This is a genomic window from Rhizobium sp. P2_G9, assembly GCF_056403475.1.
Genome location: NZ_JBFUFK010000002.1, coordinates 223699 through 277892 on the forward strand (window position 1 = coordinate 223699; position 54194 = coordinate 277892).

The 54194-nt window shown below is 60.7% G+C and carries 62 protein-coding genes (2 of these 62 only partly in view); 31 read left to right on the forward strand and 31 right to left on the reverse strand.

What is annotated here, in order from left to right:
- The 6 genes from atpD to AC1DYF_RS02805 all read right to left on the reverse strand — a co-directional run.
- Positions 1-1020: the 5' portion of a F0F1 ATP synthase subunit beta gene (gene atpD, locus AC1DYF_RS02780; RefSeq protein ID WP_477874993.1), read on the reverse strand. It extends 411 nt beyond the left edge of the window; 1020 of the gene's 1431 nt are visible here — the first part of the coding sequence; the start codon lies at positions 1018-1020; its stop codon lies off the left edge, out of view.
- 21 nt (positions 1021-1041) lie between these two features.
- A complete protein-coding gene (locus AC1DYF_RS02785) occupies positions 1042-1929 on the reverse strand; it encodes a F0F1 ATP synthase subunit gamma (RefSeq protein ID WP_477874995.1) in 888 nt (295 codons plus the stop codon).
- A gap of 24 nt (positions 1930-1953) precedes the next feature.
- On the reverse strand, positions 1954-3483 hold the full coding sequence (gene atpA, locus AC1DYF_RS02790; protein ID WP_477874997.1) for a F0F1 ATP synthase subunit alpha: 1530 nt from the start codon (positions 3481-3483) through the stop codon (positions 1954-1956).
- Positions 3483-4043: a F0F1 ATP synthase subunit delta gene (locus AC1DYF_RS02795; protein WP_477874999.1), complete on the reverse strand. Its 561-nt coding sequence runs from the start codon at positions 4041-4043 to the stop codon at positions 3483-3485. Before AC1DYF_RS02795 ends, atpA begins: the two co-directional genes overlap by 1 nt.
- A gap of 267 nt (positions 4044-4310) precedes the next feature.
- A complete protein-coding gene (locus AC1DYF_RS02800; RefSeq protein WP_477875001.1) occupies positions 4311-5147 on the reverse strand; it encodes a hypothetical protein in 837 nt (278 codons plus the stop codon).
- Between the two features lie 146 nt (positions 5148-5293).
- On the reverse strand, positions 5294-7501 hold the full coding sequence (locus tag AC1DYF_RS02805) for a primosomal protein N' (RefSeq protein WP_477875003.1): 2208 nt from the start codon (positions 7499-7501) through the stop codon (positions 5294-5296).
- A 79-nt stretch (positions 7502-7580) separates the two neighbouring features.
- On the opposite strand from AC1DYF_RS02805, the gene fsa reads away from it, so the two are divergent.
- Both fsa and AC1DYF_RS02815 read left to right on the forward strand, forming a co-directional pair.
- Entirely contained in the window at positions 7581-8234 is a 654-nt protein-coding gene (fsa, locus tag AC1DYF_RS02810) for a fructose-6-phosphate aldolase (RefSeq protein WP_477875005.1), read from the forward strand.
- 185 nt (positions 8235-8419) lie between these two features.
- Positions 8420-8662: a hypothetical protein gene (locus AC1DYF_RS02815; protein ID WP_477875007.1), complete on the forward strand. Its 243-nt coding sequence runs from the start codon at positions 8420-8422 to the stop codon at positions 8660-8662.
- 78 nt (positions 8663-8740) lie between these two features.
- Here AC1DYF_RS02815 and AC1DYF_RS02820 read toward each other — a convergent pair whose 3' ends face one another.
- From AC1DYF_RS02820 to AC1DYF_RS02835, 4 genes are all read right to left on the reverse strand, one after another.
- Complete coding sequence (locus tag AC1DYF_RS02820; RefSeq protein WP_477875009.1) at positions 8741-9565, reverse strand: amino acid ABC transporter permease; 825 nt, start codon at positions 9563-9565, stop codon at positions 8741-8743.
- 18 nt (positions 9566-9583) lie between these two features.
- Complete coding sequence (locus AC1DYF_RS02825; protein WP_477875011.1) at positions 9584-10381, reverse strand: transporter substrate-binding domain-containing protein; 798 nt, start codon at positions 10379-10381, stop codon at positions 9584-9586.
- Positions 10382-10501: 120 nt separating this feature from the next.
- Positions 10502-10882, reverse strand: a complete 381-nt coding sequence (locus tag AC1DYF_RS02830; protein WP_477875013.1) for a DUF2794 domain-containing protein — start codon at positions 10880-10882, stop codon at positions 10502-10504.
- 204 nt (positions 10883-11086) lie between these two features.
- Positions 11087-11854 carry a DUF1223 domain-containing protein gene (locus tag AC1DYF_RS02835; protein ID WP_477875015.1) on the reverse strand — a complete coding sequence of 256 codons (768 nt, stop codon included), beginning with the start codon at positions 11852-11854 and terminating at the stop codon, positions 11087-11089.
- A gap of 290 nt (positions 11855-12144) precedes the next feature.
- On the opposite strand from AC1DYF_RS02835, the gene AC1DYF_RS02840 reads away from it, so the two are divergent.
- Entirely contained in the window at positions 12145-12600 is a 456-nt protein-coding gene (locus tag AC1DYF_RS02840) for an Lrp/AsnC family transcriptional regulator (RefSeq protein WP_477875017.1), read from the forward strand.
- A gap of 190 nt (positions 12601-12790) precedes the next feature.
- Here the strand turns inward: AC1DYF_RS02840 and AC1DYF_RS02845 are convergent, their stop codons facing one another.
- On the reverse strand, positions 12791-13480 hold the full coding sequence (locus tag AC1DYF_RS02845) for a hypothetical protein (protein ID WP_477875019.1): 690 nt from the start codon (positions 13478-13480) through the stop codon (positions 12791-12793).
- A gap of 60 nt (positions 13481-13540) precedes the next feature.
- Between AC1DYF_RS02845 and AC1DYF_RS02850 the strand changes: the two genes are divergently transcribed.
- The 4 genes from AC1DYF_RS02850 (at position 13541) to AC1DYF_RS02865 (ending at position 16651) form a co-directional block, all read left to right on the forward strand.
- Complete coding sequence (locus tag AC1DYF_RS02850; protein WP_477875021.1) at positions 13541-14149, forward strand: TetR/AcrR family transcriptional regulator; 609 nt, start codon at positions 13541-13543, stop codon at positions 14147-14149.
- Positions 14150-14223: 74 nt separating this feature from the next.
- The gene (gene ispG / locus AC1DYF_RS02855; protein WP_477875023.1) at positions 14224-15477 is read left to right on the forward strand and encodes a flavodoxin-dependent (E)-4-hydroxy-3-methylbut-2-enyl-diphosphate synthase; all 1254 of its coding nucleotides are present in this window, start codon (positions 14224-14226) and stop codon (positions 15475-15477) included.
- A 56-nt stretch (positions 15478-15533) separates the two neighbouring features.
- Entirely contained in the window at positions 15534-16235 is a 702-nt protein-coding gene (locus AC1DYF_RS02860; RefSeq protein ID WP_477875025.1) for a hypothetical protein, read from the forward strand.
- A complete protein-coding gene (locus AC1DYF_RS02865; protein WP_477875027.1) occupies positions 16232-16651 on the forward strand; it encodes a PIN-like domain-containing protein in 420 nt (139 codons plus the stop codon). The genes AC1DYF_RS02860 and AC1DYF_RS02865 overlap by 4 nt, the downstream gene beginning before the upstream one ends.
- Positions 16652-16660: 9 nt before the next feature.
- Here AC1DYF_RS02865 and AC1DYF_RS02870 read toward each other — a convergent pair whose 3' ends face one another.
- The 3 genes from AC1DYF_RS02870 to acnA all read right to left on the reverse strand — a co-directional run bounded on the left by AC1DYF_RS02870 (position 16661) and on the right by acnA (position 20681).
- Positions 16661-17299, reverse strand: a complete 639-nt coding sequence (locus AC1DYF_RS02870) for a LysE family translocator (RefSeq protein WP_477875029.1) — start codon at positions 17297-17299, stop codon at positions 16661-16663.
- A gap of 156 nt (positions 17300-17455) precedes the next feature.
- A complete protein-coding gene (locus AC1DYF_RS02875; RefSeq protein WP_477875031.1) occupies positions 17456-17911 on the reverse strand; it encodes a macro domain-containing protein in 456 nt (151 codons plus the stop codon).
- Between the two features lie 79 nt (positions 17912-17990).
- On the reverse strand, positions 17991-20681 hold the full coding sequence (gene acnA, locus AC1DYF_RS02880; protein ID WP_477875033.1) for an aconitate hydratase AcnA: 2691 nt from the start codon (positions 20679-20681) through the stop codon (positions 17991-17993).
- A 266-nt stretch (positions 20682-20947) separates the two neighbouring features.
- On the opposite strand from acnA, the gene ccmA reads away from it, so the two are divergent.
- The 7 genes from ccmA (at position 20948) to AC1DYF_RS02915 (ending at position 24909) form a co-directional block, all read left to right on the forward strand.
- Complete coding sequence (ccmA, locus tag AC1DYF_RS02885) at positions 20948-21586, forward strand: heme ABC exporter ATP-binding protein CcmA (RefSeq protein ID WP_477875137.1); 639 nt, start codon at positions 20948-20950, stop codon at positions 21584-21586.
- A 352-nt stretch (positions 21587-21938) separates the two neighbouring features.
- Positions 21939-22598, forward strand: coding sequence for a heme exporter protein CcmB (gene ccmB, locus AC1DYF_RS02890; RefSeq protein ID WP_477875035.1), 660 nt, complete (start codon positions 21939-21941; stop codon positions 22596-22598).
- Between the two features lie 68 nt (positions 22599-22666).
- The gene (locus AC1DYF_RS02895; RefSeq protein WP_477875037.1) at positions 22667-23437 is read left to right on the forward strand and encodes a heme ABC transporter permease; all 771 of its coding nucleotides are present in this window, start codon (positions 22667-22669) and stop codon (positions 23435-23437) included.
- Positions 23434-23607 carry a heme exporter protein CcmD gene (gene ccmD / locus AC1DYF_RS02900; protein ID WP_477875039.1) on the forward strand — a complete coding sequence of 58 codons (174 nt, stop codon included), beginning with the start codon at positions 23434-23436 and terminating at the stop codon, positions 23605-23607. The genes AC1DYF_RS02895 and ccmD overlap by 4 nt, the downstream gene beginning before the upstream one ends.
- The gene (locus AC1DYF_RS02905) at positions 23604-24227 is read left to right on the forward strand and encodes a DsbE family thiol:disulfide interchange protein (RefSeq protein WP_477875041.1); all 624 of its coding nucleotides are present in this window, start codon (positions 23604-23606) and stop codon (positions 24225-24227) included. The genes ccmD and AC1DYF_RS02905 overlap by 4 nt, the downstream gene beginning before the upstream one ends.
- Before the next feature lie 61 nt (positions 24228-24288).
- Positions 24289-24570: a type II toxin-antitoxin system RelE/ParE family toxin gene (locus AC1DYF_RS02910; RefSeq protein ID WP_477875043.1), complete on the forward strand. Its 282-nt coding sequence runs from the start codon at positions 24289-24291 to the stop codon at positions 24568-24570.
- A gap of 12 nt (positions 24571-24582) precedes the next feature.
- Entirely contained in the window at positions 24583-24909 is a 327-nt protein-coding gene (locus AC1DYF_RS02915; protein ID WP_477875045.1) for a HigA family addiction module antitoxin, read from the forward strand.
- A gap of 3 nt (positions 24910-24912) precedes the next feature.
- Here AC1DYF_RS02915 and AC1DYF_RS02920 read toward each other — a convergent pair whose 3' ends face one another.
- The 6 genes from AC1DYF_RS02920 to AC1DYF_RS02945 form a co-directional block, all read right to left on the reverse strand.
- The gene (locus AC1DYF_RS02920; RefSeq protein WP_477875047.1) at positions 24913-25497 is read right to left on the reverse strand and encodes a DUF2585 domain-containing protein; all 585 of its coding nucleotides are present in this window, start codon (positions 25495-25497) and stop codon (positions 24913-24915) included.
- Positions 25490-26164, reverse strand: a complete 675-nt coding sequence (locus tag AC1DYF_RS02925; protein ID WP_477875139.1) for a septation protein A — start codon at positions 26162-26164, stop codon at positions 25490-25492. Before AC1DYF_RS02925 ends, AC1DYF_RS02920 begins: the two co-directional genes overlap by 8 nt.
- A gap of 63 nt (positions 26165-26227) precedes the next feature.
- A complete protein-coding gene (gene ftsY, locus AC1DYF_RS02930; protein ID WP_477875049.1) occupies positions 26228-27739 on the reverse strand; it encodes a signal recognition particle-docking protein FtsY in 1512 nt (503 codons plus the stop codon).
- Between the two features lie 12 nt (positions 27740-27751).
- Positions 27752-29023: a tRNA (N(6)-L-threonylcarbamoyladenosine(37)-C(2))-methylthiotransferase MtaB gene (gene mtaB / locus AC1DYF_RS02935; protein ID WP_477875051.1), complete on the reverse strand. Its 1272-nt coding sequence runs from the start codon at positions 29021-29023 to the stop codon at positions 27752-27754.
- Positions 29020-29925 carry a diaminopimelate epimerase gene (gene dapF / locus AC1DYF_RS02940; protein ID WP_477875053.1) on the reverse strand — a complete coding sequence of 302 codons (906 nt, stop codon included), beginning with the start codon at positions 29923-29925 and terminating at the stop codon, positions 29020-29022. The genes mtaB and dapF overlap by 4 nt, the downstream gene beginning before the upstream one ends.
- A gap of 102 nt (positions 29926-30027) precedes the next feature.
- Positions 30028-31026 (reverse strand): MBL fold metallo-hydrolase, encoded by a 999-nt coding sequence (locus AC1DYF_RS02945; protein WP_477875055.1) that lies wholly within the window; start codon positions 31024-31026, stop codon positions 30028-30030.
- An 87-nt stretch (positions 31027-31113) separates the two neighbouring features.
- Between AC1DYF_RS02945 and AC1DYF_RS02950 the strand changes: the two genes are divergently transcribed.
- From AC1DYF_RS02950 to trmD, 6 genes are all read left to right on the forward strand, one after another.
- Complete coding sequence (locus tag AC1DYF_RS02950; protein WP_477875057.1) at positions 31114-31881, forward strand: hypothetical protein; 768 nt, start codon at positions 31114-31116, stop codon at positions 31879-31881.
- A gap of 234 nt (positions 31882-32115) precedes the next feature.
- On the forward strand, positions 32116-33681 hold the full coding sequence (gene ffh, locus AC1DYF_RS02955) for a signal recognition particle protein (protein ID WP_477875059.1): 1566 nt from the start codon (positions 32116-32118) through the stop codon (positions 33679-33681).
- 11 nt (positions 33682-33692) lie between these two features.
- Positions 33693-34016, forward strand: coding sequence for a chorismate mutase (locus AC1DYF_RS02960; RefSeq protein WP_477875061.1), 324 nt, complete (start codon positions 33693-33695; stop codon positions 34014-34016).
- A 36-nt stretch (positions 34017-34052) separates the two neighbouring features.
- A complete protein-coding gene (rpsP, locus tag AC1DYF_RS02965) occupies positions 34053-34406 on the forward strand; it encodes a 30S ribosomal protein S16 (protein ID WP_477875062.1) in 354 nt (117 codons plus the stop codon).
- A 100-nt stretch (positions 34407-34506) separates the two neighbouring features.
- Entirely contained in the window at positions 34507-35070 is a 564-nt protein-coding gene (gene rimM, locus AC1DYF_RS02970; RefSeq protein ID WP_477875064.1) for a ribosome maturation factor RimM, read from the forward strand.
- Entirely contained in the window at positions 35071-35748 is a 678-nt protein-coding gene (gene trmD / locus AC1DYF_RS02975; RefSeq protein WP_477875066.1) for a tRNA (guanosine(37)-N1)-methyltransferase TrmD, read from the forward strand. It abuts the gene before it with no gap.
- An 80-nt stretch (positions 35749-35828) separates the two neighbouring features.
- On the opposite strand, the gene AC1DYF_RS02980 is transcribed toward trmD, so the two are convergent.
- Entirely contained in the window at positions 35829-37283 is a 1455-nt protein-coding gene (locus tag AC1DYF_RS02980) for an NCS1 family nucleobase:cation symporter-1 (RefSeq protein WP_477875068.1), read from the reverse strand.
- 323 nt (positions 37284-37606) lie between these two features.
- On the opposite strand from AC1DYF_RS02980, the gene rplS reads away from it, so the two are divergent.
- Both rplS and AC1DYF_RS02990 read left to right on the forward strand, forming a co-directional pair.
- Positions 37607-38170 (forward strand): 50S ribosomal protein L19, encoded by a 564-nt coding sequence (gene rplS / locus AC1DYF_RS02985; RefSeq protein ID WP_477875070.1) that lies wholly within the window; start codon positions 37607-37609, stop codon positions 38168-38170.
- 291 nt (positions 38171-38461) lie between these two features.
- Positions 38462-38941, forward strand: coding sequence for an SRPBCC family protein (locus tag AC1DYF_RS02990; protein ID WP_477875072.1), 480 nt, complete (start codon positions 38462-38464; stop codon positions 38939-38941).
- An 82-nt stretch (positions 38942-39023) separates the two neighbouring features.
- Here AC1DYF_RS02990 and AC1DYF_RS02995 read toward each other — a convergent pair whose 3' ends face one another.
- A complete protein-coding gene (locus tag AC1DYF_RS02995) occupies positions 39024-39875 on the reverse strand; it encodes a hypothetical protein (protein ID WP_477875074.1) in 852 nt (283 codons plus the stop codon).
- A 142-nt stretch (positions 39876-40017) separates the two neighbouring features.
- On the reverse strand, positions 40018-40239 hold the full coding sequence (gene rpmE, locus AC1DYF_RS03000; RefSeq protein ID WP_477875076.1) for a 50S ribosomal protein L31: 222 nt from the start codon (positions 40237-40239) through the stop codon (positions 40018-40020).
- Between the two features lie 200 nt (positions 40240-40439).
- On the opposite strand from rpmE, the gene AC1DYF_RS03005 reads away from it, so the two are divergent.
- Positions 40440-42236, forward strand: a complete 1797-nt coding sequence (locus AC1DYF_RS03005) for an ABC transporter transmembrane domain-containing protein (protein ID WP_477875078.1) — start codon at positions 40440-40442, stop codon at positions 42234-42236.
- Between the two features lie 19 nt (positions 42237-42255).
- Here AC1DYF_RS03005 and copD read toward each other — a convergent pair whose 3' ends face one another.
- From copD to AC1DYF_RS03020, 3 genes are all read right to left on the reverse strand, one after another.
- On the reverse strand, positions 42256-43104 hold the full coding sequence (gene copD / locus AC1DYF_RS03010; RefSeq protein ID WP_477875141.1) for a copper homeostasis membrane protein CopD: 849 nt from the start codon (positions 43102-43104) through the stop codon (positions 42256-42258).
- A 20-nt stretch (positions 43105-43124) separates the two neighbouring features.
- Entirely contained in the window at positions 43125-43493 is a 369-nt protein-coding gene (gene copC / locus AC1DYF_RS03015; RefSeq protein WP_477875080.1) for a copper homeostasis periplasmic binding protein CopC, read from the reverse strand.
- Positions 43494-43687: 194 nt separating this feature from the next.
- Positions 43688-44086 (reverse strand): hypothetical protein, encoded by a 399-nt coding sequence (locus AC1DYF_RS03020; RefSeq protein ID WP_477875082.1) that lies wholly within the window; start codon positions 44084-44086, stop codon positions 43688-43690.
- 191 nt (positions 44087-44277) lie between these two features.
- Here AC1DYF_RS03020 and AC1DYF_RS03025 point away from each other — a divergent pair, with 191 nt between their 5' ends.
- On the forward strand, positions 44278-44508 hold the full coding sequence (locus tag AC1DYF_RS03025) for a hypothetical protein (protein ID WP_477875084.1): 231 nt from the start codon (positions 44278-44280) through the stop codon (positions 44506-44508).
- A 23-nt stretch (positions 44509-44531) separates the two neighbouring features.
- On the opposite strand, the gene AC1DYF_RS03030 is transcribed toward AC1DYF_RS03025, so the two are convergent.
- From AC1DYF_RS03030 to AC1DYF_RS03040, 3 genes are all read right to left on the reverse strand, one after another.
- Positions 44532-45332, reverse strand: coding sequence for an inositol monophosphatase family protein (locus AC1DYF_RS03030; protein WP_477875086.1), 801 nt, complete (start codon positions 45330-45332; stop codon positions 44532-44534).
- A 283-nt stretch (positions 45333-45615) separates the two neighbouring features.
- A complete protein-coding gene (locus tag AC1DYF_RS03035) occupies positions 45616-46743 on the reverse strand; it encodes a tetratricopeptide repeat protein (protein ID WP_477875088.1) in 1128 nt (375 codons plus the stop codon).
- Between the two features lie 27 nt (positions 46744-46770).
- Entirely contained in the window at positions 46771-47424 is a 654-nt protein-coding gene (locus AC1DYF_RS03040; protein WP_477875090.1) for a thiamine phosphate synthase, read from the reverse strand.
- A gap of 376 nt (positions 47425-47800) precedes the next feature.
- On the opposite strand from AC1DYF_RS03040, the gene AC1DYF_RS03045 reads away from it, so the two are divergent.
- Positions 47801-48580: a sulfite exporter TauE/SafE family protein gene (locus AC1DYF_RS03045; protein WP_477875092.1), complete on the forward strand. Its 780-nt coding sequence runs from the start codon at positions 47801-47803 to the stop codon at positions 48578-48580.
- Between the two features lie 188 nt (positions 48581-48768).
- Positions 48769-49023 (forward strand): ArsR/SmtB family transcription factor, encoded by a 255-nt coding sequence (locus tag AC1DYF_RS03050; RefSeq protein WP_477875094.1) that lies wholly within the window; start codon positions 48769-48771, stop codon positions 49021-49023.
- A 130-nt stretch (positions 49024-49153) separates the two neighbouring features.
- Here AC1DYF_RS03050 and AC1DYF_RS03055 read toward each other — a convergent pair whose 3' ends face one another.
- Positions 49154-49330 (reverse strand): YdcH family protein, encoded by a 177-nt coding sequence (locus tag AC1DYF_RS03055; protein WP_477875096.1) that lies wholly within the window; start codon positions 49328-49330, stop codon positions 49154-49156.
- 223 nt (positions 49331-49553) lie between these two features.
- On the opposite strand from AC1DYF_RS03055, the gene AC1DYF_RS03060 reads away from it, so the two are divergent.
- The 5 genes from AC1DYF_RS03060 (at position 49554) to AC1DYF_RS03080 (ending at position 53884) form a co-directional block, all read left to right on the forward strand.
- The gene (locus AC1DYF_RS03060) at positions 49554-49757 is read left to right on the forward strand and encodes a YdcH family protein (protein WP_477875098.1); all 204 of its coding nucleotides are present in this window, start codon (positions 49554-49556) and stop codon (positions 49755-49757) included.
- Between the two features lie 13 nt (positions 49758-49770).
- Positions 49771-50265, forward strand: a complete 495-nt coding sequence (purE, locus tag AC1DYF_RS03065; RefSeq protein ID WP_477875100.1) for a 5-(carboxyamino)imidazole ribonucleotide mutase — start codon at positions 49771-49773, stop codon at positions 50263-50265.
- A complete protein-coding gene (locus AC1DYF_RS03070; RefSeq protein ID WP_477875102.1) occupies positions 50266-51330 on the forward strand; it encodes a 5-(carboxyamino)imidazole ribonucleotide synthase in 1065 nt (354 codons plus the stop codon).
- An 83-nt stretch (positions 51331-51413) separates the two neighbouring features.
- On the forward strand, positions 51414-52058 hold the full coding sequence (locus AC1DYF_RS03075; RefSeq protein WP_477875104.1) for a thiamine diphosphokinase: 645 nt from the start codon (positions 51414-51416) through the stop codon (positions 52056-52058).
- A gap of 2 nt (positions 52059-52060) precedes the next feature.
- The gene (locus AC1DYF_RS03080) at positions 52061-53884 is read left to right on the forward strand and encodes an ABC-F family ATP-binding cassette domain-containing protein (protein ID WP_477875106.1); all 1824 of its coding nucleotides are present in this window, start codon (positions 52061-52063) and stop codon (positions 53882-53884) included.
- 163 nt (positions 53885-54047) lie between these two features.
- Here AC1DYF_RS03080 and AC1DYF_RS03085 read toward each other — a convergent pair whose 3' ends face one another.
- Positions 54048-54194, reverse strand: the 3' portion of a protein-coding gene (locus AC1DYF_RS03085; protein ID WP_477875108.1) for a sulfur globule protein precursor. 108 nt of this gene lie beyond the right edge of the window; 147 of the gene's 255 nt are visible here — the last part of the coding sequence; the start codon falls outside the window, past its right edge; it ends in the stop codon at positions 54048-54050.

Here is a 54194-nt window from a genome sequence, read left to right on the forward strand (position 1 = left end):
TTCAGCGATCGAGCGCGACAGAACGGTCGTCGCGTCCAAGTGGGCGAACGACGTAGCCGGGGCCGGGTCGGTCAAGTCGTCAGCGGGCACGTAGATGGCCTGCACCGAGGTGATCGAGCCCTTGGTCGTGGTGGTGATGCGTTCCTGCATCTGGCCCATGTCGGTGGCGAGCGTCGGCTGATAACCGACGGCCGAAGGAATACGGCCGAGCAGAGCCGACACTTCCGAGCCAGCCTGGGTGAAGCGGAAGATGTTGTCGACGAAGAACAGCACGTCCTGGCCCTTGTCGCGGAAATCCTCGGCGACGGTCAGGCCGGTCAGCGCGACGCGGGCGCGGGCGCCCGGCGGCTCGTTCATCTGGCCGTAAACCAGCGCAGCCTTGGAGCCTTCGCCGCCGCCATGTTTGTTGACGCCCGATTCGATCATTTCGTGATAGAGGTCGTTGCCTTCGCGGGTGCGCTCGCCGACACCGGCGAACACCGAGTAACCGCCATGCGCCTTGGCGACGTTGTTGATCAGTTCCATGATCAGAACGGTCTTGCCAACGCCGGCGCCGCCGAACAGGCCGATCTTACCGCCGCGGGCGTAAGGGGCCAGCAGGTCGACGACCTTGATGCCGGTGACGAGAATCTGGGCTTCCGTGGACTGCTCGACATAGGCCGGAGCGTCCTGGTGGATGCCGCGCTTGTAGGGCGTGTTGAGCGGACCGGCTTCATCGACTGGTTCGCCGATGACGTTCATGATGCGGCCGAGCGTTTCGGCACCGACTGGCACCATGATCGGAGCGCCGGTGTCGGTGACGGACTGGCCGCGCACCAGACCTTCGGTCGAGTCCATGGCGATGGTGCGAACGGTGTTCTCGCCCAGGTGCTGGGCGACTTCGAGAACCAGGCGGTTGCCGAGATTGCTGGTTTCGAGCGCGTTCAGGATCGCCGGCAGATTGCCGCCTTCGAACGACACGTCGACAACGGCGCCGATGACCTGGGTCACCTTGCCAACGGATCCTGCTGCATCAGCCATGATAATTCCTCTTTCTTACCGTCAGAGCGCCTCAGCGCCCGAAATGATTTCAATCAGTTCCTTGGTGATCTGAGCCTGACGCTGGCGGTTGTAATTGAGCGTCAGCTTGTTGATCATGTCACCGGCATTGCGCGTAGCATTGTCCATGGCGCTCATCTTGGCGCCCATTTCACCGGCAACGTTTTCAAGGAGTGCGCGGAAGACCTGCACCGAGATATTGCGCGGGATGAGATCGCCAAGGATCGCGCCCGCGTCGGGCTCGTATTCGTAGACTGAGGTTGCGCCATTCTGCTGCGACACACCCTCTTCCACTGGAGCGGCAGCAGGGATCAGTTGCAGCGCGGTCGGCACCTGCGAGATCACCGACTTGAACTCGGAATAGAACAGCGTGCAGACGTCGAATTCGCCCTTTTCGAACAGGGCAATCACCTTGCGGCCGATCGCTTCCGCATTGTCGTAGCCGATCTTCTTGACCTCGCGCAGATCGACGCGATCGATGATCAGGCTGGCGAATTCGCGGCGCAGGATATCGAAACCCTTTTTGCCGACGCAGATGATCTTGACCGTCTTGCCGGCTGCGAGCAGGCGGCGGGCATGATCGCGCGCGAAACGCGCGATCTGCGAGTTGAAACCGCCGCACAGACCGCGTTCGGCCGTGCAGACGATGAGAAGATGAACTTGGTCGCGGCCTGTGCCCGTCATCAGTGCAGGCGCATCGCTCTGGCCGCCAGTCGCTTGCGCGATATTGGCGAGAACGGCGCTCATGCGCTGCGAGTAGGGCCGCGCGGCTTCCGCGGCTTCCTGGGCACGCCGAAGCTTCGCCGCGGCGACCATCTTCATCGCCTTGGTGATCTTCTGCGTCGCCTTGACGGAGGCGATCCGGTTCTTCAGATCCTTAAGCGAAGGCATCCGTTTTCGTCCTCAATCTGCCGATCAGGCGAAGGTCTTGGAGAAGCTGTCGAGAGCGGCCTTCAGCTTGCTGCGGGTGTCGTCGGTGATCTGCTTGTCGGTGCGGATCGCATCGAGAACGGCCTTACCTTCGGAACGCATGTAAGCGAGGAAGGCGTGTTCGAACTTGCCGACCTGGGCGACAGCGATCTTGTCGAGATAGCCGTTGACGCCGGCGAAGATCACCACAACCTGCTCTTCCGTCTTGAGCGGCGAGAACTGCGGCTGCTTGAGCAGTTCCGTCAGGCGGGCGCCGCGGTTCAGCAGGCGCTGGGTGGCGGCGTCGAGGTCCGAACCGAACTGGGCGAAGGCGGCCATTTCGCGATACTGGGCGAGTTCGCCCTTGATCGAGCCGGCAACCTGCTTCATCGCCTTGACCTGGGCCGACGAGCCGACGCGCGACACCGAAAGGCCGACGTTCACGGCCGGGCGGATGCCCTGATAGAACAGGTCGGTTTCGAGGAAGATCTGGCCATCGGTGATCGAGATGACGTTGGTCGGAATGAAGGCCGACACGTCGTTGCCCTGAGTTTCGATGACGGGAAGAGCGGTCAGCGAGCCGGCACCCTTGTCGTCATTGAGCTTGGCAGCACGCTCGAGCAGGCGCGAATGCAGGTAGAAGACGTCGCCCGGATAGGCTTCGCGGCCCGGCGGGCGGCGCAGCAGTAGCGACATCTGGCGATAGGAGACGGCCTGCTTGGAAAGATCGTCATAGCCGATCAGGGCATGCTTGCCGTTGTCGCGGAAATATTCGCCCATGGTGCAGCCGGCGAAAGGCGCCAGATACTGCATCGGGGCCGGGTCGGACGCCGTGGCGGCAACGATGATCGAGTACTGCAGCGCACCGCGCTCTTCGAGCACCTTGACGAACTGAGCGACAGTCGAACGCTTCTGGCCGATAGCGACATAGACGCAGTAGAGCTTGTCGTTCTCCGGGCCGTTGTCGTGGATCGCCTTCTGGTTCAGGATCGTGTCGAGAATAATCGCGGTCTTGCCGGTCTGGCGGTCGCCGATGACGAGCTCGCGCTGGCCGCGGCCAACCGGGATAAGAGCGTCGATGGCCTTGAGGCCGGTCGACATCGGCTCATGCACCGACTTGCGCGGAATGATGCCGGGGGCCTTGACGTCGACGCGGCGACGTTCGGTAGAATTGATCGGGCCTTTGCCGTCGATCGGGTTGCCGAGCGCGTCGACGACGCGGCCGAGCAGTTCCGGACCGACCGGAACGTCAACGATTGCGCCGGTGCGCTTGACGGTGTCGCCTTCCTTGATGTCGCGGTCGCTACCGAAGATAACCACGCCGACATTGTCGGATTCGAGGTTCAGCGCCATGCCGCGAATGCCGCCGGGGAATTCGACCATCTCACCGGCCTGGACATTGTCGAGGCCGTAGACACGAGCAATACCGTCGCCAACCGACAGAACCTGACCGACTTCGGAAACCTCGGCTTCCTTGCCGAAATTCTTGATCTGGTCTTTGAGAATTGCGGAAATTTCCGCGGCGCGGATATCCATCAGCCGACCTCTTTCAATGAAAGCTTAAGTGTAGAGAGTTTGGTGCGCAGGGAGGTGTCGATCTGGCGCGAACCCAGCCGGACGATCAAGCCGCCCAGGATCGAGGGGTCCACGGCGACATTGATCGCCACATCCTTGCCGGTGACGCCCTTGAGCGCCGCCTTCAATTCGGTTTCCTGCGCTGCTGTCAGCGCATGCGCCGAGGTGACCTCGGCCGAGACTTCGCCGCGATGGCGGGCATAGATTTCGCGGAATGAACGGATCATGCCGGGAATGGCAAACAGGCGGCGGTTACTGGCGGCCACCTTGATGAAATTGCCGGCGAGGCCGGAAATGCCTGCCCTGTCGAGGATCGCCGTGATCGCCTTGAGCTGTTCGTTCGAGCCGAAGACCGGACTCAGGACCAGTCGCTTCAGATCGTCGGATTCGTCGATCAGCGACTGGAAATTGTCGAGAGCAGTGGCGACTTCGGCGAGCGAATTGCTTTCGAGCGCCAATTCAAAAAGAGACGATGCATAACGCTCGGCCACGCCGGACACGGTTTGCGATGAGTCTGCCACGCGCTGGTTTTCCTCATTCCCTAATCAAGCTCGCCGCTGCGGTGCGGTGCAGCAGTAAGAGCCTGAACTTGTTGCATTATTTGCAGAATTCAATGGGCGCAAGGCCCATATCCCCCGATAGCTCGCTTGCCATCTAGCATAGCTCTCCCGGACTCGCAACACAGGATGTTACTGAATGTTACGGCGTTTTCGCGATTCTTAACAAAACCGCTCCGGCAAAGAATCCGTCGGCGAAATAATTTTCTATGCCCGCTTCAAAAAGCCCGATCACATCAGTGACGCGACATAGGTGAACATGATCCCGGCCGCAGCCGCTTCGACAAAGAGGGCGAGAATCGCGTAAATATAGTTACCGCGGTTGAAAGCGAGCGCGATCAGCCGGCCGATCGCGGCAAAGGCGAGTGCTGTGGCAAAAGCCAGGTTTATATAGAGCATCTTTTCGAACGGGGCGTCGCGGGCATGCGGGCTGCCGACCAGCAATATGCCGAGCACGCTGGCGCCCAGCGCGAAACCGCCGGCCGAACGGATGCTGGTGAAGCCGGCCACCGTGATGCCGTCGACGCCAATCACATAGCTCGAAATCCGCGGCGCGAACATCAGCACGATGCCGATCACGGCAATGGCGACATAGGTATAGAAGGCGAGTTGTGATTTCAGTTCTGTCGGTAGGCCAAAATCCATTTCCGGTGTGAACACTTCAAAGAAGTAATAAAAGAGTGCGCCGGCGAGGAAGACCTGCACCAGGAACAGCAGGATGTTGACCATGGTGGCGGAGCGGTCGGACATCAGCGAAATGATGCGGCCGAAGGCGGCAACGGCGAAGGCAAGGCCGAGCGCAGTATAAAAGGGTGGTTGATCGAACATCAGCGCGGTGACTGCGAGGCCGAGCAGAAAGCCGCCGGATGCTCGAAGTTCGCCGATGGCGCCGGGGCGGGTTTCACGGCTTGCAAGGCAGAGGACCTTGCCGGCGGTGGTTGGGAAAAGCAGCATGAAGAGGCCGATGAGGATCGCGACCGCGGCGGCAATAAAAGCTGCCTGAGCGCCGGGCGCCGTCGGATATTGCGGCCAGTCGAGCGAATCGAGCAGCGATTTCAGTGCGTCCATGGTTCCCCTCATGCCCCATCAACGCAATGATCTATGGCATATCCGCAGAAGCGTGGGAATCAGGGGGAGGGCGTCCGCGCGCAATAATTCTCGTATCAAGGTGCGGATATAACAAGGATTCTTGTGGTTGCGGGCAACGCCCGCGCTCATAGGAAGCTTTGTGGGTCGATGTCGATCTGCACCTGGATCGAGGCGCGTTCCTTCGGCCCCTTCTCGACCATGGTCCGGACAAAGCCCTGCATGTCGACGCCGCGCTTGCCATGCACGAGCAGCCTAAAACGATGGCGGCCGCGAACCAGCGCCAGCGGTGCCTCGGCCGGGCCAAGGACAGAGATGCCGGAAACATTCGGAGCTGCCTGCCTCAGGCCGCGGGCGTGGCCTTCCGACTCGTGGCGGGTGTCGGCTGAGACGATGATCGAGGCGAGGCGGCCGAAGGGGGGCATCAGCGCCCGTTCGCGTTCGGCGATCTCGCGTTCGTAGAAAGCTTCGGGGTCGCCGGAGACGATGGCCTGCATGACAGGATGCAGCGGCTGATAGGTCTGGATCAGGCCGTGGCTTTTCAGGCCCGAGCGACCGGCGCGGCCGGTGACCTGAGACAGAAGCTGGAAGGTTCGTTCAGCGGCGCGCGGGTCGCCGTTGGCGAGACCGAGATCGGCGTCGACAATGCCGACCAGTGTCATATTGGGGAAATTGTGACCCTTGGCGACAAGCTGGGTGCCGATGACGATGTCAGCCTCGCCCTTGGCGATGGCTTCGAGTTCGAGCCTCAGCCGCTTGACGCCGCCGACGAGGTCGGAGGAGAGAACGATGATGCGGCGATCGGGAAAAGTCTTTTCGACCTCTTCGGCGATCCGCTCGACGCCGGGGCCGCAGGAGGCGAGGTGGTCGAGCGTGCCGCATTCCGGGCAGGCCTCGGGCGATTTCTCTGCATGGCCGCAATGGTGGCATTGCAGCATGCCGCGAAAACGATGCTCGACCAGCCAGGCGGAGCAATTCGGACATTGGAAGCGGTGGCCGCAGACGCGGCAGAGCGTCAGCGGCGCATAGCCGCGACGATTGAGGAAAAGCAAAGCCTGTTCGCCGCGCTCGACGGTCTTCTCTATGCCTTTTATCATAACCGGCGAGAGGAAACCGCCGCGGGCCGGCGGATGTTTGCGCATATCGACGAGATGCAGGTCCGGCAAGGCCGCGCCGCCGAAGCGGCTGGCGAGATGGACCTTCTGATACCGGCCCTGGTCGGCGTTGACACGGCTTTCGATCGAGGGTGTCGCCGACACCAGCACGACCGGAAAATCGCCGATGCGGCCGCGCACCACTGCCATGTCGCGGGCATTGTAGAACACCCGGTCCTCCTGCTTGTAGGCCGGGTCGTGCTCCTCGTCGACGATGATCAGGCCGAGATTTTCGAAGGGTAGGAAGAGGGCGGAGCGGGCGCCAGCGACGACATGCACCTGGCCTTCGGTCGCCTGGCGCCAGACTTTTTCGCGCATGCGCGGCGACAGGTCGGAATGCCATTCAGCCGGCTTGGCGCCGAAGCGGTCCTGAAAGCGTTCGAGGAAGGCCGGGGTCAAAGCGATTTCCGGCAGCAGGATCAACACCTGCTTGCCTTGGCGCACGGTCTCGGCAATCGCCTCGAAATAGACCTCTGTCTTGCCAGAACCGGTGACGCCGTCGATCAGAGTGACATCGAATTTTTGCGCACGCACGGCGGCGATCAGGCAATCGGCCGCCTCGCGCTGGGTTTCCTCCAGTTTCGGCTCGGCATGGTCCGGGTCTGGCTCTGCGGTTACCGGCGGGGGTGGCAGGAAGATCTGTTCGAATACGCCATGCGCGGCCAAACCATCGACGACAGAGGCGGAGACGCCGGCGGCATGCGCGAGCCCCAGCCGCGTCCATGCCGGCGCTTCCTCGGCAAGCGCAATCACGCGCATCCGGGCAGGTGTCAGACGTTCCGGACGCATGTCGGTGAGGCGCAGGCCCTCGACCATCGGCTCGGGGTCGAAGGCAGTCGGCGCGCGCAGCGCCATACGTGCCACAAGGCCRGGCGGCGACAATGTATAGCTGGCTATCCAGTCCAGGAAGGTCTGCATATCGCCTGACAGCGGTGGGCAGTCGAAAACCACGGTGATCGGCTTCAGCTTCTTCGGGTCGACATTGTCGTTGCCTTCATTTTTCCAGACGACGCCGAACACCTGGCGGGGTCCGAGCGGCACCTGCACGATCGAGCCTTCCTCGACATGCACGCCGTCCGGCACGAGGTAGGAATAAGGTTTTGGAACGGGTAGCGGGACCATCACCGGCACGGCTTTTGCCGGTTTCGGCGGGTCGAACAAATCCAGCGAATCTTTTGCCATCGCCGGACCATGCACTTGCTTTTGGGCAAAGAAAACATCAAATACGGGGGAAAGCGCGAGACCCAGGGAGCGAACGACCATGAAATTTTTCGTCGACACCGCAGACATCAAGGAAATCAAGGAACTGAACGATCTGGGTATGCTGGATGGTGTGACCACCAACCCGTCGCTGATCCTCAAGTCGGGCCGCAAGATCCTCGAAGTCACCAAGGAAATCTGCGACATCGTCGAAGGCCCGGTCTCTTCCGAGGTCACCGCGATGGACTATGAGGGGATGATGAAGGAAGCGGCTGTCATCTCCAAGATCGCACCGAACATCTGCATCAAGCTGCCGCTGACCTTCGACGGCCTCAGGGCGTGCAAGGCGCTGACCTCCGAAGGCCACAAGACCAATGTCACGCTCTGCTTCTCGGCCAACCAGGCGCTGCTCGCCGCCAAGGCCGGCGCGACCTTCATCTCGCCTTTCGTCGGCCGTCTCGACGACACCGCCATCGACGGCATGGAGCTGATCCGCGAAATCCGCCAGATCTACGACAATTATGGCTATGAGACCGAAATCCTTGCCGCCTCCATCCGCACGGTCAATCACGTCAAGGAAGCCGCGCTGATCGGCGCTGACGTCTGCACCGTGCCGCCGGCAACGCTCAAGGCGCTGATCAAGCATCCGCTGACCGATAAGGGCCTCGAACAGTTCATCGCCGACTGGGCCAAGACCGGTCAGTCGATCGCCTGATTTTTCAAGGCAACGCATCCACTGAACCCGGGCGGCTCATTCCTGCCCGGGTTTTTGTTTGTCGTTTAGCCTGTTCCACCGGGAACAGCGGCGCTGCGTATTTGCTGCGACAAGAGCGTCAACGGGCCGTAACAAACGGTTCGAAAACGAAACCTAAAGACAACAAAATGTTTGGAGTGTTCCCTATGAAAAAGTTCGCTATCGCCGCCCTGGCCGCCGTCATCGCCACTGTTTCGCTGTCCGCCACTGCCGAAGCCGGCTGGCGCTACCGCCATCACGGCTGGCATGGCCGCGTGTTCTTCGCGCCGCGCATCGTCGTGCGCCCGGCCCGTTTCGTCGTCGTCCACGACTACTGCTTCACCAAGAAGGTGTGGGCTTATGACAATTGGGGCAATGCCCATCTGCGCCGCGTCCGGGTTTGCCGTTGATCGCTTGCCGATGGAGTGAGGCTCGCCGCTTCACATGCCCGAAAGCCCGGTTCCTTCAAGGACCGGGCTTTTCCGTCGTCAGCGCTTGACCTGGGCCTGGCGCATCCGCTTCTCGATATGCCTGAGAACCAGCGACAGGCCGATAGTCAGCACCAGGTAGACATAAGCGACCATGGAATAGGTCTCGAAATAGCGGAAAGAGGTGGCGACGGAAATCTTCGCCGCCTGGGTGATGTCGGCGACACCGAGCACGGAGACCAGCGAGGAATCCTTGACCATGGCGACGAAGTCATTCGACAGCGGCGGGAAGATCACCCGCAGTGCCTGCGGAAAAATGATCAGGCGGAAGCGCTGGAAGCGGGAGAGCCCGAGCGCCTTGGCCGCCTCGACCTGGCCCTTGTCGACAGACTGGATGCCGGCACGAAAAATTTCGGCGATGAAGGCGGAATAGGCAACCGTCAACGCGATGATGGCCCGCCACATCAGCGACACCTCACGCACGAGCAGCGTATCGAGCATTCCCGCCCGGATCAGCGGTGCCGCCAGACAATTATAGGCGGCTACCACGGCCGGCGCGCCGACAAAGGCGACGTAGAAGAGCAGGACCAGAACCGGGATGCCGCGGATCAACTCGATATAGAAGCGGGAGAATTGCCTGAGCGACTTGAGATCGGAAAGGCCGCAGAGCGCGACCGCCAGGCCAAGCGCCACGGCAAGGGTAAAGGCGATCAGCGTCACAAGGACGGTGACTTCCAACCCGGTGGAGACGGCTGCGAAAATCTCGCGATAGAGATCGCTGCCGGCGATCAGGACGGCGGTGCCGACCCCGATCACGACGAGGGCGACCAGCCAATATGGAAAGTCGCCCGCGTCGGCAGATTGTGATGATTGGGGCGCCGACATCGAGACGGCGTTGTCGGTCTATTGGCCCATCTTGTAATCGAGGAACCACTTCTTGTTCAGCTTGTCGAAGGTGCCGTCGGCCTTCAGCGAGGCGATCGCCGCATTGACAGGCTTCTCTAGATCGGAGCCCTTGGGGAAAATGAAGCCGAAATCCTCGCTGCCGAGCGGCCCGCCGATCAGCTTGAGGCTGCCACTGGAGGCATCGACATAGCCCTTGCCGGCCGTACCGTCCGTCAGCACGACATCAACGTCGCCGGATTTCAATGCCTGGACCGTGGCGCCGAAGGTTTCGAACAGCTTTATCCGCGGATTATGCTCATTGCCGTCGAGCACGCTATAGACGGCGGTGTAGAATGGCGTCGTGCCAGGTTGGGCGCCGACCAGGCCATCCTTGAAGGCGGCGAAGCTCTTGGCTTCGGTGAATCGCTTCTCATCGCCGCGCACCAGCATGAACTGTTCGGAGCGCATATAGGGATCGGAGAAATCGACCTTCTGCTTGCGCTCGTCCTTGATGGTGATGCCGTCCATGCCGATATTGTACTGGTTGTCGGAGACGGCCTGGATCATCGCATCCCACGACGTGTTCTGGTATTCCACCTTGAAATTCAACCGCTTGGCGATCTCGTCCATCGCGTCATATTCCCAGCCGACCTGCTTGTTGGTCTTGGGGTCGACGAATTGCAGCGGCGGATAGGCGTTCTCAGAGACCACGACCACCTTGCGGCCCTTGAGGTCCGGCAGATCGGCGGCATGCGCGGCAAAAGGCGCTGCGATAACGGCGGCGAGGCCGAGAAGGAACGAGCGACGGAACGTCATGACGAAGGGCTCCCGAGATTGTGGCGGTTCCATGTCATAAAGATGAAGGGGTCGGCTTGGCAAGCGGCAAAGCGGAGCCGTGAGGAGCAACAGTCGCCGGACTGGGAGGGAGAATTTGTCTCAATCGCGGAGGCGCTGCACCTTGTCGAAGAATTTCAGCAGCTGGGCGAGCTCGTGGCCGCGCTTGAGGATGCGGCCCTGGGTGTTGACGATCGAAAAAGCACCCTGCTTGGCGGCGAATTTGGGGTTCTTCTCGATCTGGTAGAGCGGCAGGTCGCCGGAGCGCTTGAAGACCGAGAACACAGCCTTCTCCTTGAAGAAATCGATGGCGTAGTCACGCCATTCGCCTTCGCCGACCATTCGGCCATAAATCCTCAGGATCTGGTTGAGTTCGAGGCGGTGGAAGGTGATCGGCGCCGGATCGCGGGCATCGCGATAGTCCTTGAGATCGACCACCTGGCCTGCGGTGGTCGCTCCACTGTGCTCGGTCTGATCCGTCATGTCGTCCCTTACACGATGTTTCGCTGCCATTGCCGCTGCGATTCACCGGCGCGCCAATGACGAATTGATGACAGTTTGCCTGAAGAGGTCCGAATTGCAAGACCGATTTGATCGGTAATGTTCGGACTTCTGCGTCACATTGTCATGTGGGCACGGTCATTGCGGATGTCGAGGGGCCGAGGCGGGATGAGCCGTGACACGGCGTCACTGCGCGCCGAGCGCCGCATAGTTTTCCAGTATGGCGGCGCCGTAGATGCGGCCGGGATTGCCGTCCTTGTCATGCGCCTGCAACAGGATGGCGCAGCCGTCCTGGCCCTTTTTGGAAATCAACGCCGACGGCAGCTTGATGGTCATCGCCTTGCCATCCCACATGCCGACTGTTTCGAGCTTGGTTACGGCATTTCGGTAGGTTATCTGCTTGCCGGTATTCTCGCCCTTGGAGATCTCCACCGTGGTTTGCTTCTTGAAATAGGCCATCACGACATCGGCCTTGCCGACGCCGGAGCCGACCGTAATCGTCATCTCATCCTTCGTCAGGTCGGCATCAACGTCGACGGGCATGCCGTCGCCGTTCTTGCCCATGCGTTTGAGGTCGGCGAGGATCACGTTGGGATTGGTGGACTTGGCATCGGTCACACCGTTGAGCACGATCTGCGGCGTGAAGACGTTGTTGTTGCCAAGCATCTTCGCATAGCCATATTGGCGGTCGGTGTTTTCCTTCTGGCCGAGTGTGTCCTCCCAGCCGAGATAGTTCCAGTAGTCGATGTGGTAGGAGATCGCCACGACATTGCCGTCGCCGGCGATCTTGAAGAAAGCGGCGTCAGCCTTGGGGCAGGAAGAGCAGCCCTGTGAGGTGAACAATTCGACGACGCCGACAGGATGCGACTCCTTGACCTCCTCGGCCATGCAAAGCCAAGCCGGCGCTACCGCGAACAGGCAGAGCACAAGAGTTGAATAGAGTGGAAGCCGCATGGAAGTCCCTAGGTCCCGGATAACGGCCGACAGATGCACGCAAGATTGCGCGAGCCATGGCCTGCAATGCTCCAGCTATAGCCCAAGACGGCTTCACACCTAAATCAAAATCCCTTGATGGAAACCGGCTCAAAATTTTTGAATTGCATCGGAACCATTTTTCTTGACATACGTTAATTGCATCGGGGTTTCTACAACTTTGACGCTTGGGCGAAAAATCGCACTTTCCGCGTCAAAATTTTCCCTTTAGACATTTTTCGACATGATTTGCACGGATGCGGAGGTTGCATATGAGTATTTTGGACGAAACGGACCGCAGCCTCCTTGCCCTTCTGCAGAAAAATGACAGGTTGTCGCTCGCAGAGATTGGGCAAGAGCTGAAATTGGCTCCGTCCACCGTCAATGACCGCATCAAGCGCCTCATCCGCAATGAGATCATTTCGGGTTTCCACGCAGCCGTGAATCCGGAAAAAGTCGGGCTCGATCTGCTCGCCTTCGTCTTTGTCGGTTGGAATGAGCCCGAGGTGGAAGAGGCTTTCCTGCAAAAGGTCGCCAGCAGCGGGGCCGTGCTCGAATGCCATCATGTCACCGGCGCATGGAACTACCTGCTCAAGGTGCGGCTGCGCAACACGCGCGAGCTCGAACGCTTCCTGGCGCAGGAATTGAAGGGCATCGAGGGGCTGATGCGCACCGAGACCCTGATCGTGCTGTCGTCAGCCAAGGAAGTTTCGACGCTGGACGTCTGACAATCGCGTCTACTGAGGGTTTAGCGCATGTCGCCTGAAAGCGGAAACCGGTTTCAGAATAACGACATGCGCAAAACAAAAGTTTGGAGCGCGGTTCTGATTCCATCAGAACGCAAAGCGCTCTAAAGACCAAGAGGGCCGGCGCTTTCGCATCCGGCCCTCTTATCTGTGTCTCGCGAAGTCTATCAATTCAAAGAAAAGTGATCTCGTCACCCAGCGGCGTGCGCCTGATTCGCTTGCCGKTCAGCGCGAAGACGGCGTTGGCGAGCGCCGGCATGACCGGTTGCGCCGCCGGCGTGCCACCGAGACCGGGCCGGACAGCGTTTTTCAGCAGTTTCACGTGGATCGCCGGGATTTCCATTCGCTGGCGAATTTCGCGGCCGGTGGCTTCCCTGAGCGCGCGGCGGATATCGGCTTCGATCACCGCGCGGCGGATGTTGTCATCGGCAAGCGGGCCGGCATCGACGGCGCAATGGACCGCATCGACACGGATGCCCGCATCCTCTTCGGAAACCTCGATCACTTGTGCAACCCAACTGCCGTTTGAGAAGGCGAAGGCAAAGCCGCGCGCCTTGCCGTCGGCCACGGGTTCCTGCCAGTTCGACATGCGCGCCACGGCGTCGATCAGCCGGGTCGCCACCGGGTAGGGCGACATCAGGCGGCGGCGCAGTTCGAGTGGATCGGTGCCACCGGCATAGGCGATTTCGTCGAGCGTGCTTTCCTGGATAAAGGCATTGTAGGAAAGATCCTGCATGTCATCACGCAGTCTCGATCCAACGATATCGCTCGCCTGATCTTCAGCCCAGGCGCTCGGAGTTTCAGTGCTTTGAACGGATGCGCCATAGTCCGTCTTGGCCAATGTCCAGAACACGCTATGCATGAAAAATACCTCGTCATCTCTTGTGTTGACAAAATATCGAAAAATGTCAGAATGTCAAACATGGAAGCAACCGAAACACTCGACAAGCGAAAAATAATTCTGGAAGCGGCCTTCAAGGTGTTCCTTGCCTATGGCTTCCGGCGCACCACCATGGCCGACATCGCCGATGCGGCCGGGATATCGCGGCCGGCGCTTTATCTCGAATTCAAGAACAAGGCCGATATCTATCGTGCCGGCTTCATGTCGATGCTGGAGCGTACCTTCCGCAATGTCGACCTGGCGCTTTCGGGTCCGGGAAGCCTCTGTCCGCGGCTGGTGGCGGCACTGACCGTCGGCGTCATCGATCCGATGCGCCGAGTGCAGCAATCGCCTCATGGGGCTGAACTGTTCGAGGTCAAGCAGGAACTCGCCGGCGATCTCGGCCAGGACTGGAATGACGTGCTCGAGCAGAATCTCGACCGGGCACTGGCAGCCGCGCAGGCGAACAGCGAAATCTTCCTCGAAGACCATCACGATCTCAAGCCTTGCGACCTCGCCCGGCTGATCGTCTCGGCCGTTGAAGGCATCAAGCGCCGCAAGAGCGACTGGCACGAAGCCGAGGCCGATATCGGCTGGCTGGTCGAACTTCTTATCCAGCCGCTGACCAAGCCGAACAAATCCGCGTCATGAATTCGCCGCAGCATTGACATTGAAGTGGTGCTGCGCCACCTCAATGCCAATCCCGTTGCTCGCGAGTTCTCCTGATGTCCGCACCCGAAGATTTCGACCCCAAGCCGCGCCGTGCAACCGTTGCCGTCGATGTCGGCGGCGTGATCGTCGGCGGTGGCGCGCCAGTCGTCGTACAGTCGATGACCAATACCGACACGGCCGATATCGATGCCACGGTGGCGCAGGTCGCAGCCCTCTCCCGCGCCGGTTCCGAGATCGTCCGCATCACCGTCGATCGCGACGAGAGCGCGGCCGCGGTGCCGAAAATCCGCGAGCGGCTGCTCCGACTCGGCATGGACGTGCCACTGATCGGCGACTTCCACTATATCGGCCACAAACTGCTCGCCGACCATCCGGCCTGCGCCGAGGCGCTGGCGAAATACCGTATCAATCCCGGCAATGTCGGCTTCAAGGACAAGAAGGACAAGCAGTTCGCCGACATCATCGAGATGGCGATCAGATACAACAAGCCGGTGCGGATCGGTGTCAACTGGGGCTCGCTCGACCAGGAACTGTTGACCGCACTGATGGACAAGAATGCGGCTGAAGGCTCGCCCTTGACGGCGCGGCAGGTGACGCGCGAAGCGATTGTGCAGTCGGCGCTTTTGTCGGCTGAACTCGCCGAAGAGATCGGCCTGCCACGCAACCGCATCATTCTGTCGGCCAAGGTGTCCCAGGTCCAGGACCTGATCGCCTGCTATTCCATGCTCGCCGAGCGCTCCAACCACGCGCTGCATCTCGGCCTCACCGAGGCCGGCATGGGCTCGAAGGGCATCGTCGCCTCCTCCGCGGCCATGGGCTATGTGCTGCAGCAGGGGATCGGCGACACGATCCGCGTATCGCTGACCCCGGAGCCGAATGGTGACCGGACGCGCGAAGTCGTGGTGGCCCAGGAACTGTTGCAGGTCATGGGCTTCCGCCAATTTCTGCCCGTCGTCGCCGCTTGTCCCGGCTGCGGCCGCACGACATCCACCGTGTTCCAGGAACTGGCGCAGAATATCGAGCGCGATCTCCGTAAGAACATGCCGGTCTGGCGTGAGAAATATCCGGGTGTCGAAGCGCTCAACGTCGCCGTCATGGGCTGCATCGTTAACGGCCCGGGCGAAAGCAAGCATGCCGATATCGGCATCTCGCTGCCCGGCACCGGCGAAATGCCGGCCGCCCCGGTGTTTATCGATGGCAAGAAGGCGCTGACGTTGCGCGGGCCGAAGATCGCTGAGGAATTCGAGGCGCTGGTGGTCGATTATATCGACAAGAGGTTCGGGCGCGGAGCGCAGGCGGCTGAGTAGCCGAGGCTCTGCAAAGGACGATTGACACACGCTTTTCGTAATGAGTTACTGCGTGCATGGTCTTGGATGATTTGATCGGTATAGGTCTCTATACGCCTGCGGAAGCGGGAAGGCTTGTTCATGTCACATCCGCGAAGATTTCCAGATGGCTTAAAGGGCACCGTGTGGATGGCCAGTTCTACCCGGCTCTCTGGAAATCAGAAGTGTCTCTCGGCGATAATAAACTTTATCTCGGTTTCCGGGACCTGATGGAGGTTCGCGTTGCAGCTGCTTTCATTCAAGCTGGGGTCTCTGCCATCAAGGTCCGCGCTGCCATCGGTTTAGCTCGAGATGTCATCGGCCGCGATCACCCCCTGTCCACACATCAATTTCGAACAGATGGACGCGAGATTTTTCTTCAGCTCGCACAAGAGGATGCTGACGGCCAAGAACAGCAGCGGTTGCTGAATCTGTTTCGCCGGCAATACGAGTTTAAAGGATTTCTCGATCCACTACTGAAGACCGTCGATTTTGGGCATGACGGCAGCCCTTTGGTCTGGTGGCCCGCGGGCCGCAGGCTCAATGTCGTCATCGATCCGGCCCGTTCATTTGGCCAACCAATCGATTCCATTTCCAGCGTTCCAACTTCTGTTCTCGCTGCGGCGGCGAAAATGCATGGCAATGTTCGCAAAGCTGCCCGGGACTATGACGTCAGCGAAACGTCTGTACGTCATGCGTTGGAGTTTGAAACATCGATGGAGCAGCGGTTGGCAGCGTGAAAGTGCTTTTCGATAATTGCACGTCTCCGATTCTTGCCGCCACTCTCCACGGATTCATACAGCATGAAGGACACTCGGCCACCCATATCAGGGATGTAACCGGCCTTCCAAGCGGTCGCCATTCCAGCGATATTGAATGGATTGATTTCCTCAGGCGATCGAACGACGTGTGGATATTTGTTTCCGGCGATGTTCGAATTTTGAGGAATCCCGCGGAACGGGCCGCTTTGCGGTCAGCCGGGCTTCACGGATCCATACTGGCGGCCGCCTACCAGAACACCCCGATGCATCAGGTCGCTTCTATCTTGATCTGGCGGTGGCCGGAAGTCGTCAAGATAATCGAGCTCATCGAGCCGCCTTCGATGCATGAAATTCCGATCAATAAAAACTCGAAACTCCGGCCTCTTCCTTTATAGGCGCTAAACCTATACTCCTGCCGTCAGCATCTTGACGCCGGCGAAGGCGAAGAAGGCGCCCATGCAGGCCTCGATATAGCGGCGCGCCTTGCGATAGCCTCTGACCACGGGCGAGGCGGAGAACATCAGCGCCATGGCATTGAGTGAAACGAGGCCGATCGTCAGGCAGCCGGCGACATAGACCGCCATGATGCTCGACGGCGCACCGGCCGGCAGGCCGAGCGATACCAGCGAAATCCAGATGAACACGGCCTTGGGATTGGTGAGATGCAAGGCGAGGCCCTTGAGGTAAAGCCGCCTCAGGCTCTCCGCATGCAGATCGGCGGCATTGCGCAGGGTGTCGTCGCGGGAAGCGGCGCGCTTGAAGGCCTTCCAGGCGAGATAGAGCAGGTAAAGCCCACCGGCTATCTTGATGACCACCAGCAGTTCCGCATAGGCCGACAACACCGCCGCCAATCCAATGGTGGAGAGCGTTGCCCAGCAGAGAGAACCCGTCATCACGCCGGTGGCAAAGGCCATGCCGGCATTGCGGCCCTTGTTCATCGACGTGTTGATCAGCGCCAGAACGGCCGGGCCAGGGCTGACGACGGCGATGAAATAGGCCGACCAGGCGACGGCGAGGTATGGCAGGTAGTGATGGAGGTTCATAATCTAGGTCCGGATTGGCAATTCCGAATATACGCCTGCCGGGATTCGTTGAAAAACGATTAGAATTGGCGCGTCCATAAGCGAAGTTGATGCGAGGCCCGTTCATAGCGCACCGATAGGTCTCGGCATCCGTGGAAAATCACGCTCGATCTGCCGTCACGGCACGAATTCGACCAATGTGTGGTCCTCGCCCTCGAGCTCCTTATCCATGATCACGGCAATCCTCGTCCAGTCGCCGCCGGCAAGGCCGGCTCCAATCTTGGGATAGCCGATGCGCAAGCCGGAAAACCTGCTTCGTACTGTCTGCATCACCCCTCGGATGGCGTCGTAATCAGCTCTGACGCCTTTGCCTTTGTAATCGAACTGTGTGTAGCCATTGACGACGACGAGACGGCGGCCATCGATATCGACCTCTGCGGTAGAAACCGTACCCAGCTTGTCGCGGGCGCCGGGCTCAGTGGTGCGATCTGCTGCGTAGGCCTGGGGGAATTGTTGCTTGATGGCCAAGGCAATGCCTTTGCCCATGACGCATTGGCAATTGCAGCCATGGATGATGACATCGAATTCACCATCCCGCGCAAGCCGGATCAAATCGCCGCGGATGGATTTCATCGTTTGCCCCTCCAGGAAGCCGAAATGAAAAACGCCGGGCATCTCATACCCGGCGTTTTATCTCAGGATTTACGTCCGCTTAGGCGGCCAGATCGCGCAGCACCGTCTGCAGGATGCCGCCATTATGGAAGTAGTCGATCTCGTCCAGCGTATCGATGCGGCAGATGATCGGGATGTCCTTCACGGAACCATCGCCATAGGTCACCTTGGCGACCGTCTTCTGGCGCGGCTTGATTTCAGCGAGGCCTTCGATCGTCACCAGTTCGTCGCCCTTGAGGCCGAGCGAGGCCCATGTCGTGCCTTCCTCAAAGACGAAGGGGACGATGCCCATGCCGACCAGGTTGGAGCGATGGATGCGCTCGAAGGACTGGGCGACGACGGCGCGGACGCCGAGCAGGTTGGTGCCCTTGGCCGCCCAGTCGCGCGACGAGCCGTTGCCATATTCGACGCCGGCAAAGATCACCAGCGGCACGCCCTCGGCCTTGTACTTCATCGCGGCGTCGTAGATCGACATCTCTTCCTTGGTCGGATAGTGGATCGTGTAGCCACCTTCCTTGCCGTTCGGGCCGAGCATGTGATTGCGGATGCGGATATTGGCGAAGGTGCCGCGCATCATCACTTCATGATTGCCGCGACGCGTGCCGTACTGGTTGAAGTCAGCCACCGGGACGCCGTGGTCGATGAGGTAGGTGCCAGCCGGAGAGGCGGCCTTAATCGAACCGGCCGGAGAGATGTGGTCGGTGGTGATCTTGTCGCCGAACAGGCCGAGCACGCGCGCGCCCTTGATGTCGGTGACGCCGCTGGCCGTCTTGGTCATGCCGACGAAATAGGGCGGGTTCTGCACATAGGTCGACTGGTCGTCCCAGGCATAGGTGTCGCCGGCCGGAATCTGCACGGATTGCCAGTTAGCATCACCCTTGAACACGTCTGCATATTTCGCCGCGTAGAGTTCGCGGGTGACGTATTTCATGATGAATTCCTGGATCTCCTTCGTGGAGGGCCAGATATCCTTCAGGTAGACCGGCTGGCCGGACTGGTCCTCGCCGATCGGCTCCTGGGTCAGGTCCTTCTGCACTGAGCCGGCGAGCGCGTAAGCGACGACGAGTGGCGGGGAAGCCAGGTAGTTGGCCTGCACATCGGGCGACACGCGGCCTTCGAAGTTGCGGTTGCCGGAGAGGACGCCCGCGGCGATCAGGCCCTTGTCGTTGATCGTCTTGGAAATCGGCGCCGGCAGCGGACCGGAATTGCCGATACAGGTGGTGCAGCCGAAGCCAACGAGGTTGAAGCCGAGCGCATCAAGGTCCTTCTGCAGGCCGGACTTGTCGAGATATTCGGCGACCACCTGCGATCCCGGCGCCAGCGAGGTCTTGACCCAAGGCTTGGATTTCAGGCCCTTGGCGACAGCGTTGCGGGCGAGCAGGCCGGCGGCGATCAACACGGACGGGTTGGAGGTGTTGGTGCAGGAGGTGATGGCAGCGATCGCGACATCACCATGGCCGAGGTCGAAATCCGTGCCCTCAACCGGATAGCGCATGGCGATCTGGCCGGGCTTCTTGTAATCGCCTTCGAGCGCGGTCGCGAAGTTCGGCGCAATGGTTTCGAGCGACAGGCGACCTTCCGGACGCTTCGGGCCGGCCATAGACGGCACGACTTCGCCGAGATCGAGTTCCAGCGTGTCGGTGAAGACAAGGTCGGAGCCATCGCCGGTACGCCACATGTCCTGCGCCTTGGAATAGGCCTCGACCAGCGCGATGCGGTCGGTTTCGCGGCCGGACATGGTCAGGTAGTTGATGGTCTCGGCATCGACAGGGAAGAAGCCGCAGGTGGCGCCGTATTCCGGACCCATATTGCCGATCGTGGCGCGGTCGGCCAGCGACATGTTGTCGAGACCGGGGCCGAAAAATTCGACGAACTTGGAGACGACGCCCTTCTTGCGCAGCATCTGCACAACGGTGAGCACGAGATCGGTAGCGGTGCAGCCTTCCTTGAGCTTGCCGGTCAGCTTGAAGCCGATCACTTCCGGCAGCAGCATGGAGACGGGCTGGCCGAGCATGGCGGCCTCGGCCTCGATGCCGCCGACGCCCCAGCCGAGCACACCGAGGCCGTTGATCATCGTGGTGTGCGAATCGGTGCCAACGCAGGTGTCAGGATAAGCAACCGTCTCGCCGTCCTCGTCCTTGGTCCAGACGGTCTGGCCGAGATATTCGAGATTGACCTGATGACAGATGCCGGTGCCGGGCGGCACGACACGGAAATTCTTGAACGCCTGCTGGCCCCATTTGAGGAAGCGGTAACGCTCGCCGTTGCGCTGGTATTCGAGCTCGACATTCCTGGCAAAGGCCTGCGGCGTGCCGAATTCGTCGACGATGACGGAATGGTCGATGACGAGGTCGACCGGAACGAGCGGGTTGATCTTTTCAGCATCGCCGCCGAGCGCCTTGATGCCATCACGCATGGCGGCGAGATCGACGACGGCGGGAACGCCGGTGAAGTCCTGCATCAGTACGCGGGCAGGGCGATAGGCGATTTCGTATTCGGTCAGGCCTTTGTTAACCAGCCATTCGGCCACGGCCTTGATGTCGTCCTTGGTGACGGAACGGTCATCCTCGTTGCGGAGCAGATTCTCCAGCAACACCTTCATGGAATAGGGAAGCTTGGAAATACCGGTCAGTCCGTTGGCTTCCGCCTTTGGCAGGCTGTAATAGACATAGTTCTTGCCGTTCACGGTGAGGGTGGAACGGCAATTGAAACTATCAAGAGATTGAGACATAGGTGGACCCGTTTCGTCTGATCGTCTGAACTGACGTGCGAACGCCCGGCGCGAATACGCCTATGGGATGCGGGTGCAACCATTTCCGCTGTCCGCACGTAGAATTGCCTGCGGCAATTCCAAGTTCGGCGCTTGGATGATATTCACGCCGGCTGCTGGCGCGATTGCAGAACCTATAGATAATTTCTAAACAAGGTTCCATACGTACAAAGGCCTAGGAAGACATTTTTTTGCACTGCGGCGAGGGCCGCGCGGAGGTCCGGTTGCTGCGTTTGGAAATCCGCGATCTCGCGGCGTTGCGGGGCGAGGAGCGGATATTTTCCGCTGTCACGTTTTCGCTTTCGGCCGGCGACGCGCTGGTCGTCACCGGGCGCAACGGCTCGGGAAAATCGACGCTGATCCGGACGATTGCCGGCCTGCTGCCGAAGGATTCGGGGGCGGTCGAGGTCAGCTTGAACGGTGAAAAAATCCCGCGGGCGGCGGAAACATGCCATTATCTCGGCCATCGCAATGCCATGAAGCGGGAATTGTCGGTCGAGGAGAACCTGGTTTTCTGGAAGCGATTCCTCGGTGACTTCGAGGGTGGTGTCGGCATGGAGCCGGAGGCGGCGGCCGAGGCGCTGGGGCTGGCCACGATCCTGCATCTGCCCTTCGGTTATCTCTCCGCCGGCCAGCAGCGACGCATGGCGATGGCAAAATTGCTGACCGCCTGGCGGCCGATTTGGCTATTGGACGAGCCGACGGCTGCACTGGATGTGCAGTCGGAGGAGATTTTTGCGGGGCTGATGCGGGCGCATCGGGAAAAGGGTGGAATTGTGATTGCGGCGACGCATCAGGAATTGGGGCTGGAGGGGGCCAAGGGGCTGGTGATGAAGGGGTTCGAGTATGGGGAGAGTGTGTATTGATTTCCTCCGCTTCGGCCTGGGTCTACCCCCCTCTGTCCTGCCGGACATCTCCCCCACAAATGATGGGGCTATCGCATATGGCGAAAGACCCTCTCTGTCCTGCCGGCCATCTCCCCCACAAGGGGGGAGAGGACTCGCGGCACTCGCCCTGCCTCAATTGGGGCACAGCGGAGCCGCGGGTTAAGCCCCTCCCCCTTGTGGGGAGGGGTTGGGGAGGGGTTTTCACATCATCTGCGACTGCTCTGCTACAAGAAGGGAGGGCGACACGCGTCGCCTCAACCACTCTCCCCCCTTGTGGGGGAGATRCCCGGCAGGGCAGAGGGGGGTGCCGCCAAGCACTCCGCGGTCTCGCATGATCTCCCTCTTCATCCGCGACCTCAAACTCGGTTTTCGCGCCGGCGGCGGTGTTCTGACCGGCGTGCTGTTCTTCATGACCATCGTCGCCGTCATCCCCTTCGGGGTCGGACCCGATCTCAATCTTCTCTCCCGCATCGGCCCGGCCATCCTCTGGGTCGGCGCTCTGCTTGCTTCACTGCTCGGTCTCGACCGTCTGTTCCAGGCCGAGCGCGAGGACGGGTCGCTCGACCTCTTGATGATGCAGGAAACACCGCTACCCTTCATCGTCTTCATCAAATGCCTGGCGCACTGGGTCTCCGCAGTGCTGCCGCTGGTGATCGCCTCGCCGTTGCTCAGCCTGTTCATGAACCTGAATGAGATGGCGATCGGCGCTTTGGCGCTGACACTGTTCGCCGGCTCGCCGGCGATAACCTTCATTGGTGCGGCGGGCGCTGCGGTGGCCGTGGCGTTACCGCGTGGCGGGCTGATCGTTTCAATCCTCATCCTGCCGCTGACCGTTCCGGTCCTGATTTTCGGTGTCTCAGCCACTTATGCGGCGGTCGAGGAGCCGGCGCCGTTTCTGCCACCCTTCCTGGCCTTGGTGGCGCTCAGCCTGTTCTTTGCGGTGATTGGCCCGATCGCCGCGGCCTTCGCGCTGCGCGCCTCATCCGAATGACGCCAATGTGAGGCCCCATTGACCCGGATCAATTGCAGCCTTCGGCCAAACAAGATAAGAGAGCGGGCATGACCGAAACCACCGTCGCGCCTTCGAAACTGACCTCGCTTGCCAATCCGACGCGGTTCATCGCGGTGGCCGGAAAAGCCCTGCCCTGGCTCGCAGGATTGACGGTTCTTTGTTTCATCGTTGGCGTCTATTTGAGCTTCTCGACCGAGGGTGACTATCAGCAGGGTGAGACGGTTCGGATCATGTATATCCACGTGCCGTCGGCCTGGCTGTCGATGATGTGCTACACGATCATGGCGGTCGCGGCGCTCGGCACATTGGTCTGGCGGCATCCGCTGGCCGATGTCGCGGCCAAGACCGCAGCGCCCATCGGCGCTGCTTTCACCTTCCTGGCACTGGTTACCGGTTCGCTCTGGGGCAAGCCGATGTGGGGCACCTGGTGGGTGTGGGATGCGCGGCTGACCTCGGTGTTCATTCTGTTCCTGATGTATCTCGGCCTCATCGCCTTCAATCGGGCGATGGACGATCCGGGTCGGGCCGCGCGTGTCAGCGCGGTGATGATCCTCGTTGGCTTCGTGAACATCCCGATCATCAAGTTTTCGGTCGATTGGTGGAACACGCTGCACCAGCCGGAAAGCGTCTTCCGCCTTGATGGCCCGACGATCGATCCGGAATTTCTCAGGCCGCTGCTGATCATGGCCGTGGCCTATACGCTGCTGTTCTTCACCCTGCATCTGATGGCGATGCGCAATGAAATCTGGCGCCGCCGGATTGCCGTGATGCGCCGCAACGCCGCCCGCGCCGCGCAGGCCGGAGGCGAGGCGCGATGAGCCATGCATTTTACGTCTATTCCGCCTGGGGAATTTCCGCCGTGGTGCTGGCGATCACGATCGGGGTGATCCTCATTGATAGCAGCCGCCTGCAGCGCGAGCTGAAGCGGCTTGAGGCACAGGGCATCCGCCGTCGTTCGGCGGAGCCGGCGGCTGGGGAGCGGACGTGAATTCTCAGATACCGGAAACCACGGCTGAGAAGCCAGCTCAGCCTTCCCGACTCCGCCGCATCGTCGTGGCGCTGATTCCTTTGGTGGTGTTCGTCGGACTGGCGGCGATTTTCCTGACGCAATTGCTTTCGGGCAAGGACATTTCCGCTTTGCCCTCCGCCCTCATCGGCAGGCCGGCGCCGGACCTCAAACTTGCGGCTCTCGATGGCGCCATCTCCGACGGAAAGCCTGTGCTGGCTCTGACCACGGCCGCGATCAAGGGCAAGCTGACGCTCGTCAACGTCTGGGCCTCCTGGTGCATACCCTGCCGCGAGGAACATCCTGTCATTCTCGGCCTGTCGCGCGACGACCGGCTCAACATCGTCGGCATCAATTATAAGGATCGGCCCGATGCCGCGCTCGGCTTCCTCGGCGAACTCGGCAATCCGTTCAAGGCAATCGGCGTCGATCCAAAGGGTGCCGCGGCGATCGACTGGGGTGTCTATGGCGTGCCCGAATCCTTCCTTGTCAGCCCTTCGGGTGTGATCCTCTACAAGCATGTCGGGCCGTTCGACGACAATTCCGTGCAGAACGAATTGCTGCCGGAAGTGGAGAAGGCGCTGGGCAAGGCTAAGAGCTGATAGCCGCATCGGCTTGACTTTTGTTGGTATCAATCTATGATACGTTCAGCATGAGCTTGGAATGATCCGGTCTTATAAGGACAAGCTGACCGAATCTATCGCCAACGGATCAGTGAAAAAGGGATTTCCGTCCGACCTTGTGCGGCGCGCGCAACAGCTCGTGACCTTATTGCGAATTGCTGAGGATCTAAGCGATCTGCGATCGCCACCTGGTAATCGCCTGGAAAAGTTATCCGGTGATCGTGAAGGCCAGCATTCAATCCGCATCAATAAGCAATGGCGCATTTGCTTTGTGTGGACTGAGGCTGGGCCTGATCAAGTTGAGATCGTGGATTATCATTGAGGTGTTCTCGTCATGAAAACTACAACGCTAGGCGACATGTTGCCGCCCATTCATCCGGGGGAAATCTTGAGGGAGATCTATCTCGAACCGCTTGAAATGACGCCTTATGCGCTTGCCAAGAAGCTGAAAGTTCCTCGCACGCGTATCGAAAGGATTGTCGCGGAAAAGATCGGCATTACCGCCGACACGGCTCTTCGTCTCGGCAGATTCTTCAGGACGACGCCACAGTTCTGGCTCAATATGCAGGCGAGCTATGACATCAAGATGGCCGAGGCGGCGTTGAAGGATCAGTTGGGCGAGATTCCGGAATTGGAAACATCGGATCAGCAAGCCGCCTGAATTCTACAGTGCCGACTGCCAAGCCTTGATCGCTTCGATCGGCCAGATCAGCATGATCACGTTGAGCGTCAAATTATCGCGGATGAGGATGCCGGTGGCAATCTCGGCTGTCAGCGCCAGAGTAACCGTTAGCCAGATGGGCAGCCGCCATGCCAGCAGGAAGCCGATGGCCATGAAGACCGTATCCATAGACGAATTGAGAATGGAATCGCCGACATAGTCATAGGCGATGGTGCCGGCGCGGTAGCGGTCGATGATGATAGGGCTGTTTTCCAGGATTTCCCAGGCGGTTTCGATCAGCGCGGCGATGCCGAGACGCAGTGCGATCGGCTGGCGACGCAGGAAGAGCCAGGTCAGGCCGTAGAACAGAAAGCCGTGAATAATGTGGCTTGGCGTATACCAGTCGGAAATCTGCTGGGAATTGCCGGAGGAGTGGACCGCAGGCTCGAACAGTTTGATCGTGCCGCAGGCGCAGGTCCAGACGCGGCCCATCTGGTGCTCGGTGACGATCTGGACCAGCAGAATGGCCAGAAGAATCAGCAGGCTATAGGCGATTTGCCGACGCCAATCCACATGGCTTTCAACCATTCGCGTCCTTGCCTTCGAGCGAATGCTTCATGATCAGTGGCAGCTGGGTGAGGGTGAACAGGAAGGTGATGGGCATCGTGCCCCAGACCTTGAAGTTGACCCAGAGATTATCCGCCGCCTTGACGTCCGGCAGGTAATACCAGTTGGCGCTACGCCAGACGACCTCGTTGAGGATAGCCAGGAAAACGAAGAACAGGCCCCAGCGCAGTGTCAGCTTGTTCCAGCCCTCATCGTCAAGCTGGAAAGCGGAATTGAACACATAGCCGAGCAGCGAGCGGCCGAAGGCGAGACCGCCAAGCAGAACGATGGCGAAGAGGCTATTGATGATCGTCGGCTTCATTTTGATGAAGGTCTCGTTCTGCAGATAGATCGACAGTGCCCCGAAAGTCAGCACGACGACGCCCGAAACGAGTGGCATCAGCGGCAATTTGCCGATCACCAATTTGGACACGACCAACGAAATGACGGTCGCGGCCATGAACAAAGCGGTGGCGACGAAAAGCGGTCCGCCGAGCGAGGCAAAGAACGGAAATTTCTTGGCGAGTGTCTCGCCATAGGCATTGCCGAAGAAGAAGACGAGCAGCGGGCCGAGTTCGAGCGCCAGTTTCAGCGCCACATTTTCCTTCGCCTGCCCCTGTGGCAGCTTGGTTTCGATGTCTCCGGCCATTGTCGTCTTTTCCATGAATATCAGCCGCCTCGCTATAGTCGCATGCGTAACGGCTGGAAAGCGCTATTTGTTCGCGGGAATGCCGGCGATCGCTTCGGCGAAATCCCTGGCATTGAAGGGTTCGAGGTCGTCCACGCCCTCGCCGACGCCGATGAAATAGACCGGCAGCTTGTGCTTGGCGGAGATGGCGACGAGAATGCCGCCGCGCGCCGTGCCGTCGAGCTTGGTCATGATCAGGCCGGAGACGCCGGCGACATTGCGGAAGATTTCCACCTGGCTCAGTGCATTCTGGCCGGTCGTGGCGTCGAGCGTCTGCAGCACGGTGTGCGGCGCATCGGGATCGAGCTTGCCGAGCACGCGGACGATCTTTTCGAGTTCGGCCATCAGCTCGGTCTTGTTCTGCAGCCGGCCGGCAGTGTCGATGATCAACACGTCGTGACCGCTGGCAAGGGCTTTTTCGTAGGCCTCATAGGCCAGGCCGGCGGCGTCGGCGCCGAGCTTGGTCGAGACAATGTCGGCTCCGGTGCGGTTTGCCCAGATATGCAACTGCTCGATTGCCGCGGCGCGGAACGTGTCGCCGGCGGCGAGCATGACTTTGAGGCCGCTACGCGTCAGCTTGGCGGCGAGTTTGCCGATCGTGGTGGTCTTGCCGGTACCGTTGACGCCGACGACGAGGATGACATGCGGCTTGTGGTTCAGGTCGAGTTCCAGCGGCTTGGCAACAGGGGACAGGGCTTTGGTGATTTCGCCGGCCATGATGCGGGTGACGTCTTCACCGGAGACATCCTTGCCATAGCGTTCCGAGGCGAGCGTATCGGTGATCCTGAGCGCTGTCTCGACGCCGAGGTCGGCCTGAATCAGCAGGTCTTCGAGATCCTGCAGCGTCTCGTCGTCCAGCTTGCGCTTGGTGAACAGCGAGGTGATCTGCGAGGTCAGCTGGGCGGAGGTGCGGGCGAGGCCTGAGCGGAGGCGCTCCAGCCAGGAGCGGCGACGCTCCGGTTCGACGGGCGCGTCCGTTTGCGCAATCCGGTCGGCGGCGCTGGCGAAGCCGGCCGGGAGGATTCGTTCGCCGGATTCCGGCCATTCCTTCGGGCTCTCGGGCTCAGCAATAATGGGTGCGACAGGCGTCGACGATTCCGCTGTTGGCGGTTCTTCATCCTCGATCGCCTGGCTGAATTCGGCTACCGAGTCGGCCTGGGCATCCGCCTCATCTGCCAGGTCATTGTCCTGCTCATCCAATTGATCAGGGATGATGAGCGTTTCGGCGGCTTCCGGCAGATCGCTGTCGTCGATGGGTTCCTGAATGGCGACAGGCTCATTAGAGTCTTCAGGCGTGGTCGCCGGCTCTTCCTCGATCGTCTCCTCGAAGGCAGCGATCGAATCGGCCTGCGCCTCCAGCTCAGACGCCACGTTCTCCTCGTCCTCGCGGTCAAGGTGATCGGGGACAATCAATGTTTCCGCGGCCTCGGGTAGACCGTCATCCGCCAGGGCGCCGGACTTTGCCTCCTCGACGGGAGTTGCCGGTTTCTCCTCCTTGCCGAAAGAAAAGATCTTCTTGATGAAACCGAGCGCCATGAATTCGTCCCGTCAGGCTGCTTCGCGCAGCGCTTCTGCGATCAGATGCTTGCCATTGTGGGCTGCAATGCGCGCGCGTGCAAGCGTGCGCGGCGGTAGGCCCATGCCATCGACAAGTGTGAAATTTTCCGTATGCGCCATGCCGGTGTTTTCGACAAGCATGCTGACACTCTTGCCGACCATGCCGGCGAGATGGGCGGCGTGAAGCGCCTCGCCCTTGGCGCGCAGGCGGGCGGCGCGGTCCTTGATCAGGCTGCGGTCCAATTGCGGCATGCGTGCGGCGGGTGTGCCTGGGCGCGGCGAATAGGGGAAGACGTGCAGCTTGGCGATGCCGCACTGCTCGGCCAGCAGAACCGAGTTCTCGAACATGTCTTCGGTTTCGGTCGGAAAGCCGGCAATGATGTCGGCACCGAAGCTGATCTCCGGCCGCAGGCTTTTCGCGCGCGCGGTGAAGGCGATGGCATCCTCGCGGCTGTGGCGGCGCTTCATGCGCTTGAGGATCAGGTTGTCGCCATGCTGCAAGCTGAGATGCAGATGCGGCATGAAGCGCGGCTCGTCGGCAATCAGGTCCCAGAGATGATCGTCGGCCTCGACGCTGTCGATAGAGGACAGTCTCAGCCGGCTGATTTCGGGCACATGCTTGAGAATCGACTTGCCGAGTTGCCCGAGCGAGGGCTGGCCGGGCAGGTCGGCGCCATAGCTGGTGGCGTCGACGCCGGTCAGCACGATTTCGCGATAGCCGCTCTCGGCCAGCATCTGCGCCTGGTCGACGACGGCGCCCATCGGCACGGAGCGGGAATTGCCGCGGCCATAGGGGATGATGCAGAAGGTACAGCGATGGTCGCAGCCGTTCTGCACCTGGATGAAGGCGCGGACATGGCCGTCGATCAGCTTTACCATCTGCGGCGCGGTCTCGCGCACGCTCATGATATCGTTGACGACGAGTTTTTCCGAGGCGGCGACGCCGAAATCGGGCAGGGCACGATAGTGCTCGGCCTTCAGCTTTTCCTCGTTGCCGAGCACGGCATCGACTTCAGGCATCTCCGCGAAGGCTGTACCTTCGGTCTGGGCGCCGCAGCCGGTGACGATGATCCGGGTTTCGGGGTTTTCGCGGCGAGCGCGGCGGATTGCCTGGCGGGCCTGGCGGATCGCTTCGCCGGTGACGGCGCAGGTGTTGAAAATGAGCGCGTTGTTGAGGCCGGCTTTGCCCGCCTCCGCCTTGATGATTTCGGATTCATAGGTGTTGAGCCGGCAGCCGAAGGTGATGACGTCGACGCCAGTCACTGGGCTGCTTCCCCCTGAGCTGCCGCCTCCCGGACATCACGCATATAGGCGCCGGTCGCGGGATCGAGCGTGCCCGACCATTCCCATTCCGCCGCACCCGTCATCACCACATGATCGTCGTCGCGCCAGAGGATGCGAACCATACCGCCGCTCGGCACGGTGATCTCAACGTTGCGGCCGGTACGATCGGTACGGGCGGCGGAGACGCCGGTGGCGCAGGCGGCCGAACCGCAGGCAAGCGTCAGGCCCGCGCCGCGCTCCCAGGTGCGGATATCGATCTCATCCTTCGACTTGACGCGGGCGATGGTGATGTTGGCGCGCTCCGGAAACATCGGATGGTTTTCAAGCAGCGGGCCGAAGCGCTCGAGCTCATAGTCCCAGACATCCTTGTCGACCCAGAAGATCGCATGCGGATTGCCCATCGAGGCGACCGAGGGCGAATGCAGGACGGGATTGTCGATCGGGCCGATCTGCAGTTCGATATGGCGCGTGTCGTGGAACTCTTCCGACAACGGAATCCTGTTCCAGGCGAATTCCGGTGTGCCCATGTCGACCGAGATCAGGCCATCGTCATGCTCCTCGGCATTCAGGATGCCGGCGATGGTCTGGAAGGTGAAAGTCTTGCGGCCGGTTTCGGCAGCCAGCGCCTGAACGACACAGCGCGTACCGTTGCCGCAGGCCTGGGCAAAGCTGCCGTCGCAATTGAGAATATCGATCCAGGCGTCGGTGCCCTCGGCCTTCGGGTCGTAGATCGCCATGATCTGGTCGAAAGCGGTGTCGGGATCGGCGGCCAGTGCGATGGCAGCCTCGGGCGTGACCTTGTCCTTGCGGCCACGCATGTCCACGACCAGGATTTTGTTTCCCAGTCCGTTCATCTTGGCGAAGGGTACGTTGGTGGTCATCTGCTTAAGGCCGCGACAATTCAACAGTTAGTGTGAATATCAACATTTTGTTGAATTTCTATATGGAGGAAAGCTGGTCGAAATGCCAGCCCTGCACCCGAATCAGATTTCCGGCACATCGAAGGCTTCGCCCGGTCTCAGGGCGCGGAATTTTTCAGGCCCGATACCAGCCTTTTCCAGCGCGGCGTCAAGCGCTTTGACCGGTTCTTCGACATATTCGTCGGTCAGCTTGAACGTCCCCCAGTGATGGCCGACTGCATGCGCGGCGTTTGCGAGCTGCATGCCGGCAATCGCCTCTTCCGGGTTCTGGTGCTGCGGTTTCATGAACCATTGTGGCTCATAAGCACCGATCGGCAGGATGGCGAGGCGGAAGCCGCCGTGCTTTTTCGCTGCCGCACGATAATTGATGCCCTCGTGGAAGCCGGTATCGCCAATATGGTAGATTTTGCCGGCTGGCGTCTCGATTACGAAGGCCGCCCACAGCGCCATGCGGCGGTCGCGTGAACCGCGTGCCGACCAATGGTGACAAGGTTCGGTGTGGATGACAATGCCGTTGCCGCCCAGTCGTGTGGCGTCATCCCAATCCGTCACGGTGATCCTGGCATCCGGCGCGGCCCTGCGGATGAGCACGTCATTGCCGAGTGGCGTGACGATCTGCGGCTTGTGCCGTGAATGCAGCGCCTTCAGCGACGCCAGGTCGAGATGGTCATAATGATTATGGGTCACGAGGATGAGGTCGATCGGCGGCAAGTCGTCGAGCGATACGCCTGGCGGATTGCGCCGCTTCGGCCCGATGAAGGAGAAGGGGCTGACGCGCTCGGACCAGACCGGGTCGGTGAGGATATTGACACCGGCCACCTGGATCAGCAGGCTGGCATGGCCGATCATCGTCACCCGGAGGCCGGTACCCCTCACCTGTGGCTCGGGCTTCGCGCCGGCAAATGGACTCGGATAGAGTTGCGGCCATGTCTCGCCTCGGCCGTTCATCTGCCATTTCAAGAGCTCCCGGAAGCCGAGCGGCTTGATGCCGCCGGGATTGAAGAAGCGCCGGCCGTTGAAATGGTCGGATTTCGGTCCGTTGTAATATATATTATCCGGCATGCTGCTCCCGCGTCGCTCTGTCCATTGCCTGCTCCACCAAGCTATGTAATTGCTTGCATGATAAAATTCGAATGCAAGCGGACTTAAATGATCGAATTCGACAAACTGATCTATCTCGACGTCTACAAGACAGGCAGCACGCATGTCTTCGATGTCCTGAAGAAGGTTACCGGCAAGAAGCCGGTCAAGGTCAGCCGGCATTCGTCGATCACCGAAGTCCACCCGCTGCGCTGGAAGGGCGGCAAGTTCGTCTTCGCCACCATCCGCAATCCCTGGGACTGGTATGTCAGCCTCTGGTCTTTCGGCACGAATGAGGACAAATCCTTCTACCAGGCCGTTGTCGAGGCGGCAGGGCCGGATCTGGCGCCGAGGCTTTATGATCATGCCAATCCTTCAGTCTCCTTTCCGCTCTGGCTGAAGTCGATCCACGACCCGGCCTTTATCGCCAGAATGAAAGGCAAGACGCTGGCGACATCGCGCATGACCGAGGTTGCCGGCGTTTATACCTATCGCTTCATGCGCATCACGACACCGTTTCCATCGGTCTTCGTGCGGAAATGGAATCTCGGTTCGATCGACAAAGCCATCGCCTATCAGCAGCGCTGGGCGATGTATGATGAAATCTACAAGAGCGAGACGCTTGATGAGACGCTGCAAAAATTCGTCGGCGAGCGCGGCGCACAATTGGGCTTCAAGGAAAATGCGCTCAAGATCGTCAAGCGCAACGAGGCTGAACACAAGAATACCTCAGTGCGCAAGCTCGCGACCTATCGGGATTATTACACCGACGAGCTGATAGAACTTGTCGCCAAGCGCGACCGACTGATCGTCGATATGTTCGACTATCAGTTCTGAATAGCCCCAGCGGACGAAAAAACCACCGGCGCTTGACTTTCCCAGGTATTTACTGTTTAAGCCCGCCCGATCTGCCAGTCCGAGACGAGACCGAGCAGCCGACCGGGGCAAAGATCCCGGAGGTCAACACCCGACAGCGCGTGGCGCCCTCGGGTGCTTTTTGGTTTTGTCTCTTGTTTCGGTCGGGCATGACACCGATGTTCCGGGAAAGATTTTCCGGATGAGGATGATGGAATGTTTGAGAGCCTTCAGGAACGCCTAGGCAGCATATTGAACGGATTGACGGGCCGCGGGGCGCTGTCGGAAGCCGATGTTTCCGCAGCTCTGCGCGAGGTTCGCCGTGCGCTTCTGGAAGCCGACGTGGCGCTCGAAGTCGTCCGCTCCTTCACCGATCGCGTCCGCGCCAAGGCCGTCGGCGCCGAAGTCCTGAAGTCAATCAAGCCCGGCCAGATGGTCGTCAAGATCGTCCATGACGAACTGGTCGAAATGCTGGGCTCCGAGAGCTCCACCGTCGATCTCAATGCGCCCGCGCCGGTCGTCATCATGATGGTCGGCCTGCAGGGCTCGGGCAAGACCACGACCACCGGCAAGATCGCGCTCCGGCTGACCAGCCGCGAGCGCAAGAAAGTGCTGATGGCCTCGCTCGATACGCGCCGTCCGGCGGCGCAGGAGCAGCTTCGCCAGCTCGGCGTGCAGACCAATGTCGATACGCTGCCTATCATTGCCGGCCAGTCGCCGGTCGATATTGCAGCACGCGCCGTCCAAGCGGCCAAGCTCGGTGGCCATGACGTCGTTATCCTCGACACCGCTGGCCGCACCCATATCGATGAGCCGTTGATGATCGAGATGGCGGAGATCAAGCGGAAGGCCAATCCGCATGAAATCCTGCTCGTCGCCGACGCTCTGACCGGTCAGGACGCCGTCAACCTCGCCCGCAATTTCGACGATCGCGTCGGCATTACCGGCCTGGTGCTGACCCGCATGGACGGCGATGGCCGTGGCGGCGCGGCACTTTCCATGCGTGCCGTGACCGGCAAGCCGGTGAAGCTGATCGGCGCCGGCGAAAAGATGACGGAACTCGAAGAGTTCCATCCGCGCCGTATCGCCGACCGCATCCTCGGCATGGGCGACATCGTCAGCCTGGTCGAGCGCGCTGCCGAAACGATCGATGCGGAAAAAGCCGCGGCCATGGCCCAGAAGATGGCCAAGGGCAAATTCGACCTCAACGATCTCGCCGAACAGCTCGGGCAGATGCAGAAGATGGGCGGCATGGGCGGCATCATGGGCATGCTGCCGGGCATGAGCGGCATGAAAGACAAGCTGGCGGGCGCCGGCTTCGATGACAAGGCGATCAAGCGCCAGATCGCCATCATCTCCTCGATGACCAAGGCCGAGCGCATCAATCCCGATATTTTGAAACATTCGCGCAAGAAGCGCATCGCCGCCGGCTCCGGCACCGATGCCGCCGAGATCAACAAGCTCTTGAAGATGCATCGCGGCATGGCCGACATGATGAAGGCCATGGGCGGTGGCAAGGGCGGCGGCATGATGAAGCAGATGATGGGTGGCCTGGCCAACAAAATGGGTCTCGGCGGGATGATGGGCGGCGGCATGCCGGACCTTTCCAAAATGGACCCGAAGCAGCTCGAACAGCTTGCCAAGCAGGCGGAAGCCGCCGGCATCAAGCCCGGCAGCCTGCCCGGTCTTGGCTCCGGCGGCCTGCCGGGTCTCGGCGGACCCAAGCTGCCCGGCCTTGGCGGCGGATTTCCCGGCCTTTCCGGCCTGCCGAAGAAGAAGTGAGGAACGGATTGATGAGCGATCCGGAGATAAGGACCCAGCTCGCCGGCTATCGCCGGTCGATCGACAATATCGACGCGGCGCTCGTGCATATGCTGGCCGAACGCTTCCGCTGCACCAAGGCGGTGGGCGTACTGAAAGCGACTTATGATTTGCCGCCGGCCGACCCGGCGCGCGAGGAATACCAGATCAACCGTCTCCGGCAGCTCGCCAAGGACAGCGATCTGGACCCTGATTTTGCCGAGAAATTCCTGAATTTCATCATCAAGGAAGTCATTCGGCATCATGAGGCAATCGCTGCCGATATCGGCGGCATCAAGGAGAATACCGCTTCGTGAGAGGCGGCCAGCGACACAAAGATCAAGGAGAACAAGATGTCACTGAAAATTCGTCTCGCCCGCGGCGGCTCCAAGAAGCGTCCGTATTACCATGTCGTCGTTGCCGATGCGCGTTCGCCGCGTGACGGCCGCTTCATCGAGAAGCTCGGTTCCTGGAACCCGATGCTTGCCAAGGACGACGCCGCCCGCATCGTGATCAACGGCGAGCGCGTCAAGCATTGGCTCGACAACGGCGCCCAGCCGACCGACCGCGTTCTGCGCTTCCTCGACGATGCCGGCCTTGCCAAGCGCGAAGCCCGCAGCAACCCGGCCAAGGGCGAACCGGGCAAGAAGGCCCAGGAACGCGCCAAGGAAAAGGCTGCCAAGGCTGCCGAAGCCGCCGCTGAATAATCGGCTTGCCGCAATGCAACAAAAATCCTCCGCGCGGGCTCGCGCGGAGGATTTTGTTTTTGCTATAGTGAGATCATCTGACCTTTGCCGGATCGCGCGCATGAACACCAAGAAACCTGAAGTCATCCTCGAAAACCCCGTGCTGATGGGCGTGATTGGTGCGGCGCAGGGTCTGCGCGGCGAGGTGCGGGTAAAGTCCTTCACCGAGGATCCTATCGCCATCGAGGAATATGGCACGCTCTACGGTGCCGATGGCCGTTCCTTCGAAATCCTCGATGCGCGGCTGCAGAAGGAAGTCGTCATTCTGCGCTTCCGCGGCATCAACGATCGCACCGAGGCCGAAAAGCTCAACGGTACCGAGCTCTATGTCGAGCGCGATACTCTTGATGACGACGAACTGGATGACGAGGAATATTTCTATGCCGACCTGGAAGGCCTGGAGGCGCTCGATGCCGAGGGTAATTCCTACGGCGTCATTTCGGCGATCTTCGATTTCGGAGCCGGCGATATTCTGGAACTGACCAAGGAAGGCAAGCGGGCGCAGCTCATCCCCTTCTCGGAAACTTCGGTGCTGGAGATCGATTTCGAGGGCGGAACGATCCTGATTGATCCCGTGGCGGCCGGTCTCGTCGAGGACGACGACAAAGACGGGAAGCAAGGCTGAATGGCCTTCCGCGCCTCCATCCTGACGCTCTATCCGGAGATGTTTCCCGGTTTTCTGGGTGAATCGCTTTCCGGCAAGGCGCTGCAACGTGGCGACTGGTCGCTCGAGGCAGTGCAAATCCGCGACTTCGCCACCGACAAGCACAGAAGCGTCGATGACACTCCAGCCGGCGGTGGCGCCGGCATGGTGCTCAGGCCTGACGTGCTGGCCCGCGCCATCGATTCGGTTGCCGAAGATGGCCGGCCCCGGCTGCTGATGAGTCCGCGGGGAAAGCCGCTGAGCCAGGCGAGGGTGCGCGAGCTTGCTGCCGGCGAGGGCATCGTCATCATCTGCGGCCGGTTCGAGGGTGTCGACCAGCGGGTAATCGATGCACGTCATCTCGAAGAGGTTTCCATAGGCGACTATATATTATCCGGCGGCGAGCCCGCTGCTATGGTGCTGCTCGATGCGGTGGTCCGGGTGCTGCCGGGCGTGATGGGCAATCCGGACTCCGGCACGCATGAGAGTTTTGAGCATGGCCTGCTCGAACATCCGCACTATACGCGGCCGCAGGTTTTCGAGGGGCTGGAAATCCCTGATATCCTGACCTCCGGCAATCATGCGAAGATCGACAAATGGCGGCTGGAGCAGGCCCGGAAGCTGACCGCCGAGCGGCGGCCGGACCTTTTGGGTGACTGAGGCGCATCGCGCCTGTTTTAGCACGTAGAATATGCTCGAAGAAAATGCCCGGCCGAAGCCGGGCATCTGTATTCAGATCGTCATTCGGCGGCTTGCGTCATCTTCTGCCGTGCGCCGATCCGCAGGGCATAGTAGACCACRCCGCCGATCGCCACGCCGAAGAACCAGCCATAGGTTCCCCACCATGCCGGCAGGATGCTGGTGAAGGTCGGCAGGATCGATGAGAACAACGCGCCGATGACGAAGGCGATGAAGGCATTGGCGTGCCAGCCACCCTGGAACTTGAATTCGCCTTCCTCGCGATAGAGCGCCTCGACATTGAGACGGCCGCTGCGGATCAGATAGTAGTCGACCATCATGACGCCGAAGATCGGACCCATGGTCGAACCGATGAAGTTGACGAAATGCGCCGCGCCCGTGTCCCAGGGCGCGAAGGGATAAAGCACCAGCGCAATCGCCGCCGCGATATAGCCGCCGCGCTTGAAGCTGATCTGGCGCGGGAAGACATTAGAGAAATCGAAGGCCGGCGAGACGAAATTGGCCACGACATTGATGCCGAGCGTCGCCACGGCAAAGGTCAGTGCCGCGAGCAGCGCCAGGAACCAGTTGTCGAATTTGGCCGAGATTGCATCCGGATGCAGCAGCACGTCGCCATAAACCTTGTAGGCGGCCGTCGTGGTAACGCCGGCGACGAGGCAGAAGGCGAGCAGGTTGATCGGCAGACCCCAGAGATTGCCGGTCCTCAGCGTCTTCACATCCTTGGCGTAACGCGAGAAATCGCAGAAGTTCAGGTAGAGCGCGGCGAAATAGGTGATCCAGGTCGCGGCCACGGCACAAAGTGCAGCGAAGGAGCCGGGATCACCCGGCACGCCGGCATCCTTGGTCTTGGCGAGCAGCACGTCATGCGGGATCTCGCTGCCGAAGGAGAAGGTGCCGGAGCGGATGACCAGGTAGATCGCCAGGAGAAGCATCATGATCCAGACCGCCGGTCCGGCCCAATCCTGGAATTTCCGCACCGTTTCCATGCCGCGCTGGATGATCAGCAATTGCAGCGCCCAGACGATGACGTAGCAGATGACTTCCAGCGTCGAGTGACCGAGCATGTGGCTGTTCTGATGGAAGGACAGCATGCCGGGGCTGCGGATCAGCAGCGCGACGATGGCGCCGGAGGCGGCGGATGTCTGTGCACCATACCAGAAGCACGCGACGATGGCGCGGACCAGCGCCGGCACATTGGCGCCGAAGGTACCGAAGGAGGCGCGGGCCAGAACCGGGAAGGGCACGCCGGTCTTTACCCCGGCATTGCCGACCAGGCTCATCAGGCAGAAAATCACCAGCGAGCCGATGCCGATGGCGAGGACGAAATTGATGAAGCTGCCGCAGAGCAGGAAAAGGCTGGCGGCAAGATAATAGCCCCAGAGGCTATGAACGTCCGATGTCCAGACGTTGAAGATACTGAAGGCGCCCCATTTTCTGTCTTCTGCGGGCGCAAGGTCCTCGTTATATAACGAGGGTGATGGATTGCTGATGGTCATGGTCAGTCCCCTCCCGGATCGAAAATTGATCCATGAGGGAATCTGCTCTCATATTGTGCATATGACAATTATTTAATCATATTTTCAACAATTGCAGTTTTGTGACAAAGTATATTACGGTCGTTTTTCGAGCCATTGGCAGGATTCTGCATGACAAGGGGGTGACAAAAGGCCGGCAATCGGCTATGTGCGCGCCCGGAATGGGACTTTCCCATCAACCGCCAATGAAGAACAGATGTATCGCTTTGCCTTCCAAGGCACTACCGGAGGCGTGACCAAAGGTAGTTTCGGCGCTCTGGCTGTTGAACCACAACGAGGTTGACATGAACATTATTGAACAGCTGGAAGCCGAACAGGCTGCCAAGATTGCCGCCAAGCGCACGCTTCCCGATTTCTCCCCGGGCGACACGGTCCGCGTCAACGTGCGCGTCGTCGAAGGTTCGCGTACCCGCGTCCAGGCCTATGAAGGCGTCTGCATCGGCCGTTCCGGCTCGGGTCTTTCGGAGAACTTCACCGTCCGCAAGATCTCCTATGGCGAAGGCGTCGAGCGCGTGTTCCCGGTTTATTCGCCGATGGTCGAAGGCGTCGAGATCGTCCGCCGCGGTAAGGTCCGTCGCGCCAAGCTCTATTACCTGCGCGACCTGCGTGGCAAGGCTGCCCGTATCGTCGAGAACACCAATGCCCGCGCCCGCAAGCTGAACGAAGGCGAACGCCAGGCGCTGCAGGCTGAGAAGGCTCGTATCGAAGCCGAGAAGCTTGCCGCTGCCCAGGCCCTGGCTGCCGAAAAGGCCGCTGCGGAAGCTGCCGCAGCCGCTGAAAAGGCTGCCGCCGAGAAGGCCGCTGCCGAAGCCGCTGAAGCTGCAGCTGCCGAGACCAAGGCTGAATAAAGATTACGGCTTGACCGGATTGAAAAGCGGTGCCTTCGGGTGCCGCTTTTTTGGTATCTACCATCCGCCAGCTTGGCTGCCAGCCGCACCTGGCCATTTCAATGGCTTCCGCGGCAGCTGCGCTCTGGCCGAGGTGCGGCCATTGCCGTGAAACTCGCCGTCGAGAATCACGACTTGTCTTTCGGCGGCGTCTTCGACGATGCCAGGCAATTGCCGTGGTGATTTCTCCGGCAGGAACCTATGATCCGGGCGACCGGTTTAGTGTTCACGAGATCTGACGGGAGAAAGATGATGCGCATAGGCGATACCACGGACGGATCGAATATCGATGTCGTCATCGACCGCAGCTTCGACGCACCGGCGAAAACGGTGTTCGATCAATGGGTCTCGGCCGATGCCTTGCGCAGCTGGCTTGCTCCTGATGGTTTCGAGGTGACGCTGGTCGAGATCGACCCGGTTGTCGGCGGCCGCTGGCAGGTGGAGATGCGCTCGAACGAGGGCGAGGTCTATCTTGAATATGGCGATTTTCGCGAAATCCGGCCAGGCGAGCGGCTGATGATGACGCTGACGCAAGGCCTTGGCGCAGAGATTGGACCACGCACGCTTGTCAGCATCGATTTCGTCGCATCAAACGGTGGCACGGAGATGCATTTTACGCAGGAAGGCTTGGCGACCGTCGAGCGGCGCGACGACAATATCGAAGGCTGGGGTGAGTGTTTCGACAAGCTGGCCGCGCGGCTGGAAGCGATCTCGGCCTGGACCGCACGATAGCATCATCTCAAACGACAAAGCCCGGACAGGCCGGGCTTTGCGTGTGGCGATGCGGTTGATCACGCAGAATACAAAGGCGCCATCACTCCAGCCGGGCCATGTCGATGGCTCTCTGATCCAGCTCACGATGACTGATACTGTCGTCCGCTCGATTGATCATGTCTTGCAGTTGGTCGTCCGTGACATGTGGCGGGACGTCTGTGGTGGGCAGACGACCCTTGAACATACCGAGATTGTCGTACACTTCGCCGACGACGCCGATTTCGAACTCATCATAGGTGACCGGGGTGGTCGCTACGACTGGCTCTCCAGATTTCCGCCTTGTCACATAGCGCATCAACCGCCTTTCGAAGATTTGCAGATAATCGAAAACAAAACTGTCTTCTTCCGGCATGCTTTGTCTGATCGCTTTAACGCGTTCGTCGTCGCGCAGCCGCCTTGCAATGCCAATCCCCCGGAAGCCCAACCCTTCGGGGTCCGACATGCCTCTTATCCGTCGTGAGAAATCGTCGAACCGGTCGTCGGTCGTGTAGACCGCCCAGTTGATCGTTTCGGTTCGGACAAAGAGATTAAAATCCGTCAGGCACTTAGCCAGCCCCACAGCGATAGTTTCGTCGTAGAGCCCGGTATTTGTGACGTAGCCGACAAATGCCTTGCGGCAGTAGGAGAGCCGGTGATCTGCAAAATCTGCTGCGAGTTTCGCGATCGTCTCATGCCGTGGAACGACCTCTATCAGATAGTACGCGGCGTCGATCTGGTGGTTTTTCGTTTCAGATTTGAGAAGTTCGATAAGCGGTTCAAGGTCGGTGCCATCCCGCCATCTTTGATGGATTGTGAGTTCGATATCCCTACTCGCATCACCATGGAGATTGGATGCGCTCTTCAGCATTTTAAGCAGGTCCCTGGCGGAACGTGCCGAAATTTCGCCTTCCATTTTTCAGACCCGACCACCGGGTCAATGTTGGTTGCTACTCAGTTCAGTAGAGACGGACAAACAGCGTTGCTTGCAGGACGTCTCACAAAACGACAAAAGCCCGGGCAGGCCGGGCTTTTTGCTGCAAGCGGTCAGGCTCGGATCAGATGCCGAGGCCGGAGAAGCGCTTGTTGAACTTGGAGACGCGGCCGCCGCGGTCCATCAGCTGCTGGTTGCCGCCGGTCCAGGCCGGATGCGACTTGGAGTCGATTTCGAGGTTCATGACCTGGCCTTCCGCGCCCCATGTGGAACGGGTCTCGTATTCGGTGCCATCGGTCATGACCACCTTGATCATGTGGTAGTCGGGGTGAATCTTCTCTCTCATGATAATTTCCTGCCGGTCTATGGTGGTCTTTTGCCGCATTCACTTGCAGCAGCCGAGCCGAAGAAATAAATGAAGCCGCGATTGACGTGGATCACGGCTTCGTTCGATGGGCGACGCCTATACATGAAGCATGCACGGATAACAAGTGGCCGGAAGCAGGAATCGCAGCCTGTCTGGCGCACAAAACGGGGGCCGAAGCCTTGGCAGAGCAGGACAAACAAGCAGACAGCCGATCGCTCAAGCCGCTCGGCAAGCTCTATCCCTATATGTGGCGCTACAAGAAGCTGGTCGGCGGCGCCATTGTCTTCCTGATGGTGGCGGCAATCACCACGCTGATCCTGCCGACGGCGGTGCGGCGGATGATCGACAATGGCTTTACCCAATCGGACAGCAAGTTCATCAACGCCTATTTCGGCATGTTGATGGGGCTGGCGGTGGTGCTCGCCGCGGCCTCGGCGCTACGCTACTATTTCGTCATCGTGCTCGGCGAGCGGATCGTCGCCGATCTCAGGCGCGACGTGTTTTCGCATATCACGAAATTGTCGCCGGCTTTCTTCGACGTCAACCAGTCGGGCGAGATCGTCTCGCGGCTGACGGCCGATACGGTGCAGATCAAATCCGCCGTCGGCGCCTCGGCGTCGCTGGCGTTGCGCAACACGCTGCTGGTGATCGGTGCGGTGGCGATGATGATCTATACCAGCCCGAAATTGTCGAGCCTGGTTCTCTTGGCCATCCCGCTGATCGTCTTTCCGCTTGTCGCCTTCGGCCGCTCGGTGCGCAAGCGCGCGCGGGCGGCTCAGGATAGGTTGGCGATCGCCTCGGCCTATGCATCCGAGGCGATCGGTGCGATCCGCACCGTGCAGGCCTTCAACAGCGCCGGCATCGCCAGTGACCGCTTCGGGGAAGCGGCCGAGAACGCTTTCGATGCAGCACGGCTTTCAACGCGTCAGCGGGCCTTCCTGACCGGCTTTGCCATTACCATGGTGTTCGGCAGCGTCGTCGCCGTGCTCTGGTTCGGTGCGCAGAATGTGCTGTCCGGGGCGATGACGCCCGGCACGCTCAGCCAGTTCCTGATCTATTCGGTGATGGCGGCAGGCGCGCTCGCCGCACTTTCGGAAGTCTGGAGCGAACTCAGCCAAGCGGCTGGTGCTGCGGGTCGTCTGTCGGAACTTCTGGTCGAAAAGCCCGAAATTGCGGCTCCAGAACATCCGGTGAGACTACCGCAGCCGCCGGTCGGCAGTGTTGAATTTTCCGATGTGCGCTTTGCCTATCCAACCCGGCTAGGCAATGTGGCGCTCAATGGTCTCGATCTTGCCGTCCGGCCGGGCGAGCGCGTCGCAATCGTCGGCCAGTCGGGTGCAGGCAAGAGCACGATCTTCTCGCTCATCCTGCGCTACTACGATGCGCTTTCGGGCCGCGTGCTGGTCGATGACGTCGACGTGCGGGACGCCGATCCGGCCGATATCCGCGATCGCATCGCTATCGTGCCGCAGGACGTAACGATCTTTGCCGCCACCATCCACGACAACATCGCCTTCGGCGCGCCGGGCGCAACGCGTGCTCAGGTCGAGGCGGCGGCGCGGGCGGCGCATGCGGAAGAATTCATCCTGCGGCTGGAAAAAGGCTACGACACCGAAGTCGGCGAACGTGGCATCATGCTTTCCGGTGGCCAGCGGCAGCGCATCGCCATTGCCCGCGCCATCCTCAAGGATGCACCGATCCTGTTGCTCGACGAGGCCACCTCGGCGCTCGACGCCGAAAGCGAGACCCTGGTGCAGACGGCGCTCGACGGACTGATGGCCGGCCGCACCACCATCGTCATCGCTCACCGGCTCGCCACCGTGCTCAAGGCCGACCGTATCCTGGTCATGGATCAGGGCCAGGTGGTCGAGGAAGGCACGCATCAGAGCCTTGTCGCCAAGGGCGGCATCTATGCCCGCCTCGCCAGCCTGCAGTTCGGCGTCGACCGGCACAATGTGCTGCATATGGTGCGGTGAGGCGCTCCAAGTCCGCAGCTTATCGCGGGTCGAGGGTGCCGAACCAGGAGACGAGGGCCAGCACGAGCGCTCCCAGGACGATTTCCGCCAGGGTGCCGTGCAGGATAGACCTGACAGCTTTGTCGGCGTCACGTGCCAGCCGCGGCACGAAGATATAGCGATTGACGATGGCAAGCATCGTCATCGCGGTCGCGAGCACAATCTTGGCCGACAGCAGCATTTGATAAGGGAATGACCAGTCGAGCGGCGGCTTGCCGACGATGAGATATGTGTTGATCAGGCCCGTCACGATCACCAGCGCCACTGCGCCGTGCCCCAAGGTCGAGAAGCGCATCAGCGCCAGCCGCGCCTCGGGCTCGGCAAGCCTGCGAAGGATCATCAGCACCGGGATCAGTGCGCCCAGCCAGGCTCCGCCGGAAAGAAGATGCAGGATGTGATTGGTGCGGTGTGCGATATCGAGCCAGCCGTCATCCATCGCCGCATGGCCGCTGATGGCCAGCGTTGCCAGAAGCAGAGCGGAGGCGATGGCAATCGCTGCCTGTCGGTGGGCAGCCGGAATGATGAGCAGGCCAAGCAGGAGCAGGGTGCCGGTCGCCTGGGCCATCCAGGCCCAGCCAATACCGGTCTCGAGCATGACGTCGACCATGTCAGAGATTTCGAGCGAGTCCCAGCCATCGCCGATCATGGCGCTTTCCGCCGGCAGAAGCAGGGTGAGAGCGAGGATGGCAAGGATCGCGGCGATCCGCTGTGCGGATGTCAGTCTTGCCGCGATCTGGCCGGCAAGTCTGCTCGGCACCGCCGCCGCAAGATAGGCGGCGGTGCCCCACAGGAAGATCACCGCTCCGTCGAAGACGAAGCGGCAGATCACCAAAACTGTTTCGGGAGCGATCACGGCTTGACGGTGAAGCTGTACTTGCCCTTGCTCTTGTGGCCATCGGCGGAGAGCGCGTGCCATTCGACCGTATAGATTCCGGCCGGAAGCGTATCGGAGATGGGCACCATCAGCATCTGGTCATCATCCATCAGCATGGCCTCGCCGGTCTTGACGGCCTTCCGGTCAGGCCCGGTCACCGTGACGCCGGTGAATTTGGGGTTCAGTTCTTCGCTGAAGGTGAGATCGAGTTCGGTCGGAGCGGTCTTGATGACCGCCTTGTCGGCCGGGACGGAGGATTCCAGATGCGCATGCGCAAACGCCTGGCCGGCAATGGCGACGGTGGCGATGGCGACGGGGGTGAGGATCCTGGCAAAACGAGACATGGAAATACCTTTTGAGATGCGACGTCTGTCGCTCGGTGTTGAGGCTCGGCAGCCGGCAATGCGCCGGCGCGGATGGCAATCGGAAAAGACGGGGCTGCAACCGCGCAGAAAAGGCTGTGTTCCAGAGTTTTGGAAAGCGTCCCACCGGCGCGCAACGGCCTGGACAGCGGCGTGACTGAATTTCGCAGTGCCGCTCAGGCGAGGACGACAATGTCCGGTGGAGCGCGCGGCCCCAAGCTCGGCGGGTGGAGCGTCCGGGCGAGCTGAAAGTCCTTTTCAATGACCAGGCGAACGGCAGAAAAATCGAAGGACTGGCCGCTCAAATCGGGCGGCGTCGGCATGAGCACGCTGGCCGAAAGCCGGCAAGCATCGCAGCCATGATCATGAACAGCGCTTTTGCTGCCCTTGACAGGTTGCGAACCGTCATCGTTGAGGCAGAAGAACGGCAGCGTGCCGTCGGGCAGGCTATAGGCAGCGAATTGCAGCGCCAGCGGGTTGGCGACGACCGGCTGGTGCGCGAAGCCGATCATCAGCAGCGTCAATGCTGCGATGAGGCGTATAGCTAGCGCCAGCCTGTAAGTCCTTCTTGCCATGAGGCCGTCCCGTTTGCCGAGGCCTATCACCGCCCAAGTCGGGCTGTCAATCTGATGCGATTGCCGCAGCCGTCGACGGACCATGGCGTCCAACAGCGAATGCTCACATAAATATGACTGGCATTTTGGCGCCGATCGGCGCCTGATTGCGGCGGGATTCGTCCCGCCATCGAATCATGAGGAGAATACCGATGATAAGGACAGTGCTTGCTGTGGGCCTGCTCGCGGCTCTCGCCATGCCGGCATTCGCCGAAGACGCGACGGTCAAGACTGACAAATCCCCCGATGTGAAGATCGACCAGACCACCACATCGTCGACGACGGACGTCAACCAGAAGAAAATTTTGGCGCCCACCGCAACCGAGGGCGACATGTATGGCGGTTGCATGCACCACCACGACAGCGCCCTCAATATGATGTGATGGCTTTCGCCGTCGGCAGCATCTTACTGCTTCGGCACCGGCCGATTGGCGACGTCGAGCAGAGCCTTATGGATGTGCTCGTTGCCAGCGCAGAACGTGCCGCTGCCGAACATGTCCGAGCCGCCGGAGAGATCGCTGGAAAAACCGCCGGCTTCGCGGATCAGGATGATGCCGGCCGCGATGTCCCATGGCTGCAGGCCTTCTTCCCAAAAACCGTCCTGCCGTCCTGCCGCGACATAGGCGAGGTCGAGCGAGGCGGAGCCGAAGCTTCTGATGGCGGCGACTTCGCCCATCACATGGCGGAGCTGGACCAGGAAGCGGCCATGCATCGAGCGGCCGAGATGCGGAATGCCGCAGCCGATCACCGCGTCCGATAGGTTCTTGCGGGCCGAGACGCGCAGGCGCCGGTCGTTGACGAAGGCGCCGCCGCCCTTTTCGGCGGTGAAGAGTTCATCGGTGGCCGGATTGTAGACGACGCCGGCGACGATCTCGCCGCTGCGCTCGAGGCCGATCGACGTGGCGAATTGCGGAATGCCGTGCAGGAAATTGGTCGTGCCGTCGAGCGGATCGACGATCCAGCGATGTGCGCCGTCGGTGCCCTTGATCTCTTCGCTCTCCTCGCCGGCAAAGCCGTAGGTCGGACGAGCCTTGAGCAGTTCTTCCTGGACGATCTTCTCCGCCTTGCGGTCGGCCTGGCTGACATAATCGCCGGGTCCCTTGAGCGACACCTGCAGGTTCTGCACTTCGCCAAAATCGCGTGCCAGCGACTTGCCGGCCTTGAGTGCTGCCTGGACCATGACATTCAAAAGCGCTGAACGGGCCATGATGGAATTCCTTCAAAATCGAAGCGGCCCCGAACGGGGCCGCATGGGATATTACACCGGATGAAATCGACGGCGTGACGTTTGAGCGCTTCAAGACCACAAAAGCCGGTGATTTTCAAGCGGCTTCGTTATTCCGAAACCGGGAACCACCTTTGCGCGATATGCTTTTTGTTTTTGCGCATATCGTTATCCCAAAAACCGGAAGCCACTTTTGGGCGATATGCTTTTTGTTTTTGCGCATATCGTTATCCCAAAACCGGAAGCCACTTTTGGGCGATATGCGTCATTGCTTTCGGAAAGCGTCGGCGCGCTTGATCGCTTCCTGCTGCTGGTCGTCTTCGATACCGAGATAAAAATCCTCAAGGCCGAGATCCGAGAGCCCGGCGCGACGCGACAGCACATACCATTTGGCCGCCTCGATCGGGTCCGGCCGGGTGCCGATGGCGTTGATGTAGAGATAGGCGAGCTTGTTCATCGCCACGATATTGCCATTGTCGGCGGCGCGCTTCATCCAGACAAAGCCGGTATCGTAGTCGCGATCGCCGGCAATGCCGTTGATGTTCCAGACGCCCATGTCGTACATGGCGGTGTCGAAGCGCTGGTCGGCGGCCTGTTCGAGCCAGTAGCGGGCCAAGTCCTGCTTTTCCTTCGGCACCGGCAGGCTGACATAGAGTTGCGACAGCGCATATTGCGCATCCGGAATGCCCTGCGTCGCGGATTTCTCGTAATAGGGCAGGGCATCCATCAGGCCCTTTTCGCCCGGTGTTCGAGCGACTTTGAGCTGGGCCAGGTTGAACTGGGCTTCGGCATTGCCGCCATCCGCCGCCTTCTGCATCATCTCGTCGGCGAGCTTGCGGTCGCGCTTGATCAACCGGCCTTCCATCAGCATCAATGCATATTTGAATTGGGCATTGGGGTCGCCGGCGCGTGCGGCCTGCTCGTACCAGAACAGCGCATCGGATTCGTTGCGCCGCACGCCGAGGCCGCCGTCCAACAATTCGGCCACGAGCGTCTGCGATGCCGCGTCGCCACGCTGCGCCTTCGGCAGCGCGAGGTTCATGGCGGTCAGATAGAGCCCGCGCTGAAAGGCGCCAAAGGCATCGTCGACCTTGCCGGAATAAGTCTTCTCCTTCGGCAGGTCCGGAAGATTGGCGCCCATGCGATCGAGCACATTGAGGCCTTGCGAGGGCTTTTCGACGTCGTCGATGCTCGGTAGCGTCAGGACGTCCGACTGCTGTGCCGCCGGATCGGGCAGCAGGCGGTCGCTCTTGCCGATCTCGTCACTCTCCTGCTTGAGCTTGTCGACATTGACCGGCTTGACCGGCGTCACCTTGACCAGGTTCGAATCGGCGCGCGCGCCAAACGGCACGAGCGCGGCCAGGAAAACCGCCCAAATTACCCGCTGTCTCATCATCCGCTGCCCTGCCATGATCCGGCTTTAAACCCCAAAGCGTGGCGCTTTTTGGTCAAGCAGCGCATTCGCTTCCTGAATAATGGTAGCGGCGCGTTCCGGCTCGGCGAAGACCGCCAGACGAAGGGCGGCGAACTCCGCCCCCATTTCGGCGATCGCCAGCACCGAGGCCGGATCGGTGCCGCCCATGACGATGCAGGGGATTTCGACCATCGACGCCCACCATTCGGCAAGTGCCAGATTCTTGGGATGTGCCTCGGGCTTGATGTCGCCGTCGAGCTTGCCGAAGAAGATATAGTCGGGCTGCAATTCGCCCATCTCGAGTGCGCGGTGCCGTTCCTGGGCGTTGCCGCCACCGACGATCAGTTTCGGGGTGAATTTTTCGATCGCCTCGGCCAGCGGCTCGACGCCGCCGACGATGTGCAGGCCGTCTGCCTTGGCGCGGCCGGCCACGCGGCTGTCGCCGGCGACCAGTGCTGCAGCACCCGCCTTCTGGATCACCGGCACCAGCGATTCGGCGATCTTCTGGAAGGTGCTGTCATCAAAGCCATATTGCGGCACGATCACCGAGGCGACGTCGCCGCCCTTGAGCGCGTCGCTCATGATGCGCACCGCCTCGGCGGGATCGGCGATCTCTGGTGCGACGAGGACCAGGCGGCAGCGATTTTCAACTGTTGACATGGATGATGTGTCTCGATTCCCTGCTTTGCAGATCAGGCGTTCGGCTGTAGTCCTTCACTGACCCAGCCTCTTTTCCTGCCTTAGAGCATGCTGTTATGATTTGGAAGCATTCTGCCGGAGCAGGTTTTCGTCAGGAAAGGAGCGATTGCCGAAGGTCGTACCCAAACGTACGGACGAGGCGATCGCTCCTTTCCTGGCGGAAACGTGCCCGGCCCTTCGGGTTGGCTGAAACGGGCCGCCTATCAGGCCGGCAGGCTTGGCCGTAGGGTTGGCTACGACGCGCGCCTGCCGGCCTGATATCCGACTCCGTTTGAGCCAACAGAATGCTTCCAAATCATAACAGCATGCTCTAACGCCCCTAAAGCCAAGGATCAACATGCACATCGACGCGAGCTTCTATTTCATCGCCATACCGGCGGTCATTCTCGTCGGCTTGAGCAAGGGTGGCATGGGCGATGCGCTGGGTCTGCTCGGCGTGCCGATGCTCTCCTTTGTCGTGCCGCCGGATCAGGCGGCGGCGATCCTGCTGCCCATCCTGATCGTCATGGACTGCGCCGCCCTCTGGACCTGGCGGCACAACAACAATGCCGAACTGCTGAAAATCATGCTGCCGGGCGCACTGGCGGGCATTGCCTTCGGCTGGCTCACCTGGGCCTTGGTGCCGCATTACGCCATGGAAATCATCATCGGTGTCGTGGCGCTGAGTTTTACCGCACGCTTCTACTATAACCGCTATTTCGCCCGCGCGGTCGAGGCGCCGCCGCGGCCGCATACGATCGCGCGCGCCGGCTTCTGGAGCACGCTGTCGGGTTATGGCAGCTTCGTCGCCCATGCCGGCGGTGCGCCGTTCCAGGTCTATGGTCTGCCGTTGAGATTGCCGCCGCGCGACTATACCGGCGCTGCGGTCCGGTTCTTTGCGATCCTCAACGCCATCAAGCTCATTCCCTACTATGCGCTCGGTACGCTCGACATCAGCAATCTGAAGATTTCAGCGACGCTTTTTCCGTTAGCGCCGCTGGCGACGATTGCCGGCGCCTATATGGTGCGGCGCATGCGGTCGGATTTCTTCTATCCGTTCATGTACCTGATGTGCGCATTGGCGGGGGCGAAATTGTTCTACGATGGCACGGCGGCGCTGGCGAAGGCGCTGATGTGACCAAGCGGGGAAATCGTTGGCAAGCCAACGATTTCCCCGCTTGGTCCTTTGTTTTGTCGCAGGTTCTTGCCGGAAAACCGCGGGACACTTTTCCGGACCTGCTTGGTTTTCGTGCGCTGCGAAATTTTTTAAGTGCAACGCACAAAAAGTCTTGTCCTTGAAAAAACTCTGGCTTAGCTTCGTCGCCGATGAGCGATCCATTCACGGCCATTTCGGATTCAAACCGACGCTTCCTGCTCGAAGAGCTGAGACGGGCGCCGCGCACAGTCAATGAACTGGCGTCGCTTCTGCCCGTCAGCCGCCCGGCCGTGTCGCAGCACCTGAAGGCGCTGCTCGATTGCCAGATGGTCAAAGTCGAAACCCAAGGCACACGGCGAATCTATGCGATCAACCCGCAGGGTTTTCAGAAGTTAGGTTTTTGGCTGGATCAGTTCTGGGCTTGAGGGCTTGGCCCTCGTTTCCTCCCCGGATTTATCCCTGTTTGCGGCGTCGGCCGCCAGATTCGACTTCCTGTGAAATCTTTACTCGTTCAGCGTCAGGAAACCCATCCGGCGGCCTTGCGCGGGTATTCAACTAGTGGCGCGTGTTCAAACGCAGGCGTTCGATTTCATCCTTGATTTTCAGCTTTTGTCTCTTTATTTCCGCGATCTGCGTGTCGCCGGTTGAGGGATGCAGCATTGCGGTGTGAAGTTCTGCTTCAAGATCGCCATGTTTCTTTTCAAGCGTCTCGATATGAGCCTCAAGTGACATAGGCTGGTTCCTTCCCGTTCTTGCCCACATCCGGCCATCCATCCCGCCGGATGTTTCAGGCTGCAACAGTGCCAATGTGACACGTAAATGACGATTTGTCGAAGGTGATTTCTCCCTAAAGGAAAACTTCCCGTTACCGACAGAATTGTGATAGGGACAAAACGATGCAGATACCGGGAATGTCGCCATGTCCCGGGCTGAAGGAGAGTGGGGAAGGGACTTTATGGCCGACCAGGAGCAGGCTGAACTGAGGCTGAATGCGGCGAGACTGCGGCAGGAGCACGAGGACTATGACGTCGCGATCAACGCCATGATCGCAACCGGCTGCGATGCCCTGAGGGTCCAGCGAATGAAGAAGAAGAAGCTTGCCGTCAAGGACAAGCTGGCCCAGGTCGAAGACCAGATCATCCCCGATATCATCGCCTGAACGAAAGGCCGCAATGCCGATTTCCAAGCCCACCGTCGCCATCATCATGGGAAGCCAGTCGGACTGGGAGACCATGAAAAATGCCGCTGACACGCTGGACGCTCTTGAAATTCCTTATGAAGCGCGGATCATTTCGGCACACCGCACGCCCGACCGGCTGGTGAATTTTGCCAAATCAGCGCGCGATGAGGGCTTCAAGGTGATCATTGCCGGCGCTGGCGGCGCCGCGCACCTTCCGGGCATGACGGCGGCGATGACGCCGCTGCCGGTGTTCGGCGTGCCGGTTCAGTCCAAGGCGCTTTCGGGACAAGATAGCCTGCTATCGATCGTGCAGATGCCGGCCGGCGTGCCGGTCGGAACACTGGCGATCGGCCGTTCCGGCGCAGTCAACGCAGCACTTCTTGCTGCTGCAGTCCTGGCGCTTTACGACGACGACCTGGCCGAGCGTCTCGACACCTGGCGCGAGGAACAGACCGCCTCGGTGGCTGAACATCCTGTGGATAAGTAGATGAAAACCCGCACCATCGGCATCATCGGCGGCGGTCAATTGGGCCGCATGCTCGCCATGGCCGCTAGCCGGCTGAACTTTCACACCGTCATCCTGGAGCCGCAGCCCGACTGCCCGGCGGCGCAGCTCGCCGATGCGCAGATCGTCGCCGCCTATGACGATCGGGCTGCCTTGGCCGAACTTGCGCAGCGTTGCGATGTCGTGACCTACGAGTTCGAGAACGTGCCGGTGGAAGCTGCCCGCCATCTCGAAAAGCTGGTGCCCGTCTATCCGCCGCCGCAGGCACTGGAAGTGGCGCAGGACCGGCTGACCGAAAAACAATATCTCAATGCCTGCGGCATCGTCACGGCCGGTTTTCGCGCTGTCGACAGCCAGGAGGACCTGGAGGACGCACTGGCCGAATTCGGCGGTGTGGGCGTGCTGAAAACCCGCCGGCTCGGCTATGACGGCAAGGGCCAGATGGTTTTTCGTGCCGGCGATGCGTCCGACGGCGCCTTTGCCAGGCTCGGCGGCGTGCCGCTGATCCTCGAAAGTTTCGTGCCGTTCACGCGTGAGATTTCGGTGATCGCGGCGCGCGGGCTCGATGGACACCTCGAATGCTATGATCCGGCAGAAAACGTGCACCGCAGCGGCATTCTCTTCACCTCGACCCTGCCGGCCGCGATCAGTCCGGCCGTTGCGGAGCACGCGCGCGACGCTGCACTCAGGCTGCTCTCGGCACTCGACTATGTCGGTGTGCTCGGCATCGAATTCTTCGTCACCGAAAACGAGACGCTGATTGCCAATGAGATCGCGCCGCGCGTGCACAATTCCGGCCACTGGACCGAGGCCGCCTGCGTCATCTCGCAGTTCGAGCAGCATATCCGCGCCGTCGGCAACCTGCCGCTCGGCAATCCGGCGCGGCACAGCGATTGCGTCATGCAGAACCTGATCGGGGATGAGATCGAGGACGTGGCTTTGCTGGCGCAGGAGAGGGAGGTGCTCATCCATCTTTACGGCAAGGCGGAGGCGCGGCCGGGGCGGAAGATGGGGCATTTTACGCGACTGACGGGGCGACGGTCGTAAAGCACGGCCCACCGCGGACCCGATCGTCCCCGAATCCCCGGCATCCCCTTTCCCCGCTCCGCCACATAAGCTAAAGCGGCGGCATGACCGATTTCGCCATTCTTCTCGGCGGCCGCCTGACCCGGACGGATCGCCTCGACCGACAGCTTCGCGACGCCCGCTTCATCGCCGCCGATGGCGGAATGGCGCATGCCGAGACGCTGGGCGTCGAGCCGGATTTGTGGGTTGGCGATTTCGATTCCACTCCACCCGATCTGATCGCGCGCCATCCCCACGTCAAACGCGAATTCCATCCGGCCGAGAAGGCGCTGACGGATGGCGAGTTGGCCGTGGCGGCGGCGCTGGATGCCGGCGCCGATCGGCTGATCCTGGTCGGTGCGCTCGGCGGCACGCGGTCGGATCATGGGCTTGCCCATCTCGTGCATGCGCTGTCGCTCGCCGAGCGGGGCCGTGACGTGTTGCTGACCTCGGGCGATGAGGAGGCCTATCCTGTCATCGCCGGCCGCTTCAGTTTCGACCTGCCCGCCGGCAGCCTGTTTTCGATCATCGGCTTTTCCGATCTCACCGATCTGACGATCGGCAATGCGCGCTATCCGCTCGACGATTTCGCCTTGCCGTTCGGCTCGAGCCGTACCGTTTCCAATGTTGCCGAGGGTGCGATTTCGCTCAGCCTCGGCGCCGGCCGCGCCATGCTGCTCGCGCGGCCCTATGATTTTACCGGAGTATAAGTTTGGCCCCCCCGATCCTCAAACTCACCGACATCCATCTGAGCTTCGGCGGCGCGCCGCTGCTCAACGGCGTCGACATGCAGGTCGAGCCGGGTGAGCGCATCTGCTTGGTCGGCCGCAACGGCTCCGGCAAGTCGACGCTCATGAAGATCGCTGCCGGGCTGGCTGAGCCGCAGAGCGGCGAGGTGTTTCGCCATCCGTCCTCGACCGTGCGCTATCTCAACCAGGCGCCGGATTTCGACGGCTATTCCACAGTCGAGGCCTATGCAGCCGCCGGCCTCGGGCCTTCCGACGACCCTTATCGCGTCACTTATCTGCTCGAACATCTCGGCCTCGCGGGCGATCGCGACCCCGAAAGTCTTTCGGGTGGCGAAGCGCGGCGGGCGGCACTGGCGCGGGTCATGGCGCCGGAACCGGATATATTGCTGCTCGACGAGCCCACCAACCATCTCGACCTGCCGACGATCGAATGGCTGGAAGGCGAGCTGACGCGGACGAAGAGTGCTCTGATCCTGATCTCGCACGACCGGCGCTTCCTCGAAAAGGTGTCGACCGCCACCGTCTGGCTCGACCGCGGCTTTGCCCGTCGGCTCGACCAGGGTTTTGGTTCTTTCGAGGCCTGGCGCGACCGCGTGCTGGATGAAGAAGAGCTCGAACAGCACAAGCTCGGCAAGGCGATCGAGCGCGAGGAGCATTGGCTGCGCTATGGCGTCACCGCACGGCGCAAGCGCAATATGCGCCGGCTCGGCGAATTGCAGGACATGCGCCAACAGCATCGCTCGCACAAGGGCGCGCTCGGCCGCGTCGAGGCTGGTGTCGCCGAGGCGCGCGAATCCGGCAAGCTGGTCATCGAGGCGGAAAAGATCACCAAGGCCTATGGTGAGCGGACGATCGTCGCGCCGTTTTCGATCCGCGTGCATCGTGGCGATCGCATTGGCTTTGTCGGGCCGAACGGCGCCGGCAAGACGACGCTGCTCAAGGTGCTGACCGGGCAGTTGGAACCCGATTCCGGCACGATCAAGCTCGGCACCAATCTCGAAATCGCCATGCTCGACCAGCGGCGCGAAGGTCTCGACCTCGACGACACGCTGGCGCACTACCTCACCGACGGACGCGGCGAAAGCCTGCTGGTCAACGGCGTGCAGCGGCATGTCACCGGCTATATGAAGGAATTCCTGTTCCAGCCGGAGCAGGCCCGCACGCCGATCCGCGATCTCTCGGGCGGCGAGCGCGCCCGGCTGATGCTGGCGCGCATCCTGGCGAAACCGTCCAACCTGCTGATTCTCGACGAGCCGACCAACGATCTCGACATCGAGACGCTGGACCTGCTGCAGGAAGTGGTTGCGGGCTATCAGGGCACGGTGATCCTCGTCAGCCATGACCGCGATTTCCTCGACCGTACCGTGACCTCGACCATTGCGCCGGCCAATCCGGAATTCCCCGACGGCCGCTGGATCGAATATGCCGGCGGCTATAGCGACATGCTGGCACAGCGGCGCGGCCAGCAGGAAGAGCAGCGGCGGGCGGACAAGGAAAAGCCGGCTGCCCGTGCGGAGGCTGCCGCGGCCGAGCCGTCGAAGGCGCAGAAGAGCAAGCTCTCGTTCAAGCAGAAATTCGCCATCGACAACCTGCCAAAGCAGATGGGCGCCAAGGAGGCGGAGATTGCCGGCTTCGAGAAGAGGATGGCCGATCCGCAATTCTTCAGCCGCGACCCGGATGGGTTTTCGAAGACGGCTAAGGCTCTCGAAAAAGCTCGCGAGGAACTGGGCCGCATGGAAGAGGAATGGCTGGAGCTTGAAATGCTGCGGGAGGAGCTGGAGAGCTGAGGCATCGGCAAGTGTCTTGCCCGCCGCCTGCAGATGAATGAAAAAGCCCGGTCCTTGTGGGGACCGGGCAAGTACGGGGAGGAAGTCAGAACCTGACCGCCGGGGCAGGGGAGGATGGGCGGCCAGGGGTAGTCAAGAGTAGTCAGGGCATTCCAGGCAGGGATCAGTCGCACACGCGGACGCGCTTGACGTAGACATTGCCGTAGTCGTCGTATTCGCGGACCTTCTTGACGAAGCAGGTGTCGTCGTCATTGTAGTAAGCCGGGCGGATGACGATGCGCGGGCCACCCCAGAAGCCATGGTGCCAACC

What these genes read in the sequence shown, in the direction of transcription:
- AC1DYF_RS02785 (WP_477874995.1), bottom strand. Translation starts at nt 1,929, where the DNA reads ATGCCTTCGCTTAAGGATCTGAAGAACCGGATCGCCTCCGTCAAGGCG.
- atpA (WP_477874997.1), bottom strand. Translation starts at nt 3,483, where the DNA reads ATGGATATCCGCGCCGCGGAAATTTCCGCAATTCTCAAAGACCAGATC.
- AC1DYF_RS02800 (WP_477875001.1), bottom strand. Translation starts at nt 5,147, where the DNA reads ATGGACGCACTGAAATCGCTGCTCGATTCGCTCGACTGGCCGCAATAT.
- fsa (WP_477875005.1), top strand. Translation starts at nt 7,581, where the DNA reads ATGAAATTTTTCGTCGACACCGCAGACATCAAGGAAATCAAGGAACTG.
- AC1DYF_RS02815 (WP_477875007.1), top strand. Translation starts at nt 8,420, where the DNA reads ATGAAAAAGTTCGCTATCGCCGCCCTGGCCGCCGTCATCGCCACTGTT.
- AC1DYF_RS02820 (WP_477875009.1), bottom strand. Translation starts at nt 9,565, where the DNA reads ATGTCGGCGCCCCAATCATCACAATCTGCCGACGCGGGCGACTTTCCA.
- AC1DYF_RS02825 (WP_477875011.1), bottom strand. Translation starts at nt 10,381, where the DNA reads ATGACGTTCCGTCGCTCGTTCCTTCTCGGCCTCGCCGCCGTTATCGCA.
- AC1DYF_RS02830 (WP_477875013.1), bottom strand. Translation starts at nt 10,882, where the DNA reads ATGACGGATCAGACCGAGCACAGTGGAGCGACCACCGCAGGCCAGGTG.
- AC1DYF_RS02835 (WP_477875015.1), bottom strand. Translation starts at nt 11,854, where the DNA reads ATGCGGCTTCCACTCTATTCAACTCTTGTGCTCTGCCTGTTCGCGGTA.
- AC1DYF_RS02840 (WP_477875017.1), top strand. Translation starts at nt 12,145, where the DNA reads ATGAGTATTTTGGACGAAACGGACCGCAGCCTCCTTGCCCTTCTGCAG.
- AC1DYF_RS02850 (WP_477875021.1), top strand. Translation starts at nt 13,541, where the DNA reads ATGGAAGCAACCGAAACACTCGACAAGCGAAAAATAATTCTGGAAGCG.
- ispG (WP_477875023.1), top strand. Translation starts at nt 14,224, where the DNA reads ATGTCCGCACCCGAAGATTTCGACCCCAAGCCGCGCCGTGCAACCGTT.
- AC1DYF_RS02860 (WP_477875025.1), top strand. Translation starts at nt 15,534, where the DNA reads ATGGTCTTGGATGATTTGATCGGTATAGGTCTCTATACGCCTGCGGAA.
- AC1DYF_RS02870 (WP_477875029.1), bottom strand. Translation starts at nt 17,299, where the DNA reads ATGAACCTCCATCACTACCTGCCATACCTCGCCGTCGCCTGGTCGGCC.
- AC1DYF_RS02875 (WP_477875031.1), bottom strand. Translation starts at nt 17,911, where the DNA reads ATGAAATCCATCCGCGGCGATTTGATCCGGCTTGCGCGGGATGGTGAA.
- acnA (WP_477875033.1), bottom strand. Translation starts at nt 20,681, where the DNA reads ATGTCTCAATCTCTTGATAGTTTCAATTGCCGTTCCACCCTCACCGTG.
- ccmB (WP_477875035.1), top strand. Translation starts at nt 21,939, where the DNA reads ATGATCTCCCTCTTCATCCGCGACCTCAAACTCGGTTTTCGCGCCGGC.
- AC1DYF_RS02895 (WP_477875037.1), top strand. Translation starts at nt 22,667, where the DNA reads ATGACCGAAACCACCGTCGCGCCTTCGAAACTGACCTCGCTTGCCAAT.
- ccmD (WP_477875039.1), top strand. Translation starts at nt 23,434, where the DNA reads ATGAGCCATGCATTTTACGTCTATTCCGCCTGGGGAATTTCCGCCGTG.
- AC1DYF_RS02910 (WP_477875043.1), top strand. Translation starts at nt 24,289, where the DNA reads ATGATCCGGTCTTATAAGGACAAGCTGACCGAATCTATCGCCAACGGA.
- AC1DYF_RS02915 (WP_477875045.1), top strand. Translation starts at nt 24,583, where the DNA reads ATGAAAACTACAACGCTAGGCGACATGTTGCCGCCCATTCATCCGGGG.
- AC1DYF_RS02920 (WP_477875047.1), bottom strand. Translation starts at nt 25,497, where the DNA reads ATGGTTGAAAGCCATGTGGATTGGCGTCGGCAAATCGCCTATAGCCTG.
- AC1DYF_RS02925 (WP_477875139.1), bottom strand. Translation starts at nt 26,164, where the DNA reads ATGGCCGGAGACATCGAAACCAAGCTGCCACAGGGGCAGGCGAAGGAA.
- ftsY (WP_477875049.1), bottom strand. Translation starts at nt 27,739, where the DNA reads ATGGCGCTCGGTTTCATCAAGAAGATCTTTTCTTTCGGCAAGGAGGAG.
- dapF (WP_477875053.1), bottom strand. Translation starts at nt 29,925, where the DNA reads ATGACCACCAACGTACCCTTCGCCAAGATGAACGGACTGGGAAACAAA.
- AC1DYF_RS02945 (WP_477875055.1), bottom strand. Translation starts at nt 31,026, where the DNA reads ATGCCGGATAATATATATTACAACGGACCGAAATCCGACCATTTCAAC.
- AC1DYF_RS02950 (WP_477875057.1), top strand. Translation starts at nt 31,114, where the DNA reads ATGATCGAATTCGACAAACTGATCTATCTCGACGTCTACAAGACAGGC.
- ffh (WP_477875059.1), top strand. Translation starts at nt 32,116, where the DNA reads ATGTTTGAGAGCCTTCAGGAACGCCTAGGCAGCATATTGAACGGATTG.
- AC1DYF_RS02960 (WP_477875061.1), top strand. Translation starts at nt 33,693, where the DNA reads ATGAGCGATCCGGAGATAAGGACCCAGCTCGCCGGCTATCGCCGGTCG.
- rpsP (WP_477875062.1), top strand. Translation starts at nt 34,053, where the DNA reads ATGTCACTGAAAATTCGTCTCGCCCGCGGCGGCTCCAAGAAGCGTCCG.
- rimM (WP_477875064.1), top strand. Translation starts at nt 34,507, where the DNA reads ATGAACACCAAGAAACCTGAAGTCATCCTCGAAAACCCCGTGCTGATG.
- trmD (WP_477875066.1), top strand. Translation starts at nt 35,071, where the DNA reads ATGGCCTTCCGCGCCTCCATCCTGACGCTCTATCCGGAGATGTTTCCC.
- rplS (WP_477875070.1), top strand. Translation starts at nt 37,607, where the DNA reads ATGAACATTATTGAACAGCTGGAAGCCGAACAGGCTGCCAAGATTGCC.
- AC1DYF_RS02990 (WP_477875072.1), top strand. Translation starts at nt 38,462, where the DNA reads ATGCGCATAGGCGATACCACGGACGGATCGAATATCGATGTCGTCATC.
- AC1DYF_RS02995 (WP_477875074.1), bottom strand. Translation starts at nt 39,875, where the DNA reads ATGGAAGGCGAAATTTCGGCACGTTCCGCCAGGGACCTGCTTAAAATG.
- rpmE (WP_477875076.1), bottom strand. Translation starts at nt 40,239, where the DNA reads ATGAGAGAGAAGATTCACCCCGACTACCACATGATCAAGGTGGTCATG.
- copC (WP_477875080.1), bottom strand. Translation starts at nt 43,493, where the DNA reads ATGTCTCGTTTTGCCAGGATCCTCACCCCCGTCGCCATCGCCACCGTC.
- AC1DYF_RS03020 (WP_477875082.1), bottom strand. Translation starts at nt 44,086, where the DNA reads ATGGCAAGAAGGACTTACAGGCTGGCGCTAGCTATACGCCTCATCGCA.
- AC1DYF_RS03025 (WP_477875084.1), top strand. Translation starts at nt 44,278, where the DNA reads ATGATAAGGACAGTGCTTGCTGTGGGCCTGCTCGCGGCTCTCGCCATG.
- AC1DYF_RS03030 (WP_477875086.1), bottom strand. Translation starts at nt 45,332, where the DNA reads ATGGCCCGTTCAGCGCTTTTGAATGTCATGGTCCAGGCAGCACTCAAG.
- AC1DYF_RS03035 (WP_477875088.1), bottom strand. Translation starts at nt 46,743, where the DNA reads ATGAGACAGCGGGTAATTTGGGCGGTTTTCCTGGCCGCGCTCGTGCCG.
- AC1DYF_RS03040 (WP_477875090.1), bottom strand. Translation starts at nt 47,424, where the DNA reads ATGTCAACAGTTGAAAATCGCTGCCGCCTGGTCCTCGTCGCACCAGAG.
- AC1DYF_RS03045 (WP_477875092.1), top strand. Translation starts at nt 47,801, where the DNA reads ATGCACATCGACGCGAGCTTCTATTTCATCGCCATACCGGCGGTCATT.
- AC1DYF_RS03050 (WP_477875094.1), top strand. Translation starts at nt 48,769, where the DNA reads ATGAGCGATCCATTCACGGCCATTTCGGATTCAAACCGACGCTTCCTG.
- AC1DYF_RS03055 (WP_477875096.1), bottom strand. Translation starts at nt 49,330, where the DNA reads ATGTCACTTGAGGCTCATATCGAGACGCTTGAAAAGAAACATGGCGAT.
- AC1DYF_RS03060 (WP_477875098.1), top strand. Translation starts at nt 49,554, where the DNA reads ATGGCCGACCAGGAGCAGGCTGAACTGAGGCTGAATGCGGCGAGACTG.
- purE (WP_477875100.1), top strand. Translation starts at nt 49,771, where the DNA reads ATGCCGATTTCCAAGCCCACCGTCGCCATCATCATGGGAAGCCAGTCG.
- AC1DYF_RS03070 (WP_477875102.1), top strand. Translation starts at nt 50,266, where the DNA reads ATGAAAACCCGCACCATCGGCATCATCGGCGGCGGTCAATTGGGCCGC.
- AC1DYF_RS03075 (WP_477875104.1), top strand. Translation starts at nt 51,414, where the DNA reads ATGACCGATTTCGCCATTCTTCTCGGCGGCCGCCTGACCCGGACGGAT.